We start from the raw sequence: 45,615 nt of genomic DNA, 5'->3' as shown, positions 1-45,615 counted from the left end.
TCAGAACCGAAGCTCTAGATTCTTGTTTTGACGCGTTTTCTTCACGCGAACCGGTGTCCACTTCGCTCGAAAACGCTCTAGATCACCACCTCGCGCATCACGCGGCGGCAATCCATCTCATATTCGAGATCGACCACCGGCGGCCGCGCGAAATGCCAGGTCAGGCCCGAGCGCAACGCGCCGCGGCGGACCAACTCGTCGACGAGCGCATGGTGGAAATCGTGCACGGAATAGGCCTGCACACCCGTGGTGTCCTTCCAGCCGAAGCCGAAGGCCGCCATCCGGCTTTCCATCTGCGACGTCGTGGTGAAGCGCACCTTCTCGCGCAGCCCTTCCGGGCTGAGATCGCGGTAGCGTACGGTGCGCTCGACATAGGTGCCGCTACCCTCGCGCGCCTCGGCGCCGCCGGCGATCACGAAGCTCGGCGCCTTCGAGCGTGTCGGGCGGGTGAACGAGAACGCATAGAACGACGGCTCGGACGGCGGATCAATCTCGGGACAGACATTGCTGCGCGCCACGGGATTGGTGGTACCGTCGAAGATGCCCCATTCAGACAGCGTCTTCACATAGTGCAGGTTGAACGCGCGAAACCCCTCCTCGCTGAAGGCCGCCGGCGAACGCAGCTCGCAGGCGCAGAACGCGGTCAGCGGACGCCCTGCCTCCTGGATGAACTTCGCAGCCAGCGCGAACCCTTCCGCAAGCGGCACCAGACGGTCGAAGCGGACGCGCTCGATCTCATAGCCATCATCCGCGGCGGCACCCGCCGAATATTGAAACACGGACGGAATGAAACGGTAATTTCCGGCAGAGAACTCACGGATCATGACGAACTCCTATTCAAGCTGCATACGAACGCCCTTGGCGCCGTTGAGCAGGCGCTTCAGATGAAAGCCGGCCAGAGAGTCGTCGGCGTGCATGCCGACCAGCGCGGCGAAGGCCGGCATGGCCGCGGCGTCGCCGGCCGCCATCTTGGCGAAAGCCTCCAAGTACAGCGCCGTTTCCGGGGCTTCGTATTTGGCCGGCGGCAGCGGCTCGAACGCGCGCAACGGCTCGCTGCGTCCGCGCAGCATCAGTTCCCCCACGGGGCGGCCTTGAAAATTCTCAGCCGCCTCGGCGACGCTGGCGCTGACGCAAATGCGGCTGCCCAGATGCTTGTTGGCGGCCTCCAACCGCGCCGCGATGTTGATGGAGTCCCCATACGCAGTGTAGTCGAAGAAGCGGTTACCGCCGAAATTGCCGACCAGCGCGGGACCGGCGTGAATGCCGATGCGGGTGGCGCCGAAAGTGACGCCCATGGCACTCTGGCGCGCGCGAAAATCTTGCGCCCAGGCATCGAGCTCGTGGGCACAGGCAACCGCGCGCGTGGCATAGTCCGGCTGATCGCCGGGCGCGTTGAAGAGCACCTGGATCGCGTCGCCGATGATCTTTGCGACCGTTCCCTCATGAGCGAAGACGATTTCGGTCATGCCGCCGACATACTCGTTGAGCAGCTTGCCCAACGTCTCGGGTGGCGCGGTCTCGACCAGCGAGGTGAAGCCGGTAATGTCGGTGAAGATGGTGGCGACTTCGCGCCACTGCACTTCGATTCCCTCACCCTCACCGCTGGCGGCCAGACGCTTGGCAAGCTCGGGCGAGAAATGACGCGATAGCGCGGCGTGGGCGCGCTCGGCTTCCGTCTGGCGCCGACGCACCTCGCGCAGCATCTCGATGTGGCGGATGGTCTTGCCGATCGTGGCTTCCAGATCGGCGAAGTCGATCGGCTTGGTCAGGAAGTCGAACGCGCCGCGGTTCATGGCGGTTCGGATGTTGCTCATGTCACCATAGGCGGAGACGATGATGGTCGATTTCTTGTCTTCGGCCTCCTGGAGCTTCGCCAGCAGCGACAGGCCGTCCATCCGGGGCATGTTGATGTCGGAGACGACCATGTCGACATGGGGGTTCTGCTCGAGCGATTCCAGCGCCTCGAGACCATCGCGCGCGAACACGAGCGCGAGCTGCCCCTCGCGGATCTGCCTGCGGAATTTTTGCAGGACCAGCGCCTCGAGATCCGGCTCGTCGTCGACGAAGAGGATGGTCGCAGTCATGCGGCTTTCTCGAGCCTCGTGTCGATCTCCTGCCGCAGCAGGGCAAAGTCGATCGGCTTGGTGAGCAGCCCGACGGCGCCGCGCTCGATCGCCTTCCGCCGCGTCTCGGCGTCGCCATAGGCCGTGATCATGATGACGGGAACGTCCGGATGTGCGGCGCGGACCTTCGGCAGCATGTCCAGCCCGCTCATGCCCGGCATGTTGATGTCGGACAGGATCAGGATCAGCGAGGGATCGCGAACCTCCGCCGCGCGCTTGAGCGCATCGGGCGCGGACGTAGCGAACTCCATCTGGAAGCGGCCGGCGCGCAACTCGCGCCGGAACTGCTGCCGGAACAGCGCCTCGACGTCGGGTTCGTCGTCGACGACCAGGATGTAAACGTTCACGACTTGCCTCCGGAAGTGCCGCCTGCCGCCATCGTGCGCGGCAGGGTGATGATGAATTCGGTGAATACACCGGGCTCGGTGTCGACGTCGATGGTGCCGCCGTGCTGCTTCACGACGATATCATGGCTCATGGACAAGCCGAGACCTGTGCCCTCGCCGGCCGGCTTGGTGGTGAAGAAGGGATTGAACATCTTCTCTTTCACTTCCGGCGGAATTCCGGTGCCGTTGTCGCGGATTCGGATCTCGACCATGGTCCCGCGGTCTTTGGTCGTCACGTGCATGGTGGGCTCGAAGGCCTCGCCTGCGCCCTCCTTGCGCTTGGCGGTAGCGTAAAGACCGTTCGAGATGAGGTTGAGCAAGACGCGCGTGATTTCCTGCGGATAGATGTCGACCATGCCGGCGGCAGGATCGAGCGCGCGTTCGAGGGTGACGTTGAAGGACGGCCGTTCGGCGCGCGCGCCGTGATAGGCCAGATTGAGACTTTCCTCCACAACCGCATTGATGTCAGCGGCCCGATGCTCGCCGGAGCCCTGGCGCGAATGCAGCAGCATATTCCTGACGATGGAATCGGCGCGCTTGCCGTGCTGCACGACCTTTTCGAGGTTGCCCCTGAGCATGCCGGTCAGCTCGTCGACTTCTTCCCTGGTCTTGCCGTCGAGCTTTGCCGCTTCGAGCACCTCGTTGAGCTCGTCGATCAGCTCGGTCGAGAGAGCGGAGAAATTGTTGATGAAATTGAGCGGATTTTTGATCTCGTGAGCGATGCCGGCGGTGAGCTGGCCGAGAGAAGCGAGCTTTTCGGTCTGCACCAGGCGGTCCTGCGCGGTGCGCAGCTCTTCGAGAGAGTGTGACAATTCTTCAGTGCGTTTGCGCAATTCGGCCAACAACCGCGCGTTCTCAATGGCAATCACGGCTTGTGATGCAAACTGCTGAAGCAGCTTCACCTGCTTCTGCGAAAATGATCGATCCTCCTGTCGAAAGATCATGACGTTTCCGACGACGCGGTCATCCTTCTTCAATGGCACAGCGAGCAGGCATCGAGCGCCGCCAAGGTCGACCAATGCGCGCCGATTTGGTTCGCCGTTGCGGTAGGGTTCGGAGTGGAGAAGATCGGTGATCTCTACAAAGTCGGCGCCTTCCAACAGCCGCGCCGGCGCCGTGGCCGGCCCATAACGCAGCGGTTGCGATCGCCGATACTGTTCGTAAGCGGGAGAGAGCCCTCGGGTAGCCGCGGTATGGAAATGCCCGTCAAAGGTATTAAGTACACCAAAATCTGCATCACAAAGCTGCATGGCTTTGTCCAGCATCGCGTCGAACACGGGAGCCAGGTCACCTGGCGAACTGCTGATGACGCTCAATACTTCCGCAGTCGCGGTTTGCTGTTCGAGAGACTCGCGCAGTTCTGTTGTCCGCCGCTCAACCTTCTGCTCCAAGTCCGCATAGGATTCCTGCAGGCGCGCGCCCATGTCGTTGAACTGGTCGGCCAGTCCTTCGAGCTCATCGCCCGTCCGAATCGAAATGCGCTGGGAGAAGTCGCCGCCGCCGATCCTTTCGGCGCCGCTGCGCAGCGCCTGGATCGGCCCGACCATGCGGCGCGCGAGGAATATCCCCGCCAGCACCGCGAAGATCGACGCCGCGAGCAGCACGATCGCGAGCCGCTGCAGCGAAGCGTAGAGCGATGCATAAGCCTCCTCGACCGGCAGCTCGACGAACATGGTCCAGTGCAGCGGCTCGATCGGCGCCGATGCGGTCAGGACCTTCTGGCCCTGGATGTTGCGCGCTTCCTCGAGCGCATCCGGCATCGTGCCGCCGGCAGCCTGCGCGGCGTGCACCTGTGCGAGGCCTGACATGTCCGTGTTGCGGAGCACGAGGCTGATGTCGGGATGCGCGATCAGGCGGCCTTCCGGACCGACCACATAGGCATGCCCGTGCTGGCCGACCTTGATCTGCGAAACCACATCCCAGATCAGCTTGAGATTGACCTCGGCGATGCTGACACCGGCATCCTTGCGCGCGCCGGCGAGCGCCAGCGTCATGTAGGGCTCGGACTCCCGGCGGAAATACACCGGGCCGTAATAGACCTTGCGCGCGACGGCTTCGGTAAACTTCGGATCGCTGGACAGGTCGATCCCGCTCTCGATCGCGTCCATGGCGAGCCGCGAGACCCGCAACCGTTCCTTGCCGGTCGAATCCACCTGGGCAAGCTCGGTGATGGCAGGCACCTGGCGCAGCAGCCGCAGCGCGTCGAACCGGCGCTGCTCGATCGAGCCCGCCGACCACGGCAATTGCGTGGTCCAGCCGAGCTGGCTCTCGATCTCCTTGACGAACTGGCCGATCTTGGCCGCAGCCGCCTCGGCCTGCTCATGCTGGACCCTGATCAGCGAAGCCTTGTGCTCGCGATAATAGAAGAAGACCTCGAACAGGCCGTTGGCGAGCAGCGCGATGGCGACGACGGCGACGAACAGCGCGACATATTTGGTGAACAGCCTAGTCCTGATCCCCGGTCCCGCGGCCGCGCCAGAGGCAGCGCTGGCCGGAGCGGGGCTCGGCAGCGTGCTCGCTCGCGGGGTATCGGGATGGAGGGAAAGGCTCATCCCGCGGAACCTAGCAAGAAGACCTGCCCTTGTCTCTCGCAGGCGCGGGAAGACCACAGGCCGCGGCGCCGGATGGCTATTAAGGTGACGGAACGAAAAAGGGGCGGCAACGGACCCGCCGCTGCCGCCCCTTTTGTTTGCTTCCCAGCCGCCTCAAGTCGGCCGCAGGGCCTTGGTGCCGAGATCGAGCTCATCGACCTGCCTATTCCGCTCGGAATCGGCCGCAGCGCGGTGGTCGGTGGCCAGCACGACATACACCGCCGGCAGCACGAACAGCGTGAACAGCGTACCGATCGACATGCCGGCGACGACGACCAGGCCGATCGAGAAGCGGCTGGCCGCACCTGCGCCGGTCGCGGTCAACAGCGGGATCAGGCCGGTCACCATCGCGGCCGTGGTCATCAGGATCGGCCGCAGGCGGATGCGGGCCGACATTTCGATGGCCGAACGGCGGTCGAGCCGCTCCTTGACCTGGAGCTCGTTGGCGAACTCCACCATCAGAATGCCGTGCTTGGTGATCAGGCCGACGAGAGTGAGCAGACCGACCTGCGTGTAGATGTTCATGGTCGCCACGCCGAAGAACAGCGGGATCAGCGCGCCGACGATCGCCATCGGCACCGAGATCATGATCACGAACGGGTCGCGCAGGCTCTCGAACTGCGCTGCCAGCACCAGGAAGATGATGATCAGCGCGAAGCCGAAGGTGATCGCGAGCTGGTTGCCTTCCTGTACATATTGCCGGGAGTCGGCCAGATAATCGTGGCTGAAACCCGCGGGCAGCTTCTTGGCTTCACCTTCGAGGAAGTCGACCGCTGCGCCCACTGTCACACCCGGCATCGGCACGGCCGAGAACGTGGCCGAATTGAGCTGATTATAGTGGGTCAACGAGTTTGGATCGGTCTTGGTCTTGATCGAAACCACGGTCGACAGCGGGAGCTGCTGGCCGGTGTTGGTCGTCACATAGTAACCGCCGAGCGAGTCCGGTGACAGCCTGTTGGCGCGCGGCACCTGCGGGATCACTTGGTAGGACCGGCCTTCGAGATTGAAGCGGTTGATGTAGTTGCCGCCGAGCAGCACCGCGAGCGTAGAGCCGAGGTTCTGCATGTTGACGCCGAGATCCTGCGCCTTGCTCCGGTCGATCGTAACCTGAACGTTCGGCTGGTTGTAGGCGAGGTCGCTGTCGGAGACGATGAACATGCCGCTCTTGCGCGCAGCATCCTTCAGCTTCTCCATCTGCTCATAGACGGTTTGGTAGCCCGCGGTCGAGTTGATGACCATCTGCACCGGCAGACCACCCGGACCGCCCGGCAGCGGCGGCAGGTTGAACGCAAAGGCCTGCACGCCTTCGATCTTCGAGAGCTCGGCCTGCACCAGCGGCTTCAGCTGGATCGACGAGCGCTTGCGCTCCTCCCACGGCTTCAGCAGCATGCCGGCGATGCCGCCCTGTGGACCGTTGATGCCGTTCAGCACGAAGCGCAAATCGGTCTCGGGGAATTTCTGGAATTCCTTGTCGAGCTTGTCGCCGTAGAAATCGACGTAGTCGATGTTGGCGTATTTCGGCGCCTTGGTCACCGCGAACACGATGCCCTGGTCCTCCTCGGGCGCCAGCTCCTTCGACGTGTGCATGTAGAGGAAACCGACGAGGCCGAGAATCGTGATCGCGAACAGCCCGGTGATCGCCTTGTAGTCGAGCGACCGATCGAGTCTGCGGCCATACCAGCGCGTCAGCGCGCCGAACACCCGGTTCACGAGCTTGGCGAAACGGCCCTCCTCGGTGTTCTTGAGGAGCACCGAGCACATCATCGGCGACAGCGTCAGGGCGATTACGCCCGACACGATCACCGAGCCCGCGAGCGTGAAGGCGAACTCGCGGAACAGCGAGCCGGTGAGGCCCCCGAGGAAACCGATCGGAGCGTACACCGCCGCGAGCGTGATGGTCATCGACACGACGGGGCCGACGATCTCGCGCGCGCCCTCCATCGCCGCCTGCACCGGCGTCTTTCCTTCTTCCAGATGGCGGTGGATGTTTTCAACCACCACAATGGCGTCGTCGACCACCAGGCCGATCGCGAGCACCATCGCGAGCAGGGTCAGCAGATTGAAGCTGAAGCCCAGCGCCAGCATCAGCGTGCAGACGCCGATCATCGACAGCGGGATGGTGACGACCGGGATGATGACCGAGCGCAGCGAGGCCAGGAACAGGAAGATGACCACGATCACGATGATCACGGCTTCGCCCAGCGTCTTCTCCACCTCGTCGATCGAGGACTGAATGAACTTGGTCGAGTCGTAGGCGACCTTCATCTTCATCGACGGCGGAAGGTTGCGCTCGAGCTCCGGGAACAGCGCTCGCACGCCCTTGACCAGCGTCAGCGGATTGCCTTGCGGCGTCGCATTCACACCAATGAAGATTGCATGCTCGCCGTTGAAGGCGACGCTCGCGTCGGTACTTTGTGCCGCAAGCTCGACGGTCGCGATGTCCTCCATCCGGACGAAGCCGCCGTCCTTGGCCTTCACGATCATCTTCCTGAACTGGTTGACATCGGTGAGGCTGGTGTTGGTCGAGATGTTGGAGACGATCAGATAGCCCTTGGTCTGGCCGGCCGCGGACTGGAAGTTGTTGGCCGTGATCGCGGCCGCAACATCGGCCGGCGACACGTTGCGGCCGGCCATCTTCATGGGATCGAGCCACAGCCGCATCGCAAAGGTCTGGCCACCGAGGATATCGGCCGAGGCAACGCCGTCGACGGTCGACAGCACCGGCTGCACCACGCGCGTCAGATAGTCCGAGATCGCCGAGCCCGACAGTTCCTCGGAGGAGAATCCGAGATACATCACGGCCGTGGTCTGGCCCGTCGTCTTGGTGACGATCGGGTCGTTCGATTCCTTCGGGATCAGGTATTTGACCGAGTTTGTCTTGGCCAGCACCTCGGTGAGCGCCTGGTTCGGATCGAAGTTCAGCTTGATGTAGACCTGAATCGTCGAGGTGCCGAGCACCGAGGACGAGGTCATGTAGTCGACGCCTTCGGCGGAGGCGACCGCCTGCTCGATCGGCGTGGTGATGAAGCCCTGGATCAGGTCCGCGGACGCGCCGGGATACACGGTCGTGATGTTGATGACCGTGTTCGACAGCTTCGGATATTGCCGGATCGGCAGCACCATCGCCGCGCGCAGGCCGATCAGCAGGATCAGCAGGCTGACCACGACCGACAGGACCGGGCGTTTGATGAAAATATCGGTAAAGCGCATCGCGGCGATCTCGATTTCTTTGTCTCAAGTAAAGTGATCCGGCCGGGCCGGATCACTTGGATGTATTGGATCAGTAACGCGGCGGCTGCGCCGGGATCTGCGGAGCGGGGTCGGTCGAGATCGACACTGCCGCACCCGATTGCAGCTTGAGCTGACCGACGGCAACGACCTTGTCGCCCGCCTTGAGACCCTTGACGATCTCGACACGGCCTTCGACACGGCTGCCGGTCTGCACGAAGGTGCGCACAGCGGAGAGGCTGGTCTTGCCGTCGTCACCCTTCTTCTCGGTGATCACGAATACGGAGTCGCCGTACAGCGTGTAGTCGACCGCCGTCTCCGGAACGGTGATCACGGCCGGCTTGTCCGGCAGAACCACCGTGGTGGTCACGAACATGCCGGGCTTGAGGATTTTTTCCGGATTGGCGATCGTCGCCTGCACCCGGATGTTGCGGGTGTCGGTTGCGATCTGCGGCTCGATCGTGGTGACCTTGCCCTCGAAGGTGCGGCCCGGATAGGCGTCGACCTTCAGCCGGACGGTCTGGCCGACCTTGAGGTTGCCGGAATCCTTTTCGGTCACGGTGAAGTTCGCCCACAGCTCCGACAGGTCGGTCAGCGACACGATCGCCGTGCCGGCCGTCAGATACTGGCCGACTTCGACCTTGCGGACGCCGAGATCGCCGGCGAACGGCGCACGCACCAGCTTCTGCGAGATCAGCGCTTCGGTCTTGGCGATGCCGGCCTGCGCCTGGTCATAGGCGGCCTGGGCGGAATCGACGGTCGCCTGCGGACCGAACTGGCGCGAGGCCAGCTGCTTGGCGCGATCGAGCGACAGCTGCGCCACGGTGGCCTGGGCCTTGTAATTGGCAAGGTCGCCCTGCTCCGGTGCGTCGAACAACTGAACCAGCGGCGTGCCGGCCTCGACACGCGTGCCCGGCTCGAACTTGATCTCGGTGACGCGGCCGTTGACGTCGGCGCTGACGTCAACCTGATGCACGGCGACGAGGCCGCCGACCGCGGTGAGCAGGTTCGGCACCACCTCGGACTTCGCCTCGGCCGCGCTGACCGCGGTCGGCGGCGGCTTGTTGTTGGCGAAGAACTGCTTGATCATCTGGCCGCGGAAGTAATTGAACCAGACGAGGCCGCCGACGAGCACGGCCAGCAGCGTGCCGACGATGATGAACCAGAGCACCGGCCGGACCGGACGCTTGGGAGCCTTGTTGTCGATCGGTTCGCCCGAAATCTTGTGTTCGGTTACGATGTTCATGTCATGCGCTCTCTGCAATCGCCGTTCTGCCGGCATCCGCGGCCAGATTGTGGCCCAGATGCGAAGCAATTGCGGCGTCGTTAAGTCCGATACCCCTCAGGAGAAACTCACACAGCTGCCGCTCGAGGTCCTCAGCCTTGCCGTAGACGAGGCAAGGCGTGGCCGGCAGCCTGGTCAGCGCTGCGGTCATCACCGTGTGATGCGCAAACCAGAACAGGTTGAGCGGTTCGCCGTTGCATGGCCGCGCGTCACCACTGGCAACGGCACGTTCGAGCGAGGCGACGAAGATCGCGCCGATCAGCGTCTCGATCTTGGCATACAGCAAACGGGCGAATTCGCCATCGTCCAAATGACTGGTGGCCATCAGTCGCAGGCGCTGCGCCTCTTCCTGATCGGGACCGTCGGCGATGTGGAGGAAATGCTGGACCATGCTGCGGATCACCTCGACCAGCGTGGCGGTCGAGGGCTCGCGCTCGAGCAATTCGGTCAGCGCCGGATCCGCCTCGCATTCGTCGCTCAGGATCTCGGCGTAGAGCGCCGCCTTGGATGGGAAATGCTTGAACAGCAACGCCTCGGAAATGGCAGCCGCAGCCGCCACGCTCTTCGTCGTGGTGCCGGTATAGCCATGTCGGGCAAAGCAGCGCTTCGCGGCACCGAGGATCAATTGACGCCTCAGGTCGCTCGTCATACGCAATGAGCTCATGCCTAGTGAGTAAGCACTCACCTACGTAAAAGTCAAGCACTATGTTGCATCGCAACCTAAGTGCGTTGGAAATTCAGTGGAAATTGGCGCCGCCTGCGCGGGTCGCGTGCAGGACCAGGGCCCGGCCGGGACGAACTGACCCGCCGCTAGATCGGCTGAAAGCCGAGGTCCCCCCGGATGCGGTTGAGGATGTAGGTCCCGTCCCGGGTGGGCAGAATCCGCTCCAGGCTGGCGCTGTCGATCTTCACATTGGCAAAGCGCGGCCCGGCCGAGACGTCATGGACGGCTTTGGCGAAGGCGTCGACCTCGGCCATGGTCGTAACAGCCCGGCTGTCCGCGATGCCGCAGGCCCTGGCGACGCCGACGAGGTCGGCGGCCGCGGAGGTGTGGCTGGTCTGGCCACCGGTCTCGCCATAGGCTTCGTTGTCGAGCACCACGATCGAGAGATTGGCCGGCTTCTGAAGGCCGATGGTGGCAAGGCTGCCCATGCCCATCAGCATTTCGCCGTCGCCGGTGATGACCAGTACCGGCAATTTCGGCTGCGCCAGCGCCAAGCCCAGCCCGATCATCGCCGCACCGCCCATGCCGCCCCAGAGATAGAAGTTGCGAGCGTGGTCACCGGCTGCGCACATGTCGTTGGTGGAGGCCCCGAGGCCACCGATCGCAACGACATCCTTGCGGTTCGCCAGCAGCGTGGACACCACCTGGCGGCGGTCGAGGAGATTGGCCTTGCTCATTTGGTGAAAACCTTGGCGCCGATCAGGCGCTGCGACAGCAGGACGGCGGTGGGGGTCAGCGCGTTGTAGGCTTGCGATGCAGCAGCTTCGAGCACGGCCGGTACCTCGGCCGCGTTCGAGGCGCGCAGCACCTGGACGCCCGAGAGCTCGAACACGCCCTGCGTGGTCGAGCCCATCGGCACCTGCCACGGATTGAACTCGCCCCACTCGCCGCGCATGGTCACGAGGGTGAGGAAGGGAAAGCGCAGGATCGGGATCAGCGACAGCATGTTGATGCAATTTCCGACGCCGCTCGACTGCATCAGCAGCACGCCGCGCTGGCCGCCCGCCCAGGCGCCCGCGAGCAGCGCCACGCCCTCCTCCTCCGTCGTCAGTGAAATGCCGCGCATGGTGGAGGATGCCAGCACGCGCTGGATCAGCTTCGAATGGCCGGCGTCAGGCACGTAAGCCACCTGCCGGACGTCGAAGCGTTGCAAGGTTGCGAAAATATCGTCGGGCCAATTCGGCGCCGTGTCGGCAGCCTCAGCGTGGGCGTGCATTTTCCTGTCCAGTCGGCTAGCAAGGTGCCAAGACTCTAGATGCCAAGACTGTAGACGCATGCATGCGCCGATCAGAACAACAAAAACGGCATAACGGCTTTAACCGGCGAGTATAACGGGATGAACGCAGATGCGAAGGCGCTGGCAGCCAGCTTCGACCTCGAGAAGCTGACGCCGGAATTTTACGACGACCCCTATCCGACCTATCGTGCACTGCGGGAGAACGAGCCGGTCAAGCGCCTGCGCAGCGGCACCGTGTTCCTGACCCGCTACGACGACCTCGTCACCACCTACAAGAATACCAAGTCATTCAGCTCGGACAAGAAACGCGAGTTCGCGCCGAAATACGGCGACACGCCGCTCTACGAGCATCACACCACCAGCCTCGTCTTCAACGACCCGCCGTCGCACACCCGCGTCCGCCGGCTGATCATGGGCGCGCTGTCGCCGCGGGCGATCGCAGGCATGGAGGGCGATCTCGTCAAGCTGGTCGACGGCCTGCTCGACGCCATCGCCGCCAAGGGGAGTTGCGAGCTGATCGAGGATTTCGCCGCGTCCATCCCCATCGAGGTGATCGGCAATCTACTCGACGTCCCCCATGACGAACGCGGGCCGCTGCGCGACTGGTCGCTGGCGATCCTCGGCGCGCTCGAACCCGTGGTGTCGCCCGACGCGGCCGCGCGGGGCAACAAGGCCGTGACGGATTTCCTGGCCTATCTCGAAACGCTGGTTGCGCGCCGGCGCGAGAAGCCCGGCAATCCCGAGCGCGACGTGCTGACGCGGCTGATCCAGGGCGAGGAGAACGGCGAGCGGCTGACCGAGAAGGAGCTGCTGCACAATTGCATCTTCCTGCTCAACGCCGGCCACGAGACCACGACGAACCTGATCGGCAACGGCCTGGTCGCACTGGACCGTCACCCGGACCAGAAGCAACGGCTGATCGACAATCCCGACCTGATCAAGACCGCGGTCGAGGAGATGCTGCGTTTCGAAAGCTCGAACCAGCTCGGCAACCGCATGACCACCGAGAAGGTCGAGCTCGGCGGCGTCATGCTCGAGGCCGGCACGTCGGTGACGCTGTGCATTGGCGCGGCCAATCGCGATCCCGCGCAATTTCCGGACCCCGAACGTTTCGACATCGCGCGCACGCCGAACCGGCATCTCGCCTTTGCCTCCGGCGCGCATCAATGCGCCGGCATGGCGCTGGCGCGGCTGGAGGGCGCCATTGCGATCTCGCGCTTTCTGGCGCGCTTCCCGAACTACGCGGTGAGCGGGAAGCCTGTGCGGGGCGGACGGGTGCGGTTTCGGGGCTTTTTGAGCGTGCCATGCGCGCTTCGCTGAGGTGCCACCACCATCGGCCGATTGCGTGGACGTTGGGGTGATCCAGCCGCCGCGACATCGGCGCCAGAGTGCAGTCGTTGCCCGTCGGCGGCCGCCGAGGGGATGAACGCGCAGCCCGCATTCGCGCCTGTCATGGCTGCGCCCGGCGCCGCACCGCGCCGACCTCTTCACGCAATTGTTTGAAGTGAAGTTGCACTAAATGGCAAATGAACGCTTGCGTCGCGCTCGCGACATTTGCCAACATTCAACTTCAGGTGATGTTTTCTTATTTATACACGATCCAGGTAACTCCTGGATTCTGATTTTGAAAGAGGTCCCGATATGGTCGATTCCAGCGCGCGATCCGTGCCCTCTCCCGCCGCCGGCACGACGGAGCCTGGCACGGGGCAGCCGAACTATGCGGCCATCCCAGGACTCGAGCTGCTGGGGTCGGGCTTCAATCCCTTCGATGTCAACGCTTCGGTGTTTGCCCCATCGTCGCTGCGCGGATCGCTGGTGACGTTCATGGGGGCCGGGGGGACCGACTTCATGACGACCACAGTGCCGTATCAGGATGACGTTGGCGGCATATGGCCCGTCCCGCCTGGCAGCGGCGATCCGTTGGCGGGAACGGCATATCAGGTCCCCGCCGATGTACATGTCGCCGGGGTCTTCAGCGCGACCAGTTCGGCGCAGACGTTCTACACCTACCAGCAAATTGCCGACTATTATAGCGTTCAGGCCGGCCTCGAAGGCGGAGACGGGCTCTTCTGGGCGTCCGCAAATTCCGCCTTCTCGTCACAAAACTGCGAGAGCAGCTCGTACTTCTATGGCATCAAGGAGACACTCTCGGAGAGGTGGAGCCTCACTCTCGACAATGCGCTGCTGTATGCGCAGTCGCAGACCAACGGATCATCGTGGGACGCGGTTTTTTCCCAGGTGGCCAAGGCTCTTCCGGCCACGTTCGATCCGACGGAGAAGTCATGTGTCGATCGATATCAGACCTTCTTCACCAAGTACGGCACCCACGTCGTGGCATCGGTGTTCGTCGGCGCCCGCAGCAGTCTGAGCGTTGCCATCGAACGATCGTCGAATATCAGCGAGACCGACGCGTCTCTCGATATCTCCGCTGAGTACGACCTCGTGACCGGCTCGCTCGGGATGAAGAGCTCCTATACGAATAACAATTACGAGAGCGATCGAAAGAGCAAGTTCCTGGCGATCGGCGGCAACGAGACGCTGGCATCCCTCGCGTCGAACGCGCCATCTGCACAGTCCAATACAGACGCGAAACTGACAAACTATGAAGCTTGGATCGCCAGCACCGGCGCAAACCCAGCCACAATTTCGATCACGCTCGTCGGAATGTGGGAGTTGTGCGTCTTTCCGGAGACCGTCAAGACCGCGCTCAAAGCGGCGTATGTCTACTTCTCGCTGCCTAACAGCGTCCTGCCATTCTACAGCTACGTCGGAAGCAACAGTGCCGACTATCTATATACCACATTGGAAAACCCGGAGGGCACACCGACCCACATAAAATTTTCAAGCTACAAGCTGATTGGCACTCCATTCTACGTATTGCCGCAAACGACAAATTGCCAAACGGCAACGACACTGCATCGCTATTACAACAAGTCGGTCCACTTCTTCACGACAGACACTGCGAGCGATGCGGCCGTCATAGCGGACGGACGTTACACCGAAGACCTGAGCTATTTCAGCAAAGCCCTGCCCTTGCAGCCCCAGGGCCTGCAATCGAACGCGCTCGCGACCGTTTACCGCTGGGCCCTCCGAGATGGCGGCCATTGTTTCGGCCTGGACCCGGACGCTCCGCCGGTGCCAGCCACTGAAATAGTGGCGGCGGAAGGAGAGAAATGGACGGCTTTCGCAAATGGGCCGTCCGATCCCTTCAGTCTTTCCGGTGCGCGCTAATACAGGGATGGACCAGCATGCAGGTCATATACTCGAACGCTGCCTTGCTCCAGGTGAACGCTCAGTGTCCGCCTCAAAATCACAACGCACTCTTTGACGAGATTGCCCAGCAGATGCAGACCAATGCATACGTGCGGGACAATCCAGAACGTCACGATACCGAAGCGAAGTACTTCTCACTTACTATCCAAGACCCGCGCTGGCCAATGGTCATCGCCAGGGCGTATGTAAGCGCCATGAAGAAGACAGGAATTGTCAGGAAGACATATGTGGCCACGCAAGTGATGGTCATTGGCTTCCAGTAGCGCCGGCGTTGCAGTGACAGCGCAGCGATCTCCATCCCTGTCGGGAGCTACACCACCGTCCTGTGCCTGGTAATGCAGGTACTGAGCACCTCGTCCATCGACCTGCCCCACCAATCGTTGGAGAAGATTTCGATCTCGGAATAGCCGGCAAAGCCCTGCGCTTCGACGGCGGCACGCACCGATCTGATGTCGATGACGCCGTCCCCCATCATGCCGCGGTCGTTGAGGATGTCCCTGGTCGGGACAAGCCAGTCGCAGACGTGGAACGCGAGGAGACGATCCCGGCCCGCGCGGGCGATCTGCCCCATCAGTTCCGGGTCCCACCAGATGTGATAAACATCGAGCGCGACGCCGAGCATGCCGGTGCGGCCGGGGTCGAGCCGGTCGCAGATGTCGAGCGCCTGCTTTGTCGTGTTCACGCAGGCCCGGTCGGCTGCATAGGCCGGATGCAAGGGCTCGATCGCCAGCGGCAGCTTTGCCTGTCTGGCGTAATCCAGCATGTCGGCCAGCGCCTCCTCGACCTGTCCGCGCGCTGCCGCGATGTCCTTCGACGCCTCGCTACCCGGCCGCGAATATTGCGGCAGGCCGCCGACGACCAGGACGATGCAAGGCGCACCGAGCGCCTTGGCTTCATCTACGCAGCGGCGGTTGTCGTCACGCACTTCACCGCGGCGCGATGCGTCCGAGGTGAACATACCGCCGCGGCAATAGCCTGACAATTCAAGGCCGGCATCACGCACCGCGCGCGCGGCACGGTCGAGACCCACGGCGGCGACCTGGTCGCGCCAGGGATCGATGGCGCGGATGCCGTGCTTTGCGCAGGCCCCGACGATGGCGACGAGGTCACCCTGCTTGCGGACGGTCGCCGTGTTGAGCGACAGCCAGCGGTGGTCGGACGAGAAATCACGCATCAGGATTCGATACCGTGGATGGCGAGCACGGTCTTCATCCGCTGCGTCGCGAGTTCAGGGTTGGCGAGCAGGCCGGCCTTGTCCGCCAGACGGAACAGCTCGGCCAGATGCAGCGTGGAGCGCGTACTCTCCTGCCCGCCGACCATGGTGAAATGATCCTGGTGGCCGTTGAGATAGGCCATGAACACCACGCCGGTCTTGTAGAACCGCGTCGGCGCCTTGAAGATGTGGCGCGACAGCGGCACCGTCGGGCCCAGCACGTCGTGGAAGCCGGCTGCGTCGCCGGCCGCCAGCCGCGACAGCGCGTAGGAGGCCGCCGGCGCGATCGCGTCGAAGATACCGAGCAGCGCGTGCGAAAAGCCCTCGCTGTCGCCCGCAATCAACTCTGCGTAGTTGAAGTCATCGCCGGTGTACATCTTGATGCGCTTGTCGAGCCGCCGGCGCATGTCGATCTCGCGCTGCTTGTCGAGCAGCGAGACCTTGACGCCATCGACCTTGGCGGCGTTGCCGTTGATGATGGCGACGGCCGTATCCATGGCCTTGTCGAGATCTTGCGTGCCCCAATAGCCTGAAAGCGCGGGATCGAACATGTCGCCGAGCCAGTGGATGATGACGGGCTCGCGGACCTGCGACAGCACGCGATCATAGACCGTGGCGTAATCGTCGGCATTGCGGCCGAGCTTTGCCAGTGCGCGCGAAGCCATCAGGATGATCCGGCCGCCCACCTTCTCGACCGCCGAGATCTGCTCCTCATAGGCGCGGATCACGTCGTCGAGGCTTCTGGCGTCCTCGACCGCGAGATGATCGGTGCCCGCACCGGAGAACACCAGCGCGTTGCGGCGCTTGGCGGCGCCGACCGAGCGGGTGATCAGCTCCAGTGACGTCGGCCAGTCCAAGCCCATGCCGCGCTGGGCGGTGTCCATGGCTTCGGCAACGCCGAGGCCGAGGTCCCAGACGTGTTCGCGGAATGCGATGGTCTTGTCCCAATCGACGGCGACCGACAGCCATGGGTCGTTGTCCGCAAAGGGATCGGCGACCGTGTGCACGGCCGAGAAGGCGATGCGGTTCAGCGGCCCCTCGAGCTTTGCGGGGAAAGTACGCGAGGCCGCGAGCCGGTAGGTCTCGATGGAGCGATCGGCCCTCGGCAGCTTGAGCGATAGGGATGACATGGGCAACACGGGCTTGTTCATGATTTCAGACCTTGATCGGGGCGACGTCGATCCAGCGGCGCTCCTTCCAGCTCTTCAACGCGCATTCGGCGAGCTGCACGCCCTTGGCGCCTTCGAGCAGGGTGAATTTGTAGGGCGCATCCTCGTAGACGTGGCGGATGAACATCTCCCACTGTTCCTTGAAGCCGTTGTCGTAAGCGACGTTGTCGGGCAGCTTCTGCCAGTCGCCGTAGAAATCGTGCAGCCGCTTCTCGTCGGGATTCCACACCGGACGCGGGGTCGCCTGCCGCGCCTGGATCATGCAGTCGGAAAGGCCCGCGACCGCCGAGCCGAGCGTGCCGTCGACCTGGAAGGTGACGAGATCGTCGCGATAGACGCGCGTCACCCATGACATGTTGATGTGCGCGATGATGCCGCCTTCGAGCTGGAAGGTGGCGTAGGCGGAATCATCCGCGGTTGCCTTGTACTTCTTGCCATGCTCGTCGTACCGCTCCGGGATGTCGGTGTTGCCGATGCAGCTCACGCTCTGGACGTTGCCGAAGAGGTTGTCGAGCACGTAGCGCCAGTGGCAGACCATGTCGAGGATGATGCCGCCGCCGTCCTCGTCGCGGTAGTTCCAGGAGGGACGCTGCGCCTCCTGCCAGCCGCCTTCGAACACCCAATAGCCGAACTCGCCGCGCACCGAGAGGATGCGGCCGAAGAAGCCGCTGTCGCGCAGGAAGGCGATCTTCTTCAACCCCGGCAGGAACAGCTTGTCCTGCACCGTGCCGTGCTTGACACCCTTCGAATTGGCAAGCTTGACGACTTCGAGCGCCTCCTCGAAATTCGTCGCGATCGGCTTCTCGCAATAGACGTGCTTGCCGGCATTGATCGCCTGGGTCAGCAGACCCGGGCGCGCCTGCGTGGTCGCGGCGTCGAAGAACATGGTGTCGTTCTTGTCGGCGAGCGCGGCATCGAGATCGGTTGTCCAGCGCGTGATGTTGAAGCGCTTGGCGAGCGCCTCGACCTTCTCCGCGCTGCGGCCGACCAGGATCGGATCGGGCATGATGCGGTCGCCGTTCTTGAGTTGGACACCGCCCTGGTCGCGGATCGCGACGATCGAGCGGACCAGATGCTGGTTGAGCCCCATGCGGCCGGTGACGCCGTTCATGATGAGACCGAGGCGTTGGGTGGTCATGCCGGATTCTCCTGAAGTGATTTCGGCTGTTCGAGCGGACGAAGCGCCGACCAGTCCGGATGGACCGACGTCGCAAAGCCCGTTGTGTTGAGCGATTCCGTCAGGAGATCGCCGTTGTGAATCGCGAGGCGGATGCCCTGCCCGGCATCGGCATAGAGATCGGGATGCGCGGCGGCGAAGGCCGCAGCCTCCGTGGCCAGCGCGTCGCCGAAGCCGTCGACGTAGTGATGGCCGTTGCGCTCGGCATGGGTGACGCCGATGAAAGCGCCGAGCGCGAGGTCCTGCTGCACGGCGAGGCCGACCTGGCAGGTCAGGTCCTCGCCGGTCACGAAGACGCTCTCGCCGCCCGCGCTCCACTTCGCCGCCCGCGTCGCGTTGACGATGGATTTGTAGAGTCCCTTGCAGGACTTCGAGGAAATGCCGCGATAGCCGAGCGCCCGCGCCGCGGGGAATGCATCGTAGGAATCGTCGGCCTCGTCGATGATGAAGCTACGCACGGCGAGCGAGCCGAGCGGCGATTGCCGGGTGATGTCGCGCGGCATCGGCTGCTCGACATAGAGCAGGCGCGAGGCGATCGGTCGAAGGTCGGGGTCACGATTGAGCCGGTCGATCAAGGCCCGCAGCTCCGCGAGATCGGCGTATTGTTCGTTGGCGTCGAGCGTCACCTTGGTGTCGTGCCGGAGTGTATCGAGCTCCTTGCCGATGCGCACCAGCCGCACTGCGTCGGCCGTGGGATCGCCCGACAGTTTCAGCTTGAAGTAATTTGCACCGGCGTTCTCACGTGCATCGGCCACACCGCACTCACCTTCAACGATGTCGTCGAGGCCCACGGTATGCCTGATCGCAACACGCGGCAGCGGCTTGCGGCCGGCGAGAAACGTCGCGAGATCCGCGTCCTCCAGGTCCGGCGAAAGCCGCGCATCGATGCCGGCGATGTTGCCGGCCATCCCGTCGAAGAAATTGGTCTCGACGCCACGCAGAAGCGCATCGAGGATCGCCTTGTCGATCTCGGCTGGACCATAGGCCGCGGCAAGCGCCGGAATGTTCTTCTTCGCACAGGTCGCGACCTGCGCGCCGATGCATGACGCATGCAGATCGAACGCGGTCTGGAATCCGGCCCGCGCCAGGTAAAGACCGCGCGCGATCTCCAGCGACCGGCGCAAACCATCGACCGTCTGCTCCGGCGACAGCTCCGGGCGCTTGTCGAACCATTTCGGCACCAGCAGCTCGGCGCTGGCCCCCACGGCGGCCCCCTTCCCTTCGACCTCGATCTCGACCCGCACGAACAGCTGCGGCGTCGCGTTGATCGTGATCGCACCAAAGCGGAACGGCCGCGCGAACTGCACGGGTCGTTCGAAGAAGGCGATGTCTCGCAGCTTCAGGCGCGGTGCCATGGTTTCAGTCCAGCGAACCTTGCGAGAAGAAATGCTTGCGGATGCGTTGCACGAGCTCGGTGAAGACAGGATCGGCCATCACATCGAGCGAGCGCGGGCGCGGCAGCGGCACGTCGTAGATCGCGGCGACGGCACCGGGCCGCTCGGTCATGACCAGGACGCGGTCGGCAAGGAACACGGCCTCGGGAATCGAATGCGTGATCAGCAGCACCGTCTTCCTGGTCTCACGCTGGATCCGCATCAATTCGACATTCATGCGCTCGCGCGTCAGCGCGTCGAGCGCGCCGAACGGCTCGTCCATCAGCATGATCTTGGGATCGTGCACCAGCGCGCGGCAGATCGAGGCGCGCTGCTGCATGCCGCCGGAGAGCTGCCATGGCAGCTTCTTCTCGAATCCTTCGAGGCCGACCAGCTTCAGCAGTTCTTTGGCGCGGGTGAGATATTGCTCTCGCGGCAGCCGCTTCATGTCGATCGGCAGCATCACGTTCTTGAGGATGTTGCGCCAGGGCAAGAGCAGTGCGTTCTGGAACACGATGCCGACATTGCCATGTGGCGTCGTCACCTTCTCGCCCTCGACCAGGATCTCGCCCGATGTCGGCGGCAGCAGACCCGAGATCAGCTTGAGCAGCGTGGACTTGCCGCAGCCGCTGGGGCCGACCACAACGAAGAATTCGCCGTCATTGATGTGGAAGTCGAGCGGCCGCAGCGACGGCACGTCGCCGTCGCGCGTCCGGTAGGTCTTGGACACGCCCGACAACCTGATGCCCGACGCATCGCCGGCAGCCCGGTCGCTCACCAATCTCAGATGCGCGGCCGGCTGCGCGGTTTCATTCATGGCTGTCGCAGGTTTCACGAGCCACTCTTCGGCAGATAATCGTTGGTGTAGAACGCCTTCGGGTTCTCCTTGGCCTTGGCATCGAGACCGCCATATTCGACCAGCAGATTGACGGTCTCGGTCATGTTCTGGTCGGTGACCTGGAACGGGCGCTTGCCCTTGGTCTCCGCGGTCCGGTAGAGCGGAATCGTCAGCTCAAAGCCCTGCGTCAGCGTGTCGATCTTGCCGCCCTTGGGGTTGGCATCGAGAATCGATTGCGCCGCGGCCTTCGGCTCCTTCTCGGCGGCTTCCACCGCCTTGGTCGTTGCCGACATGAAACGGCGGACGAGATCGGCATTGGCCTTCACATAGTCGGCGTTGGCGATGATGCCCGAGGAGACCATGTTGATGCCGTAGTCGGCAAATTTGATCGGATAGACGTCCTTGCCGGTGGCGTCCTTGATCTTCATCGACTGATCCATGACGTAGCCGAGCAAGAGATCAGCCTGGCCGTTGATGACGGCGTTGAGCTTGGTCTGGCCGTCGCCAGCGACGGTCTTGAAGTCGCTTTCCTTCAGGCCGGTCTTCTTCAGGAACAGCGGCCAGATCTGGGTCATGGAGTCGGCCGGCGTGATCGCGACCGTCTTGCCCTTGATGTCCTCGGGCTTCCTGATGTTCTTGTCGGCGAAGCCCATGGCGGACATCGGGCTGGTCTGAAGCAAGACACCGGTCGCAACCACGGGCGCGCCCTTGATGGCAGCGCGCATCATGGTGGGGACGTCGACATAGCCGAAATCGGCGGTCTTGGCGGCGACGGCCTGCGTGGTCGCAGCCGAGCCGCGGCCTTCCTGGATCTCGAGCTCGATGCCCTCGGCGGCATAGATGCCCTTGGCCTTGCCGTAATAGAACGGCGCGTGCTCGCCATAGACGTACCAGTTGAGCATCAGCACAACCTTGTCGGCCGCCTGCGCCGGCATGGCCGCAAACGCCATCAGCGCCACGGATGCAGCCCCAATCAACCGCTTCATCGTCACTCTCCCTTGCCTTTGTTGCGTCGGCCATTGGTGGCCAATCGTTGCCTTGATTGTTGTCACGCGGCGAAAATCACGTCCTCGCGCTGGCTGACGTGCCAGGGAATGACCAGCTTCTCGATCCGGTCGACGATCCAGAACAGGACCACGCCGAGCAACGCCAGGATCACGAGCGCTGCGAACATCGTCGGCAGGTCGAAGGTGCCGATCGAGCGCTGCATCACATAACCGATGCCGGAATTGGAGCCGACGAACTCGCCGACGACGGCGCCGACCACGGCGAGCGTCACCGATACTTTGAGACCTGAAAAGATCGCGGGCAACGCATGCGGCAGATTCACCGCGCAAAACACCTGGAAGCGGTTGCCCTGCATGGCGCGGGCGAGATCGACCATGTCGGGGTCGACCGATTTGAAGCCTTGAACGGCGGAGACGACCACCGGGAAGAAGCCGAGCAGGAACGCCGAGATGACTTTGGGAATGATGCCGAAGCCGAACCAGACCACGAACAGCGGCGCGATGGCGATCTTCGGCACGGACTGGGAGAACACCAGCAGCGGATAGACGTAGCTCTCCACCGTCTTCGAGCCCGCGATCAGCATCGCGACGGGAATGCCGAACAGCGCCGACAGCAGGAAGCCGCAGACCGTCGCATAAGTGGTCGGCCAGGACTGGCGCAGCAGCTCCGGCCATTCCGTGCGCAGCACCGCGACGACGTCGAGCGGCGCCGGGATCTGATAGGCGGGAATCCTGAACAGCCGGATCGAAAGATCCCAGGCGATGACGATGAAGACCAGGAACAAGAACGGCCGAACCCAGGCCGCATTCAACATCCTGGAGACCGCATGTTGCGGCTTCGGCTCGGCCAATTTTCACTCCCGGCATTTTCTTCGTTGTGGAGAGAAATTAACCCGTTGGATAAATACTGTCCAGAGCTTTCCCTGTGACGTTTTGCGGCGGGTTCCGGTACACCAACGGAGTCATTCCGGGGCGATGCGAAGCATCGAACCCGGGATCTCGAGATTCCGGGTTCGGTCCTACGGACCGCCCCGGAATGACAGCAGAGAGAATGTAGGACTAAGCCGTCTGCGCCACCGCGGCGCGGGACTTCGGTGCCTTCGCGACCTCGAACAGCGCCACGGATTGTCCGGTCAGCGCAGCCAGCACGAGACCGACCATATGCGCCAGCCGCTCGTCCTTGGCCTTTTTGTCCAGGAGATCGCGGCCGAAGATCACGCTGAGCGTTGCCGAGTTCGAGAGATAGAAGAAGCAGAGCCCTGCGATCGAAATGTAGAGCTGCACCGGATCGACCGCGACCTGGAAGTCGCCACTATCGACGCCGCGCCGCACCACGGTGCGGATCATCTCGACGAAGGGCGAATGCATCGACTTGACCTTGGTCGATTTCTTCAGGTGTTTTGCGCGCGCGAGGTTCTCGGTCTGGAGCAGCGACAGGAATTCGGGATTGCGCAGGAAGTAATTCCAGGTGAACTCGATCAGCCGCCTGATCGCCTCGGGCGGATCGAGATGTTCGAGATCGAGCCCCCGCTCCTCGCTGCGGATCTTGTCATAGGCGCCTTCGAGCACGGCAAGATAGAGCTCGTCCTTGTTGCCGACGTGATAGTACAGCATGCGCTTGTTGGCGCCGGCCTTGGCCGCGATGCGGTCGACCCGCGCGCCGGCGAGGCCGTGGGCGGAGAACTCCTGCTTGGCGGCTTCGAGAATGCGCAGCCGCATCCCCTCGGGATCGCGCTGCCATTTCAGAGTTCGCTTTGCCTTCGCCTTCGCCAAACCGGGTGCTCGCTGGGTGCTGTCGATACGCGTGTAACACGCGGGCGTGCGCTTGAGAACGCAAGGATGCTGGTTGGCTCCGTCATTCCGGGGCGCGCCCTCTTGGGCGCGAGCCCGAAATCCATCGGGCCGCAGGGCCGGGCGGCTGAATGGAGTCCGGGCTGGTCGCTTCGCGACGCCCCGGAATGACAGAATCACTCCGCCGGCTTCGGCGACCGCTCCAGCAGCACCGTCTGAATCCCGCAGGTCCCACTCCGCACCGTCATGATCCGCGTGCCCGGCTTGCGGCCGTTGCGGACCTCGGTGACGTCGAGGCCGGCGGCGATCAGGCGGGCGCGGGTGGCGTCGATGTCGGCGACGCGCCAGCTCAGGCCCCAGAGCCGGTCATGCTGGGGATCACCGCCGGCGACGGGCCGGCGCACCACCTCGACGATGAGATCGCCGCAGCGGAAGAACATCAGCTGGCCCCAATCCTGGTGCGAGCGGTCGAGCGCCAGGTCGAGGCCGAGCCGCGCGCCGTAGAGCGCGGCGGCCCGTTCGGAATCCTCGGTGGTGACCACGACATGGTCGAGCCCGTCGATCGGCGCGATGTCGGTCGCAACCGAGAGCGGTCGCTCGTCGGCGAGCTCGAGGAAGAACATGCGCACGCCGCGCGTGAGTTCCGTGGCGGCGCGGGTACGCTTCCAATGCAGGACTGCCCCCGATTCGACGTCGCTGCTCTCCACCTCGGTGACCGGATCCGGCTCCAAGGCCACCCGCTCCAGCCGCCGGTGCATCCGGCTGATGTCCGCGACACGGAAGCACAGGCTGGCGAGCATGCCCTCCTGGTCGTCGAGCAGCGCGCGCATCCGGTCCGCCGTCGCGGTGAAGCCGCTCGGCGCCATCAGCTCGATCGTCATGTTCTCGAGAGTGAACAGCACGCGATCGGCGCCCTCGCCGGAATTCTGCCAGGCCGGCGCGCGGGCAAGCAGCGTCTGATAGGCCGCCCTGGCCGCATCGATGTCCCTGACCAGGACGACGACGTGATCGAGGCCCGTGATCATCTCTCCCCCTTTGATTGGCCTGGAACCTGTGAGCCGAAACACGGCGTTTGTCCGGGCTTGGCATTGCCCGGTGATGGTCGTATTCCGGCCGCATGCTGACCTCAAGCGCTTCGGGCGGCAGTTTTGCGAATAATTTCAGCGATCCCTCGGCGGAACCGGTGCTAAAGTACGCGCGTCGGCCGGGACCACAAAGCGCATGACGGACAGGCAATGCAGGCTCTCTTCATCGGACAGACCTATATCGACGTCGTCTTCATCACCGACCACATGCCGACCGGCGACGAGAAGCACGTGGCCTCGGACTACGCGGTCTCCTTCGGCGGCAACGCGGTGACGGCGGCGTTCTGCTGCGCCAAGCTCGGCATCGTGCCGGATCTGATCGCCACCGCGGCCAATGACTGGTTGGGGCGCATGTTCCAGGACATGTGCGCGAAATACGCGATCTCGCTGCACGGGCGGAAGGTGAACCAGTCCTCGCTCTCCTTCATCATGCCCAAGGACGGCAAGCGCGCCATCGTCCGCTGCCGTGACGACGAACACATCCACCCCTTCCCGATGCTCAATCTCGGCGGCTGCCGCGCGCTGCATGTCGACGGCCATCAGCCGGACGCCGCGCTCCACTACGCCAAAGTCTGCCGCGAGGCCGGCATCCTGACCTCGCTCGACGGCGGCGGCCTGCGCACCAACACGCATGAGCTGTTGGAATTCATCGACGTCGCCATCGTCGCCGAGCGCCTGTGCGAGCAGATGGACCTGACGCCGGAGAAGATGCTCGACTATCTCAAGAGCCGCGGCTGCAAGATCGGCGGCGTCACCATGGGCGAGAAGGGCCTGCTCTGGTACGACGAAACCGGGACGGTGCAGGTGATGCCGGCGATGCCGATCCCGCGCGAGCGCGTGATCGACACCAACGGCGCCGGCGACGTCTTCCACGGCGCCTATGTCTATTCCTATCTTGCCCATCCCGGTAAAAGCTGGCGCGAGCATTTCGATTTCGCCCGCGCCGCCTCGACCTTCAAGATCCAGCGCCTCGGCAACGAGGCCGGCCTGCCGACCCTTGTGGACATCGCCAAGGTCAGGCACGAATTCGAGGTCAGGGTCTAGATTCGCGCGAGGTTCTCCATGGGGCGCGTCTTCGTCGCCGGCAGCATCAACATGGATGTCGTGGCGACCGCCGATCGCCACCCGCGCATCGGCGAGACCGTTGCGGGCCGGCAGGTGTTGTATTTCCCCGGCGGCAAGGGCGCCAACCAGGCGGTGGCGGCGTCGCGGCTCGGCGCAGGGACGACGTTGATCGGACGGTTGGGGAAGGATGCGTTCGGCGCCGAGCTGAGGCAGTTTCTCGGCGATCAAGGCATCGATCTCGGCTACGTCCAGGACACGGCCGAGGCGCACACCGGCACGGCCATCATCACGGTGGCCAAATCCGACAACACCATCGTCGTCATCCCCGGCGCAAACGGCCTGGTCGGCGCCGATGACGTCGGCATCGTGCCGATGCTGAAAGGAGACGTCGCGGTCAGCCAGTTCGAGATTCCGCTGCCGACCATCGCCGCGTTCTTCCGGCGCGCGCGCGAGGCGGGTGCCGTGACCGTGCTCAACCCGGCGCCGGCGCAAGCGATGCCCGGCGAGCTCCTGGCGCTGGTCGATATCCTCGTGCTGAACGAGACCGAGCTCGGCTTCCTCGGAGGCGCGGAGCTCACGGACGCCGACGAGGCCGCGACGATCATCGCGGTCGCGCGAGAACTCCAGGCGCGCGCGGACCAGACCATTTGCGTCACGCTCGGCAAGCGCGGCGTGCTCGCGCTCGCCGGCGGCGAGGAGCTCGTCGTGCCCGGGCGGCCGGTGAAAGCGGTCGATACCACCGGCGCCGGCGACTGCTTCGTCGGCGCGCTCGCCGCGCAGCTGGCTGACGGCGTGCCATTGCGCGCCGCCCTCGCCTTCGCCAATGCTGCCGCCTCGATCAGCGTGCAGCGCATGGGCGCCGGACCGTCGATGCCGACGGCCGCGGAGGTTGCTACCGTTCTCGGCGCCGGTTGATCATGCCAGCGCGCTCTTCAGGTCGAAACTTTCGTCCGCGGCCTGCTCCGGCGTGATCGAGCGGTCCATGGCCTGCAGGCGGCGGCCGAACATGTGGTCGCCGGCGCGGTTGATGGACTCGATGCCGAGCAGTCTGTCGCCCTTGTAGCAGAACGCCGAAAACGCCTTCCTGGCGGGATCGCCGCGCAGCACGACGCGGTCGTAGCCGGTGGTGAGGCCTGCGATCTGGAGCTTGTCGTCGCCCTGATCGCTCCAGAACCACGGATGGCCGTCATAAGGCTTCTTGTCGCCTGTCAGCCGTGCCGCGAGGCAGCGGGCGTGATCGGTGGCGTTCTGCACCGATTCCAGCCGCAGCGATCCGCCGAAGCGGGGGCTGGCAAACAGCGCGCAATCGCCGATCGCGGAAATATTGGGATCGGCGGTTGCAAGATATTCGTCGACGATGATGCCGGCAGCGACCGGCAGTCCGGCCTCCGCCGCAAGCTCGATGTTCGGCAGCACACCGACGCCGACCACGACGAGATCGGCCGGCAGATGTCGTCCGTCGCTCAGGGAGACGCCGGTGACCTTGCCGCCTTCGGCCTCGATGGAGGTTGCCTGCACGCCGAGATGGATGCGGATGCCGGCCTCACGATGGCGCGCCTGGAAATATTCGGAGACCTCGGCCGTCACAGCACGCGCCATCACGCGCGGGGCGAGCTCGAGCACGTCGACCTCGAGACCCTTGATCCGCGCGGTGGCGGCGAATTCGAGGCCGATGAAACCGGCGCCGATGATCACCGCCCGCGTCTTCGACGGCATGATCTGGCGTAGCGCCTCGCTTTCGTCGAGGATGCGTAAATATTTCACGTCCGCCAGATTGGCGTTGGGCAGATCGAGCAGCCGGTTGCGCGCGCCCGTCGCCAGCACGAGATGGCCATAGGCAAGCGTCTCGCCCGAGGCGAGGAGCACGTTGCGCGCGGCGCGGTCGATCGACACCGCGCGCCCCGCGATCAGCTCGATCTTCTGGTCCTGGTAGAATTTTTCGGGCCGGAACATCAGGCTCTCGGGCCCGGCGGAGCCCTTGATGTAAGCCTTGGACAGCGGCGGCCGCTGATAGGGCAGATGCGCCTCGTCGTTGATGAGGCAGACGCGGCCTGCAAAGCCCGCCTGGCGTAGCGATGCCGCGACCTGGTAACCGCCATGACCGGCCCCGACGATGATCACCGGACCGTCGCTCATTGGACAGCCCATTTCCGGAAGACACGAGCGTGACCCATGTCGTCTCCTCTCTCGCTGATTTTGGTTGCTGACCTTACGAGGAGCCGGCGCTCGTGTCCGTCCCTTGGAAAAGGCATGCCCATTTGAGCCTATCGTTCCGTCCAGTGCAAGGGTGCACCGCGGGGATTGTCTCCCCTCGCCATCTGCGATTTAGTCGCGACTAACCACCTCATGCCGGGGATATCCAGGATGCCAGCACCAATCTCCCAGCCCGATGATCCCGCCCTGCTGCGGATCGACGGTCCGATCGCGACCATCACGCTCAACCGTCCTGCCGCGTTCAACTCGGTCAACCTTGCGATTGCGCAAAAGCTCGAGCAGCTCGCGGCCGCTATCGAAGGCGACGACGCCATCAAGGTCCTGGTGATCGAAGGCGAAGGCCGTGCCTTCTCGGCCGGCGGCGATCTGCAGACAATCGGGGCGGCCGCCGAGGCCGGCACGGTGACCCCTGTGGTCGGCGAGCTGTTGAAGCACTATCATGCCTTCATCGAGATCATCAGGCGCATGCCGAAAATCTCGCTGTCGAGCGTGCACGGTTCGGCCGCCGGCGCCGGCATGGGCCTCGCTTTCGTCACCGATCTCTGCATCGCAGCCGACGATGCCAAGTTCACCCCGGCCTATGCCAAGATCGGGGTATCGCCGGATGGCGGCTCCACGGTCGGTATCGTTGGCACGGTCGGCTCGCGCCGCGCGCTGCAGATCTTCCTGGCCGAGGACAATTTTACCGCGCAGCAGGCCTATGAATGGGGTCTCGTCGCCAAGACCGTTCCCGCCGCCGAGCTGAAGGCCGCCACGCGACAGCTCGCCGAGCGGTTGGCGCAGAACCCGCCCGCTGCCATCGCCGGCACCAAGCAGCTGGTCTATCAGGCCGCGACCACGCCGGTGAAGCAGCAGCTCGATGCCGAGGAGCACAAGATCATCATGGCAATGAACACGGAGGACTTCCGCGTTGCCGTGAAGAAGTTCACGAGCAAGTCGAAGTGACGCCCGCGCGCAGCTTCGTCGGCCTTCGTCACGGCGCCACCGACTGGAATCGCGAAGGGCTGTTCCAGGGCCGGACCGACAACCCGCTGAACGAGGACGGCCTGCGGCAAGCGCACGAGGCAGCCGACATGCTGCGCGGCGTCGGCATCAGCCGCATCGTCGCAAGCCCCCTTATGCGCGCGGCACAAACCGCCGAGATCATCGCGGCGGCGATCTCGGTGCCGCTCGAGATTGACGATCGCATCATCGAATTCGATTTCGGCAGCCTCGAGGGCCTCCCCGTTCGCGACGTCATGATCAAGCACGGCGTCACATCAGCGACGGGCCTCGTGTCGATCCTGACGGGCGACGGCGAAAGCTGGGACGCCATGGCGGGACGGTCGCTGGCTTGTGTCTCGGCGTGGCTGGAACGTCATCCCGACGACGACCTGCTGTTCGTCTGCCACGACGCGGTGATGCAGGCGATGGCGAACGCGCTGTCCGGCAGCTATTTCAAGAACAGCCACGCCACCCCGTTCCGCTATCTGCGCGACGCCGGACAATGGCGCGTCGAGCAGGTCGCTATTGCGGACAGATATAGCCCGTCCCTGCCGGCGACTTGAAGCATCCGACCGACTCCGGCAGCACGTGCCGCGGCAGCCACAGCACCACGCTCGGGAAATAGATCGCAAACGCGATCGTGCCGAGGAACACCAGGTAGATCGGCAAGGCCGCGCGCAGCGCCTTGGCAAAACTGACGCCGACGAATTTCGACGCCATCAGCAGCACCAGGCCGTAAGGCGGCGTGATCAGGCCGAAGGCGAGCGTTGCGATCAGCACGACGCCCATGTGCACGGCGTTGATGTCGCCGGCTTCTGTCAGTGCGTTGACCAGCGGCATGAAGATGATGATGGTCGGCACCGGCTCGATGAAGTCGCCGACCACGGTGAACAGCAGCACCATCAGCAGCATGATCAGGTGCGGGTCGTTACCGGCGATCGACGTGATCAACTCGGCGATGTAGGTCGCGCCGCGCAAATAAGCCAGCATCCAGCCGAAGGCGTTGGCCGCGCCGATCGTGATCAGCGGCAGCGAGAAGATCAGACCGGCGAGACAGAAATCGTAAGGGATCTTCCTGATATGCCCGCGGTTGAGCGCAGGGATGACGACGAGGACGATCCAGACCACGGCGACGACACCGGCCTCCGTCGGCGTGAACCAGCCGGTCAGGATGCCCCCTAACAGGATGACGGGGATCATCAGCGGCAGGGCCGCATCGCCGGCGGCAAAGACCACCTGCCGCAGCGGGGCGCGCGGCTTGCGCAGGCCCGACGGACCGAAGAAGTAGCAATAGATCATCAGGCCGAAACCGATCATCAGGCCCGGCACCACGCCTGCCATGAACAGGCCGGCGATCGAGACGTTGCCGACGGCGCCATAGACCACGGCGGTGATGCTCGGCGGCACCAGCGCGGCGATGGTCGAGGCCGAGGCGATGATCGCGGCGATGAAGGCGGGCTCATAGCCCTCGCGCTTCATCGGGCCGCCCAGCGCCCGGCTCATCACGGCGACGTCGGCCGTGGTCGAGCCAGACATTTCCGAGAAGAACATGCTGAAAACGACGACGACCTGCGACAGCCCGCCCCTGATGTGCCCGACCAGCGAGACCGAGAGGTTGGCTATTCGCACCACCACATTGGCCGAGCTCATGAGCTCGCCGACCAGGAGGAAAAACGGGATCGCCAGCAACGCCTCGGAATCGACGCCGTCAAAGATCTTCTGGATGATGGCGGCGAGCGACACGTCGGACAGCAGCGCGCCGATGAAGACGCCGGCCATCAGCGAGAACGGCACAGGCACGCCAAGGTATCCGAACGACAGGAAGCAGATCGTCATCAGTGCCAGGACAATGGGTGCGCTCACGGCTGCACCCTCATCTGCGCATCGGTGACGACGGGCGTTCCATCCTCCTCGGGCGGCTCGGGATGATCGAAGCCGTTGCGAAGACCATTGACGAGCTGCTCGATGGTGAACAGGCCAATCAGCACACCCGACAATGGAATGATCGCATAGAGCGAGGCGATCGGCGTGCCCGACGGCAGGCGGAAGCTGCCGAAACCGCGGAGATAATTCTGGTAGCCGTACCAGACGAGGCAGAAGGCAACGCCGAGCACGACGATGCGGATGATGACTTCGACGACCAGTCGCGAGGTGCCGTGCATCGCCTCGGAGATCGCGGTGAGATAGAGGTGGTCGTTGCGCCGCGTCGCGGCCGCCGTTCCGATGAAGATCGCGTAGATGAACAGCGTCGAGGTCACTTCCTGGAGCCACAGCCAGGGATGGCCGATGGTGCGGGTGACGATGTCGGCGGTCACCGACAACGAGAAGCCGAAGCACAGCACGCCGCACAGGATCATCAGCGCAAGCTCGAGCCAGTCGAGCCAGCGCCATTTCAGGTGGCGCTGGCGTTGAACGAGCAGTTTGTCGGCGATGGCCATTGTTGTCCCCGGCTGCGGCTTTCCGTCATGGCCGGGCTTGTCCCGGCCATCCACGCACTTTGGCGCGGGCTGGAAGGAAGAACGTGGATGCCCGGGACAAGCCCGGGCATGACGACCTTGCTGGAACTAATTAATCGACCGGATCAGATCCTTGACCTTCTCGGCGTGCGGGCCGAGCTCCTTGGCGAGCTTGTCGAGATAGGGATCGGCGACTGCCGCAAAGCTCTTCTTGTCGACGTTGTCGACGATCTTCACGCCCATCTTCTTCAGCTTCTCAGCCGCGGTGCGCTCGAGCTCGAACGCCTTCGCCGGCTCCTTGGTGCTGATCTCGTTGGCCGCGGTCTGCACCCACCCCTTCTGCTCGGCGGAGAGGCTCTGCCAGAGCTTGTCGGAGATGAACACCAGCGCGTTGTTGGCTTCGTGCTCGGTGATGTTCAGGACCGGCGCCACCTCGTAATGCTTGTTGACGAGGTAGACATTGATGCTGTTCTCGGCCACGTCGACGACGCCGGTTTGCAGGCTGGTGTAGACGCTGCCGAACGGCATGTGCACGGTCTGGGCGCCATAGGCCGGAAACATGGTGTCCTCGGTCGCGGTCGCCTGCACACGGACCTTCGCGCCCTTGATGTCGCCGACGTTATGGATCTCCTTCCTGGAGTACATGTGACGCACGCCCTGCGAGCCCGTCGCGATCACGTGCAGGCCCTGCGTGGTCTCGTCGATCATGGTCCTGAGCGCCTCGAAGACACGGGGATCGGCCAGCCCCTTGACCACGTGTTTTTCGTCGCGGAACAGATAGTGCAGCGACATCACGCCCGCCTGCGGCGAGATCGTCGCCGTGTTGGCGGAGGAGATGATCGAGAATTCGACGTCCCCGGCCTTCACGAGCTGGAGCACTTGCGGCTCCTGCCCGAGCTGCGCGCCGGGGTATTGGTCGATGATCATGGTGCCTTTGCTCAATTCCTTGAGCTTCTCGGCAAACAGGTCACCCGCAATGGAATAACCGGTATTGCGCGGCTGGTCGTAGGCGAAGCGATAATGCTTCACCTCCTGTGCCCCGGCTCCGGTGACGAAAAGCATAGCGGCCACGGCCGCCAACCCATTCAAGAATCTTGGCATGGATCGCGCAATCATCGTTTCCCCCTGTCTTATCGCCCGCCGCTTTGAGCGGTCTGAGCGTTGGTCGTTCGGTCAGCTCGTCTCTGTCTTCCCAGTCCTCTGCATGAAGTCGAAGTCGCAGCCCTCGTCGGCCTGCATGATGGTTTCGTTGAACAGCCAGGCGTAGCCGCGCCGTGCTTCCTCCGGTGCTGCGGCCGGCTTCAACGCGGCGCGGCGGCGCTCCAGCTCGGCCGCATCGACCAGAAGCTCGATGCTGCGCTTGGCCACATCCAGGCTGATCATGTCGCCGTTCTGCACCAGCGCCAGCGGCCCGCCCACGGCGGATTCCGGAGTGATGTGCAGCACGATGGTGCCGAACGCGGTGCCGCTCATGCGCGCGTCGGAAATGCGCACCATGTCCTTGGTGCCGCCGCGCGCGAGCTTCTTCGGGATCGGCAGATAGCCCGCCTCGGGCATGCCGGGCGCCCCCTTTGGGCCGGCATTGCGCAGCACCAGCACGTCGTCGGAGTTCACGTCGAGTTCGGGGTCGTCGACCCGCAAGGTCATGTCCTCGACGGATTCGAACACGACCGCGCGCCCGGTATGCTTCAAGAGCTTGGGGCTCGCGGCCGACTGCTTGATGACGGCGCCGCGCGGCGCGAGATTGCCGTGCAGGACGGCGAGGCCGCCTTCCTTCTTGATCGGATTGTCGCGCGAACGGATCGCGTCCTGGCCGGGCACGTCTTCCGCATTGGCGACGACGTCGCGCAGCGTCTGGCCCGAGATCGTCTTGGCGTCGAGATCGACGAGGTCGCCGAGCTGCGCCAGCAGCTTCGGCACGCCGCCGGCGTGGTGGAAATGCTCCATGTAATGCTCGCCGGACGGCTTGAGGTCGACCAGCACCGGCACCTCGCGGCCGATCTGGTCGAACTTTTCGAGATCGAGCCGATGCGGCGAGCGATGCGCCATCGCGGTCAAGTGGATCAGGCCGTTGGTCGAGCCGCCGATCGCCTGCAACACCACTTGCGCGTTCTTGAAGGACGCCGGCGACAGCAGCTCGCTCGGCTTCGGCCCCTTGGCCTTGGCCATCTCGGCGGCGACCTTGCCGCTGGCCTCCGCAAGCCGGAAGCGCTCGGCATGCGGTGCCGGGATCGTCGCGCTCATCGGCAGCGCCAGGCCCATGGCTTCGATCATGCAGGCCATGGTCGAGGCCGTGCCCATCACCATGCAGGTGCCGACCGACGGCGCAAGGCGGCCGTTGACCGCCTCGATCTCGGCGTCGTCCATCTCGCCGGCGCGGTACTTGCCCCAGAGACGGCGGCAATCGGTGCAGGCGCCCAGCACCTCGCCCTTGTGATGGCCGACCACCATCGGGCCGACGGGAATGACCACGGTCGGCAGATCGGCGCTGATCGCGGCCATCACCTGCGCCGGAAGCGTCTTGTCGCAGCCGCCGATCACGATCACCGAATCCATCGGCTGGGCCCGGATCATCTCCTCGGTGTCCATCGCCATCAGATTGCGCAGATACATCGAGGTCGGATGCGCAAAGCTCTCGGCGATCGAGATGGTCGGGAACACGAACGGCATCGCACCGGAGAGCATCACCCCGCGCTTGGCGGCTTCGATGATCTGCGGAACGTTGCCGTGGCAGGGATTGTAGTCGCTATACGTGTTGGTGATGCCGACGATCGGGCGCTCCAGCGCGTCGTCGGAATAGCCCATGGCCTTGATGAACGCTTTGCGCAGGAACAGCGAGAAGCCGGCATCGCCATAGCTCGTCAGACCCTTGCGCAACCCACTCGTCATCATGCCACTCCTGCGGTTGCCATTGTGGTACAGCCCGCCCCTCGATTGTCAATAAGCCTGGTCCATATTGTCGAATTTTCCGCCAAATCGTACCCTCCTTGGCGTGAATTATTGACAATCTGTCCCTTCCCTGCTCCACAGTGCGAGCCGGCCAGACGCCGGAAGACTGAGGGCATGTCCGACATTCGCTCCACAGACAGCATGCCGATCCGGCTCGACGATCCGGACGACGTCGTCGCGCGGCTGGAGGAGGACATCATCTTTGGCCGCCTCGCGCCCGCCGCGCGCCTGACTGAAGACGCGCTGATGTCGCGTTACGGGACCTCCCGCCACTTCGTACGGCAGGCCTTGGTGGACGCCGAACGCCGCGGCATCGTCCGCCGCGAGAAGAATGTCGGCGCCACCGTGCGGTTCTACTCGGCCGAGGAGGTCCGGCAGATCTACGAGGTCCGGGAGATGCTGACCCGGCAGGCCGCGCTGATGATCGCCCTGCCCGCAGCGCAAAGCCTGATCGACGAAATCTCATCATTGCAACGGCAATATTGCGCGAAGGCCGACTTGCGGGATCTCCGCGGCATCCACGAAGCCAACGACGCCTTCCACCTCGCGCTGTTCTCGGCTTGCGGCAATCCCTATCTGGTGCGCTCGCTGCAGGACTACATGAACCTGACCTTGCCGATGCGCGCCAAGAATCTCGCCGATCGCGAGGGCTTGGCGCAGTCGCGGCGCCAGCATGAGATGATGATCGAGCTGCTGAAAGGCCGTGACAGCTGGGCATTGGCGCAGCTGTGCGTGGATCACATGCAGTTCAGCAAGAGGGATTATCTGGCGCGGGTTGCGGGGGAGGATCGCTAGCAATAAGCCAACAAAGCGAGGCCACTCGCCTCATCTCGGTTGCGCGAGGTTGCCCTGCCGGTAAGCGGCCCTCCTTTCTTCGCACGTAGAATATCGCGGAAAGGCCTTGTTCCATCTAGTAAATCTCGCCAAAATGCAACCCCGAGTGGACAGTACCGATTTCTTGCACCCCAACCCTCTATGGAAAAATGCAACACTTCGATTTTACAGAAATTTGTGACGGGCGCTCGCCCCACCCAGAAAGTGAAGGTGGCTTCTTCCCGTTAGAGGGGAAAGACGCGTTCGAGATAGCGTATGCCAACACGGAAAAAATCATTAACTGCTCGGCCTTCCGAAGAATGCAAGGCAAGACGCAAGTCTATCCATTTCCCACGACGGACGCCGTCCGCAATCGCCTCACTCACTCGATCGAGGTCGCGCACATTGGCCAGACTATTGCGACCAAGGTGTTTGCCCCGATAAATTGTGAGGAAACGATAAAGCGGGCGGCGCAGCAAATCGTCAACAACGGATGCTTACTGCATGATATTGGAAATCCTCCCTTTGGACACGGAGGAGAAGAAGCGATCCGCGAGTTCTTCCGTGCGGCCGACTCAATCAAGATAGTGAAAGACGCCTTCTGTAACGTAGACCTGAAGAACGACTTTCTTTTGTTCGACGGTAACGCTCAGGGTTTTCGTATCGCCACCACATTGAACGGAAGAAAATACGATGGAGGATTGCGTCTGGGCGCAGCGACCTTGTGCGCCATGGTAAAATATCCTTATGGGAGCTCAGAGGAAGGTGGCAAGCCAGGAAAATTCGGCTTCATGAATTCCGAAAGCGAGTACTTTAGGACAGTATTCGGGACTTGCGGACTAACGGATGGAAAGGGAGTGCTGCATCGGAGCCCGCTCTCACTGATCGTCGAAGCGGCAGACGATATTGCTTATCTGACGGCTGATCTACAAGATGCCTACATCTACGGCGACATCGATTTCAAATTCGCCTTGGGAGAGCTCGCCCTCCTCGCTCAGTCCGACCGCCCCTTCGCGGAAGCCAAGGACCGAGGCGATACGATCTCCGAGTTTCGATCTTTGGCCGTGAACAAGATGATCACGTTGGCGTCGGAACGGCTTTACAATGAAGTGTTCAAGAACAAATCAGTCGTGGACCGCTTCAAACCATTTTCGTTCTGGAGCACTGAAGCGGCCCAAGGCGTTGAGGCCAGCGAAGATCGAATCCGCGCAAAAAGCAATGAGAGCATTTATCGCGGCCGCCGAAAGGTGACACTGCAGGTTGCCGGAGGGCGAATAATAAAGTTCGTTCTTGAAATGCAGATTCGTGCGCTGAACGATCTTTATATTTATCTGCTGGGCAACAGGACAACAGTAGACCTGATGCCCGCTCACATAGAAAACCAGTTGGATGGACCTCCAACGCTGGAGAAGCTAGCGAAGCATCTACTCGACAATCTGGAGCGCGGCATCAGAAGTAGAGAGTCAGTCCAAGTCATCTTGAGAATGCCGACAGAAACTCAAGGACAGATGATGAGGCTATTCGTCGAGGCCTGCCAAGCCCCTCAATTTGTGGCGTCCAGCAAGATCCCCTGCGAAGCCGGCGCGCAGCCTGCCGACGAACAAACTGCAACGGATGAGCAACTTGCTTACGGACTCATTCAACTAGCGGTCGATTTCGTTTCTGGAACGACGGATCGTTACCTTAGTAACTACAGCAAAGATTGGGCTGGTCCGTCACTAACTTGACAAGGGGAGCAGGGCTCCCCTTGTAGAATAGTTGCTTATTCGGCTGCTTCCTTCGCGGCGGATTCAAAGAGCCAGCGAGCCGCCATCTCCGCGATCGCCAGTTCGACCATACGGCTTTCTTCACCACTACTCACGCCGCGGAATACTCGCCCTGCGCCTATCTCAATACAATGCCGTAGAGGAGCATCTGGTTGTTGCTGATGATAGTCGCGACTGTAGTCAGCTATTTGAGCCATCACTTGGCTGATATGCCGATCGGCCTCAGCCTCTGGGTCACGCTGAACGTGCACATGTGTTGACATGACATCTCCAAGTAGTACGACTCATGGCTGGAACATAACAGGAACAATTCGCTCTGTCGAGCTACTTTTACCTGAGCTGCGCGCCGCCAAGGACAGCTGTGACAAAGCTATCAACACTCTTTTGAGGGTGTGCACAACTCGCGCGACTACTGATTGCATAACTCGGCAGTACGCCGCCGTACGCAGACTATGAATCGTGATTCGTCAAAGGCATCTTAACCGATGATAGTTCCTGGCGTCATTCTGGATCATCTCCCGCCCTAATTCTCTCAAAGAGGACGTGCGGACATCGTTCCGTGCGCCGACAACGGCGATCATCATGCCAAAAGCCCCCCTCTTCTCACGAGCCAAGCTCGTCGCAGGACTGCATCTGCCTCCGTCCACGCTTCGGCGGAGAAGATTGAGGTGGCAGAACCCACCTGCGCGTAAGCGGCACCTTGAATTTCCGCGTAGACAGATTGGCCTGATAAAGGGCTGTTCCGTACCCCCAAGCAGACCGCTATCCGCACTGGCACCGCCATAATCGGCAGGCGCCTTTCGATCCCCGATCAAATGCCCCCAAGACGCGCTCCGCGCTCTCGATCCTTGGCCAACCAAATTGGACACTTCGAGGTGAAACTTGCTCGGATGTGAGCTGTCACCAGGCCTTGATCGCAGAGCAGGCATCGATCACTGCCATCGCCGCGTAAGTATCCGCCTTCGCAATGCGGTACTAACATTCGAGAAGACCGCGAAAACGGACATTCGCGATGCAATAGCGAATAACCTGCCGAGCGCGACCAGCAGAAATTGGCGAATAGGAAAGACCGAGCTTTTTTGCTGTCCTGAAAGCTGTGGACACGGTCAAAACCGTGAGGGAGAACGCGGCATCGAGCCAATTTCAGGATGCCGCAAAATGGAATTTGATGATGTCATTCTCGGCCGGCGAAGCATTCGCGGCTACAAGCCCGACCCCGTCCCGCAGGAATTGATCAAGGAAATCCTGGCGCTGGCCATGCGCGCGCCGTCGTCGATGAATACCCAACCGTGGAATTTCTATGTCGTCACCGGGGCACCGCTGGATCGTATCCGTCAGGGCAATACCGAGCGCAATCGGGCGGGCGTGCCGCACTCACGGGAGTTTCGAACCGGCCAGGCGTTCGAAGGCGTGCATCGCGAACGCCAGATTGGCGTTGCCAAGCAGTTGTTCAGCGCGATGGGAATTGCGCGAGACGACAAGCAGAAGCGGCAAGATTGGGTCCTTCGCGGTTTTCGCCAGTTCGACGCGCCCGTGTGCGTGATCATCACGTACGATCGTAAGTTGGCTTCGAGTGACGACACGGCCTTCGACTGCGGCGCCGTGGCGACCGCGCTCGTCAACGCGGCCTGGTCGCGGGGGCTTGGCGCCGTGATCAACAGCCAGGGCATCATGCAATCCCCCGTCGTGCGCGAGCATGCCGGAATTGCGGATGATCAAGTGATCATGAAAAGCATCGCGTTAGGCTGGCCGGATGACAGCTTTCCTGCCAATGCCGTCATCACCGAGCGCAAGTCGGTCGATGAAGCGACGACGTTCGTGGGATTTGCGAGCGGGGCCTAGCCTGATCTCACGTTGCACCGGCTGTCAGGCGATTCCTGCCGAGGTCCGGCGACGTGTCATTGTGAGCGAAGCCATCCAGACTGCCGCTCCAGAGAGATTCTGGATCGCTTCGCTGCGCTCGCAATGACACTCCCGTCGCGGATTACCGCTTCTTCCAGTCGATGATCCGGCCCGGATCGGCATCGTACTCCATGCTGCAGAACGCGCCGCCCTGGAAGTAGTCGCCGACCGGATCCGGCTTCAGCTTGGCCTGCTCGGCCATCGCGTGCTCGCGAAAATCTTCGGCACGGCCGGTGGGGCGATAGCCGAATTCGTAGGCGCGATGGTTGTCCCACCAGGCGCGCTCGTTGAAAGAGGCGCCGTAGAACACTTCGAAATGGATATCGGGATGCTCTAACCCGATGCGGCAGAGCTGGACGAGATCGTCGGGCTTGAGCCAGATCGAGAGCCGGCGCTGGTCGAGCGGCATGTCGCCGAAATTGCCGATGCGCAGGCACGTGACCTTCAGCCCATGCTTGTCGGCATAGAGCGCACCGACGGCCTCGCCGAACACCTTGCTGACGCCATAACGCCCATCGGGGCGCGGCGTGACGTCGGTTCCGATCTTGTGGTGGCGCGGATAGAAGCCGACGGCGTGGTTCGAGGAGGCGAACACCACGCGCTTGACGCCCTTGCGGTAGGCGGCCTCGAACAGATTGTAGCCGCCGATGATGTTGGCCTGCAGGATCTGGTCCCAGGTGCCTTCGACCGAATAGCCGCCGAAATGGATGATGCCGTCGACGCCCTCACAGATCGCCTCACATTGTGCGAGATCGGCGAGGTCCGCCGCCTTGAATTTTTCGTTCGCGCCGAGATCGGCGGGCGGCTTGATGTCGGAGAGCAGGAGATCCGGATAGATCGGCGGCAACAGCTTTCGCAGGCTCGTTCCGATTCCGCCCGAAGCCCCCGTCATCAAGATACGCGGCATGTTGTCCCTCGCCGTTGGTGACCGATTTGCGGTCACGTGTCTCTAATGATAGCAGCATTGTCCAGAGGGAACGAAACGAGAGAACCGACATGAATGAGGCATCGTCCCACTCCGGGGATCTCCGCCAAGGCTGGCGGCCGGCGACCTATTACCCCGATCCTGCGATCAAGGCACTCGATCCCCGCTTCGAAAAATACTGGCTGAAACTGTCGGCGGTGGAGCGGCTCGCGACCGGCCTGCGCTGGGCTGAGGGTCCGGTGTGGTTCGGCGACGGGCGCTATCTCCTCTGCAGCGACATCCCGAACCAGCGCATCCTCAAATGGGAGGAGGAGACCGGCGCGGTGAGCGTGTTCCGCAAGCCCTCCAATTTCGCCAACGGCAATACGCGCGACCGGCAGGGCCGGCTCGTCACCTGCGAGCATGGCGGACGCCGCGTGACGCGCACCGAATATGACGGCAGCATCACCGTGCTGATGGATCAATTCGACGGCAAGCGGTTGAACTCGCCGAACGATGTCGTTGTTAAATCGGACGGCTCGATCTGGTTCACCGATCCGATCTTCGGGCTGCTCGGCAACTACGAGGGCTACAAGGCCGAGCCCGAGATCGACATGAACGTCTACAGGCTCGACCCGGAGACCCGCAAGGCCACCGTCGTCGCCGAGGGTGTGCTCGGGCCGAACGGGCTCGCCTTCTCACCGGACGAGAAAATCCTCTACCTCATCGAATCCCGCGGCGTGCCCACCCGCAAAATTCTCGCCTATGACGTGTCCCCGTCCGGCGACAAGCTTTCGAACAAGCGCGTCTTCGTCGATGCCGGGCCCGGCACGCCGGACGGTTTCCGCGTCGACATCGACGGCAATCTCTGGTGCGGCTGGGGCATGGGCGATCCCGAGCTCGACGGCGTCGTGGTGTTCGCGCCCGACGGCGTCATGATCGGCCGCATCGCGCTGCCCGAACGCTGCGCCAATCTCTGCTTCGGCGGCGTGAAGCGCAACCGCCTGTTCATGGCGGCGAGCCAGTCGATCTACGCGCTTTATGTGAACACGCAGGGGGCAGTGGGGGGATAGTTTCTCCGCTCGTCATTCCGGGGCGTCGCGAGAGCGACGAGCCCGGAATCCATTTGTCCACCTACTCCGTTGCACGATGGATTCCGGGCTCGCGCCGAAGATGGCGTGCCCCGGAATGACGACGGAGCAAAACAAAAAAAGCCGGAGCGGTTGCCCGCTCCGGCGTCGTATTCGTTCACGCGCTGACACTTACGCCGCGTTGAAGCCCGCAACCGCCTTCACTTCGAGGAAGTCCTCGAGGCCGTACTTGCCCCATTCGCGGCCGTTGCCGGACTGCTTGTAGCCGCCGAACGGCGCGGTGCGGTCGTTGGGCACGCCCTGGAGGTTGACGTTGCCGGCGCGGATCTGGCGGCCGACGCGCTTGGCGTCCTCGACCGTCGGGCCGTAGACGTAGCCAGCGAGGCCGTAGGGCGTGTCGTTGGCAATCTTCACCGCATCGGCTTCGTCCTTGGCGCCGATGATGGTCAGCACCGGTCCGAAGATCTCTTCGCGCGCGATCGTCATGTCGGGCGTGACGTCGGCGAAGATGGTCGGACGGACGTAGAAGCCCTTGTTGACGCCTTCGGGCAGGCCCGGGCCGCCGGCGACGAGCGTTGCGCCCTCGTCGATGCCCTTCTTGATCAGGCCCTGGATCTTGTCCCACTGGCCACGGTTGACGACCGGGCCGATGGTGGTGCCTTCGGCGCGGGGATCGCCGGCCTTGGTCTTGTCGGCGACGGCCTTCGCGATCGCGGCGACGTCCTTCATCTTGGACAGTGGCACGATCATGCGCGAGGGTGCGTTGCAGGACTGGCCGGAGTTGTTGAACATGTGCATCACGCCGCCGGTCACCGCCTTGGTGAGGTCGGCGCCTTCGAGGATGACGTTCGGCGACTTGCCACCGAGCTCCTGGCTGACGCGCTTGACGGTCGGCGCGGCGCGCTTGGCGACGTCGATACCGGCGCGGGTCGAGCCGGTGAAGGAGATCATGTCGATATCGGGGTGCTCGCTCATGGCGGCGCCGACCTCGGGGCCGAGGCCGTTGACGAGGTTGAACACGCCCTTCGGCACGCCGGCTTCATGGAGGATTTCCGCGAAGATCAGCGCCGAGGTCGGGGTGAACTCGCTGGGCTTCAGGATCATGGTGCAGCCGGCGGCGAGCGCGGGCGCGACCTTGCAGGCGATCTGGTTGAGCGGCCAGTTCCAGGGCGTGATCATGCCGACCACGCCGATCGGCTCGCGCAGCACCATGGCGGTGCCGACCGGTTCCTCGAAATGATAGTTCTTGAGCACGTCGAGCGTGGTCATGAGATGGCCGAGGCCGGCGCCGGCCTGGAGCTTCTCCGCCATCGGCAGCGGCGCGCCCATTTCGTCGGAGACGGCGGCGCCGATCTCCTTGAGGCGACCCTTATAGACCTCGATGACCTTGGTGAGCAGCGCGACGCGCTCCTCGCGGCTGGTCTGAGAGAAGGTGGCGAAGGCGCGCTTGGCGGCGGCGACCGCCTTGTCCACGTCGGCCTTGGAGCCCAGAGCAACCTCGTACATCGCCTCTTCCGTCGCGGGATTGACGACCGGAGTGGACTTCTTGACGACGGGATCGACCCAGGCGCCGTCGATGTAGAATTGCATGCGATTGACCATCGTTAACCTCTTCTTGGGGGCATGGTGGGGGCGTTTCGGCAGGCATCCTTGCACGAAAGCGCCGGCAATTGAACCCGCCATATGCGGGGCCAGCGTTGCGGCGGACGGAGGCTATATGAGCCGATGGCGGGAACGTGGCAAGGTTGTCGCAGCCGTCATTCCGGGGCGATGCGAAGCATCGAACCCGGAATCTCGAGATTCCGGGTTCGCGCTAACGCGCGCCCCGGAATGACGGCCAGGTTACTTCCACTACACCGCCATCTTCCGATGCAGCACCGGCGCGCCGGTGGTGAGGCTTTCGGCCGCATCGATGATCGCGTTGGCGTCGATGCCGTAGTGCCGATAAAGGTCGGCGATGCTGCCGGTCTGGCCGAACTGCTCGACGCCGAGCGCCTCGACGCGATGGCCGCGGACACTGCCGAGCCAGCCGAGCGCGGACGGATGGCCGTCGATCACGGTCACGAGGCCGCAGTCGCGCGGCAGCGGCGCCAGCAGCTTTTCGATGTGGCTGAGATGCTGCACGCCGCGGCGGTCGCGCCGCAATTGCCGTGCGCCGGTCCAACCTGCGTGGAGACGATCGGCCGAGGTGATCGCGAGCAGGCCGATGTCGCGGCGGCTCTCGCCGATGAAGCCGGTGGCCTCGATCGCCTCGGGCGCGACCGCGCCGGTATAGGCGATCACGAGCTCGGCATTCGGCCCCGGCTTGCGCAGCCAGTAGGCGCCGTCGGTGATGCCCTGCTGCAATTCCGGCGTCATGATGCGCTGCGCCTGCTCGATGCTGCGGGTCGACAGCCGCAAATAGACCGAGCCGCCCTCGCCCGGATCGCGCTGCATGTGCTCAAAGCCCCAGCCCATGATCACGGCGAGCTCGTCGACGAAGGCCGGCTCGAACGAGGCGAGCCCGTCCTGGGCCATGCCGATCAAGGGCGTGGCGATCGACTGGTGTGCCCCGCCTTCGGGCGCGAGCGTGATGCCCGACGGCGTCGCCGCCACCATGAACCGCGCATCCTGGTAGCAGGCATAGTTCAGCGCATCGAGGCCGCGCTCAATAAAGGGATCGTAGAGCGTGCCGACCGGCAGAAGCCGTTCGCCGTTGATCTGGTGCGACAGGCCAAGCGCCGAGAGCATGATGAACAGGTTCATCTCGGCGATGCCGAGCTCGAGGTGCTGGCCTTTGGGCGAAGCGTCCCAATTGTAGGTGGAGGGAATTTTCTCACTGCGGAATAAGTCCGCCTTCTCGGCACGCGCGAACAGGCCGCGGCGGTTCACCCAGGGACCGAGATTGGTGGAGACGGTGACGTCGGGCGAGGTCGTGACGATGCGCTTTGCCAGCTCGCTGTCGCCGCGCGCGATCTCGTTCAGCACGACGCCAAAGCCCTGCTGGGTCGACATCTGCGGCGACGGCTTGAAGGCGAGCTCGGCGGGCACTTCGACCACGGGCGCGGTCAGGCGGCGGCCGTCCTGATTGAAGGGCACTCGCGCGAGGAACGCGTCGAGCTCGGCGGCGGATTGCGGCAAGCCCTCGTACTTGTCCCATTCGTGGCCGGGCCGGATGTTCTGGCTGTCGCGATACTTCTCCATCTGCGCGACCGTCATCAGGCCGGCGTGGTTGTCCTTGTGGCCCTGGAACGGCAGGCCGACGCCCTTGATGGTATAGGCGATGAAGCAGACCGGACGATCGTGGTCGATGGATTCGAAGGCCTCCAGCATGCTCGCCATGTCGTGGCCGCCGAGATTCGACATCAGCGCCAGCAGCTCCTCGTCACTGCGCTTGTCGATCAGTTTCGTGATCGGACCCTGGTCGCCGATCTCGTCATGCAGGTGCTTGCGGAAGGCGGCGCCGCCCTGGAAGCACAGCGCCGCATAAAGCGCGTTCGGGCAATTGTCGATCCAGCGCTTCAAGGCTTCGCCGCCGGGTTCAGCAAAGGCCTCGCGCATCAGGCGGCCGTACTTCACGATGACGACGTCCCAGCCGAAATTGCGGAACATGGTCTCGAATTTTTCCCACAGACCCTCGCGCACGACGGCGTCGAGCGACTGGCGGTTATAGTCGACCACCCACCAGGTGTTGCGCAGGCCGTGCTTCCAGCCTTCGGCGAGCGCCTCCCAGATATTGCCTTCGTCCATCTCAGCATCGCCGACCAGCGCGATCATCCGCCCCTCGCGGCGGTCCTGCGCCCAGCCATGCGCCTTGACGTAGTCCTGCACCAGCGAGGAGAACAGCGTCTGCGCGACGCCGAGACCAACCGAGCCGGTGGAGAAGTCGACGTCGTCGACGTCCTTGGTGCGCGAGGGATAGGACTGCGCGCCCTTGAAGCCGCGAAAATTCTCCAGCTTCTCGCGGCTCTGCCGGCCGAACAGATACTGGATGGCGTGGAACACCGGGCTCGCATGCGGCTTCACCGCGACGCGGTCCTCGGGGCGCAGCACGTGGAAGTACAGCGCCGACATGATGGTCGCCAGCGAGGCGGAGGAGGCCTGGTGGCCGCCGACCTTCAGCCCATCCGCATTGGCGCGAATGTGGTTGGCGTGGTGGATGGTCCAGGACGACAGCCACAGCGCCTTGCGGCTGAGCGCGGTCAATGTGTCGAGGCGGGCGGTATCGACGGGCATGGCAATGCTCCCGGAAATCAGGTGGGGCGATGATACGCCTGCGGGAGGCGCCAAATTTCTCAATTTTTCGCGCCATACCCGGCGATATTGGGATACTTTACCAATGGATTGCCCCCATGACAGGTTTCATCCCAATGCCCGAGCTCGACGCCATCGACCGCAAGATCCTCAGCTACCTCCAGGCCGACAGCCGGCTGACCATGCAGGAACTCGCCGACAAGGTTGGGCTGTCGGTCTCGCCCTGCCACCGCAGGGTCAAGCTATTGGAGGAGCGCGGCGTCATCTCGCGCTACATCGCGACCGTCGACCAGAAGGCGCTGGGCCTGCATGTCAGCGTCTTCATCTCGATCAAGCTGGCGCGGCAGAAGGAGGAGGATCTCAACCGCTTCGCCCGCGCGATCTCGAAATGGGACGAGGTCCTGGAGTGCTATCTGATGACCGGCAACCGCGACTATCTCCTGCGCGTCGTTGCGGCCGACCTCGCCTCCTACGAGACGTTTCTCAAGACCAAGCTGACCCGCCTCGACGGCATCGCCTCGATCGAGTCCAGCTTTGCGCTGAGCCAGGTGAAGTATTCGATCGCGCTGCCGGTGTGAACGGACACGAGACCAGTGTTCATCGATAGACATAGCTATTCATTCTCGCGGCTTATTCGCCCGAGCTTTGCTTCGTTGGGCCCCCCCAATTGAAAGAGGGCGCAGGGAAGACCGGGCGCCGGCTGGCACCCGCGGTCCACTGTGCGAATCCTGCGTAACA

General features: G+C 63.3%; 39 protein-coding genes. 12 read left to right on the top strand and 27 right to left on the bottom strand.

Translation table 11 applies throughout. From position 1 onward, the window contains the following. Window positions 1–77: 77 nt before the first annotated feature. The 9 genes from cnbZ to TSA1_RS37985 form a co-directional block, all read right to left on the bottom strand. Window positions 78–824, bottom strand: coding sequence for a 2-amino-5-chloromuconate deaminase CnbZ (gene cnbZ, locus TSA1_RS38025; protein ID WP_100180796.1), 747 nt, complete (start codon window positions 822–824; stop codon window positions 78–80). A gap of 9 nt (window positions 825–833) precedes the next feature. Beyond that, entirely contained in the window at window positions 834–2,084 is a 1,251-nt protein-coding gene (locus TSA1_RS38020) for an adenylate/guanylate cyclase domain-containing protein (protein ID WP_100180795.1), read from the bottom strand. Continuing rightward, a complete protein-coding gene (locus TSA1_RS38015; protein WP_100180794.1) occupies window positions 2,081–2,470 on the bottom strand; it encodes a response regulator in 390 nt (129 codons plus the stop codon). The genes TSA1_RS38020 and TSA1_RS38015 overlap by 4 nt, the downstream gene beginning before the upstream one ends. Then, window positions 2,467–5,061 carry an ATP-binding protein gene (locus tag TSA1_RS38010; RefSeq protein WP_100180793.1) on the bottom strand — a complete coding sequence of 865 codons (2,595 nt, stop codon included), beginning with the start codon at window positions 5,059–5,061 and terminating at the stop codon, window positions 2,467–2,469. Before TSA1_RS38010 ends, TSA1_RS38015 begins: the two co-directional genes overlap by 4 nt. A 153-nt stretch (window positions 5,062–5,214) precedes the next feature. Beyond that, entirely contained in the window at window positions 5,215–8,310 is a 3,096-nt protein-coding gene (locus TSA1_RS38005; RefSeq protein ID WP_100180792.1) for a MexW/MexI family multidrug efflux RND transporter permease subunit, read from the bottom strand. 70 nt (window positions 8,311–8,380) lie between these two features. Next, complete coding sequence (locus TSA1_RS38000) at window positions 8,381–9,574, bottom strand: efflux RND transporter periplasmic adaptor subunit (protein WP_174719259.1); 1,194 nt, start codon at window positions 9,572–9,574, stop codon at window positions 8,381–8,383. Window position 9,575: 1 nt separating this feature from the next. Beyond that, window positions 9,576–10,277 carry a TetR/AcrR family transcriptional regulator gene (locus TSA1_RS37995; protein ID WP_100180790.1) on the bottom strand — a complete coding sequence of 234 codons (702 nt, stop codon included), beginning with the start codon at window positions 10,275–10,277 and terminating at the stop codon, window positions 9,576–9,578. A gap of 146 nt (window positions 10,278–10,423) precedes the next feature. Beyond that, a complete protein-coding gene (locus TSA1_RS37990) occupies window positions 10,424–11,014 on the bottom strand; it encodes a thiamine pyrophosphate-dependent enzyme (protein ID WP_100180789.1) in 591 nt (196 codons plus the stop codon). Further along, a complete protein-coding gene (locus TSA1_RS37985; RefSeq protein WP_100180788.1) occupies window positions 11,011–11,553 on the bottom strand; it encodes a thiamine pyrophosphate-binding protein in 543 nt (180 codons plus the stop codon). The genes TSA1_RS37990 and TSA1_RS37985 overlap by 4 nt, the downstream gene beginning before the upstream one ends. A 120-nt stretch (window positions 11,554–11,673) precedes the next feature. Between TSA1_RS37985 and TSA1_RS37980 the strand changes: the two genes are divergently transcribed. The 3 genes from TSA1_RS37980 to TSA1_RS37970 all read left to right on the top strand — a co-directional run bounded on the left by TSA1_RS37980 (window position 11,674) and on the right by TSA1_RS37970 (window position 15,110). Then, window positions 11,674–12,894 (top strand): cytochrome P450, encoded by a 1,221-nt coding sequence (locus TSA1_RS37980; protein ID WP_100180787.1) that lies wholly within the window; start codon window positions 11,674–11,676, stop codon window positions 12,892–12,894. 321 nt (window positions 12,895–13,215) lie between these two features. Then, a complete protein-coding gene (locus tag TSA1_RS37975; RefSeq protein WP_100180786.1) occupies window positions 13,216–14,805 on the top strand; it encodes an MAC/perforin domain-containing protein in 1,590 nt (529 codons plus the stop codon). A 17-nt stretch (window positions 14,806–14,822) separates the two neighbouring features. Continuing rightward, window positions 14,823–15,110 (top strand): hypothetical protein, encoded by a 288-nt coding sequence (locus TSA1_RS37970; protein ID WP_100180785.1) that lies wholly within the window; start codon window positions 14,823–14,825, stop codon window positions 15,108–15,110. A 47-nt stretch (window positions 15,111–15,157) separates the two neighbouring features. Here TSA1_RS37970 and TSA1_RS37965 read toward each other — a convergent pair whose 3' ends face one another. From TSA1_RS37965 to TSA1_RS37920, 9 genes are all read right to left on the bottom strand, one after another. Further along, a complete protein-coding gene (locus TSA1_RS37965) occupies window positions 15,158–16,021 on the bottom strand; it encodes a sugar phosphate isomerase/epimerase family protein (protein ID WP_100180784.1) in 864 nt (287 codons plus the stop codon). Next, entirely contained in the window at window positions 16,021–17,211 is a 1,191-nt protein-coding gene (locus TSA1_RS37960; protein WP_100180783.1) for a dihydrodipicolinate synthase family protein, read from the bottom strand. Before TSA1_RS37960 ends, TSA1_RS37965 begins: the two co-directional genes overlap by 1 nt. A gap of 4 nt (window positions 17,212–17,215) precedes the next feature. Continuing rightward, the gene (locus TSA1_RS37955) at window positions 17,216–18,367 is read right to left on the bottom strand and encodes a Gfo/Idh/MocA family protein (RefSeq protein WP_100180782.1); all 1,152 of its coding nucleotides are present in this window, start codon (window positions 18,365–18,367) and stop codon (window positions 17,216–17,218) included. Next, on the bottom strand, window positions 18,364–19,761 hold the full coding sequence (locus TSA1_RS37950; protein WP_100180781.1) for an enolase-like domain-containing protein: 1,398 nt from the start codon (window positions 19,759–19,761) through the stop codon (window positions 18,364–18,366). The genes TSA1_RS37955 and TSA1_RS37950 overlap by 4 nt, the downstream gene beginning before the upstream one ends. Before the next feature lie 4 nt (window positions 19,762–19,765). Then, window positions 19,766–20,596, bottom strand: a complete 831-nt coding sequence (locus TSA1_RS37945; RefSeq protein WP_174719378.1) for an ABC transporter ATP-binding protein — start codon at window positions 20,594–20,596, stop codon at window positions 19,766–19,768. A gap of 14 nt (window positions 20,597–20,610) precedes the next feature. Then, window positions 20,611–21,603, bottom strand: a complete 993-nt coding sequence (locus TSA1_RS37940; protein WP_174719258.1) for an ABC transporter substrate-binding protein — start codon at window positions 21,601–21,603, stop codon at window positions 20,611–20,613. Window positions 21,604–21,665: 62 nt separating this feature from the next. Further along, the gene (locus TSA1_RS37935; protein ID WP_100180778.1) at window positions 21,666–22,475 is read right to left on the bottom strand and encodes an ABC transporter permease; all 810 of its coding nucleotides are present in this window, start codon (window positions 22,473–22,475) and stop codon (window positions 21,666–21,668) included. A 208-nt stretch (window positions 22,476–22,683) separates the two neighbouring features. Beyond that, a complete protein-coding gene (locus tag TSA1_RS37925) occupies window positions 22,684–23,343 on the bottom strand; it encodes a TetR/AcrR family transcriptional regulator (protein ID WP_100180777.1) in 660 nt (219 codons plus the stop codon). Between the two features lie 248 nt (window positions 23,344–23,591). Beyond that, window positions 23,592–24,440, bottom strand: coding sequence for a VOC family protein (locus tag TSA1_RS37920; protein WP_100180776.1), 849 nt, complete (start codon window positions 24,438–24,440; stop codon window positions 23,592–23,594). A 210-nt stretch (window positions 24,441–24,650) separates the two neighbouring features. Between TSA1_RS37920 and TSA1_RS37915 the strand changes: the two genes are divergently transcribed. Next, window positions 24,651–25,544 (top strand): sugar kinase, encoded by an 894-nt coding sequence (locus TSA1_RS37915; RefSeq protein WP_100180775.1) that lies wholly within the window; start codon window positions 24,651–24,653, stop codon window positions 25,542–25,544. A gap of 18 nt (window positions 25,545–25,562) precedes the next feature. Further along, window positions 25,563–26,480 (top strand): ribokinase, encoded by a 918-nt coding sequence (gene rbsK, locus TSA1_RS37910; protein WP_100180774.1) that lies wholly within the window; start codon window positions 25,563–25,565, stop codon window positions 26,478–26,480. Here rbsK and TSA1_RS37905 read toward each other — a convergent pair whose 3' ends face one another. After that, window positions 26,481–27,701 carry an NAD(P)/FAD-dependent oxidoreductase gene (locus TSA1_RS37905; RefSeq protein ID WP_100180773.1) on the bottom strand — a complete coding sequence of 407 codons (1,221 nt, stop codon included), beginning with the start codon at window positions 27,699–27,701 and terminating at the stop codon, window positions 26,481–26,483. Window positions 27,702–27,929: 228 nt separating this feature from the next. On the opposite strand from TSA1_RS37905, the gene TSA1_RS37900 reads away from it, so the two are divergent. Further along, window positions 27,930–28,724 carry an enoyl-CoA hydratase/isomerase family protein gene (locus TSA1_RS37900; RefSeq protein WP_100180772.1) on the top strand — a complete coding sequence of 265 codons (795 nt, stop codon included), beginning with the start codon at window positions 27,930–27,932 and terminating at the stop codon, window positions 28,722–28,724. Beyond that, entirely contained in the window at window positions 28,721–29,326 is a 606-nt protein-coding gene (locus TSA1_RS37895; RefSeq protein ID WP_100180771.1) for a histidine phosphatase family protein, read from the top strand. The genes TSA1_RS37900 and TSA1_RS37895 overlap by 4 nt, the downstream gene beginning before the upstream one ends. Here TSA1_RS37895 and TSA1_RS37890 read toward each other — a convergent pair. From TSA1_RS37890 to TSA1_RS37875, 4 genes are all read right to left on the bottom strand, one after another. Next, window positions 29,286–30,626 (bottom strand): TRAP transporter large permease, encoded by a 1,341-nt coding sequence (locus TSA1_RS37890; protein ID WP_100180770.1) that lies wholly within the window; start codon window positions 30,624–30,626, stop codon window positions 29,286–29,288. The two genes, TSA1_RS37895 and TSA1_RS37890, sit on opposite strands and share 41 nt — an antisense overlap. Continuing rightward, window positions 30,623–31,201: a TRAP transporter small permease gene (locus tag TSA1_RS37885; RefSeq protein WP_100180769.1), complete on the bottom strand. Its 579-nt coding sequence runs from the start codon at window positions 31,199–31,201 to the stop codon at window positions 30,623–30,625. The genes TSA1_RS37890 and TSA1_RS37885 overlap by 4 nt, the downstream gene beginning before the upstream one ends. 126 nt (window positions 31,202–31,327) lie before the next feature. Continuing rightward, entirely contained in the window at window positions 31,328–32,335 is a 1,008-nt protein-coding gene (locus TSA1_RS37880) for a TRAP transporter substrate-binding protein (RefSeq protein ID WP_100180768.1), read from the bottom strand. A 57-nt stretch (window positions 32,336–32,392) separates the two neighbouring features. Next, window positions 32,393–34,108, bottom strand: a complete 1,716-nt coding sequence (locus TSA1_RS37875; protein WP_174719257.1) for an IlvD/Edd family dehydratase — start codon at window positions 34,106–34,108, stop codon at window positions 32,393–32,395. 174 nt (window positions 34,109–34,282) lie between these two features. Between TSA1_RS37875 and TSA1_RS37870 the strand changes: the two genes are divergently transcribed. Both TSA1_RS37870 and TSA1_RS37865 read left to right on the top strand, forming a co-directional pair. Further along, the gene (locus TSA1_RS37870) at window positions 34,283–34,963 is read left to right on the top strand and encodes a GntR family transcriptional regulator (protein WP_100180766.1); all 681 of its coding nucleotides are present in this window, start codon (window positions 34,283–34,285) and stop codon (window positions 34,961–34,963) included. 188 nt (window positions 34,964–35,151) lie between these two features. After that, entirely contained in the window at window positions 35,152–36,708 is a 1,557-nt protein-coding gene (locus tag TSA1_RS37865; RefSeq protein ID WP_100180765.1) for a deoxyguanosinetriphosphate triphosphohydrolase family protein, read from the top strand. Window positions 36,709–36,743: 35 nt separating this feature from the next. On the opposite strand, the gene TSA1_RS39190 is transcribed toward TSA1_RS37865, so the two are convergent. Further along, on the bottom strand, window positions 36,744–37,010 hold the full coding sequence (locus TSA1_RS39190; RefSeq protein ID WP_142251880.1) for a hypothetical protein: 267 nt from the start codon (window positions 37,008–37,010) through the stop codon (window positions 36,744–36,746). An 895-nt stretch (window positions 37,011–37,905) separates the two neighbouring features. On the opposite strand from TSA1_RS39190, the gene TSA1_RS37860 reads away from it, so the two are divergent. Then, the gene (locus tag TSA1_RS37860; RefSeq protein ID WP_100180764.1) at window positions 37,906–38,589 is read left to right on the top strand and encodes a nitroreductase; all 684 of its coding nucleotides are present in this window, start codon (window positions 37,906–37,908) and stop codon (window positions 38,587–38,589) included. A 142-nt stretch (window positions 38,590–38,731) separates the two neighbouring features. On the opposite strand, the gene TSA1_RS37855 is transcribed toward TSA1_RS37860, so the two are convergent. Next, window positions 38,732–39,556, bottom strand: a complete 825-nt coding sequence (locus TSA1_RS37855) for an NAD-dependent epimerase/dehydratase family protein (RefSeq protein ID WP_100180763.1) — start codon at window positions 39,554–39,556, stop codon at window positions 38,732–38,734. A gap of 89 nt (window positions 39,557–39,645) precedes the next feature. Here TSA1_RS37855 and TSA1_RS37850 point away from each other — a divergent pair, with 89 nt between their 5' ends. After that, a complete protein-coding gene (locus TSA1_RS37850) occupies window positions 39,646–40,626 on the top strand; it encodes an SMP-30/gluconolactonase/LRE family protein (protein WP_100180762.1) in 981 nt (326 codons plus the stop codon). A 189-nt stretch (window positions 40,627–40,815) separates the two neighbouring features. Here TSA1_RS37850 and TSA1_RS37845 read toward each other — a convergent pair whose 3' ends face one another. Further along, complete coding sequence (locus TSA1_RS37845; RefSeq protein WP_100180761.1) at window positions 40,816–42,246, bottom strand: aldehyde dehydrogenase family protein; 1,431 nt, start codon at window positions 42,244–42,246, stop codon at window positions 40,816–40,818. A 249-nt stretch (window positions 42,247–42,495) separates the two neighbouring features. After that, window positions 42,496–44,859: a hypothetical protein gene (locus tag TSA1_RS37840; RefSeq protein WP_100180760.1), complete on the bottom strand. Its 2,364-nt coding sequence runs from the start codon at window positions 44,857–44,859 to the stop codon at window positions 42,496–42,498. 134 nt (window positions 44,860–44,993) lie between these two features. On the opposite strand from TSA1_RS37840, the gene TSA1_RS37835 reads away from it, so the two are divergent. Further along, window positions 44,994–45,455 (top strand): Lrp/AsnC family transcriptional regulator, encoded by a 462-nt coding sequence (locus TSA1_RS37835; protein WP_100180759.1) that lies wholly within the window; start codon window positions 44,994–44,996, stop codon window positions 45,453–45,455. The last annotated feature ends 160 nt before the right edge of the window (window positions 45,456–45,615 follow it).

Origin of the sequence: Bradyrhizobium nitroreducens (genome assembly GCF_002776695.1) — a bacterium.
Taxonomy (GTDB): domain Bacteria; phylum Pseudomonadota; class Alphaproteobacteria; order Rhizobiales; family Xanthobacteraceae; genus Bradyrhizobium; species Bradyrhizobium nitroreducens.
This window is presented reverse-complemented; position numbering and strand designations above follow the sequence as displayed.

Coding starts and splice junctions, on each gene's coding strand:
- cnbZ (WP_100180796.1), bottom strand. CDS start 824: ATGATCCGTGAGTTCTCTGCCGGAAATTACCGTTTCATTCCGTCCGTG.
- TSA1_RS38020 (WP_100180795.1), bottom strand. CDS start 2,084: ATGACTGCGACCATCCTCTTCGTCGACGACGAGCCGGATCTCGAGGCG.
- TSA1_RS38010 (WP_100180793.1), bottom strand. CDS start 5,061: ATGAGCCTTTCCCTCCATCCCGATACCCCGCGAGCGAGCACGCTGCCG.
- TSA1_RS38005 (WP_100180792.1), bottom strand. CDS start 8,310: ATGCGCTTTACCGATATTTTCATCAAACGCCCGGTCCTGTCGGTCGTG.
- TSA1_RS38000 (WP_174719259.1), bottom strand. CDS start 9,574: ATGAACATCGTAACCGAACACAAGATTTCGGGCGAACCGATCGACAAC.
- TSA1_RS37995 (WP_100180790.1), bottom strand. CDS start 10,277: ATGAGCTCATTGCGTATGACGAGCGACCTGAGGCGTCAATTGATCCTC.
- TSA1_RS37990 (WP_100180789.1), bottom strand. CDS start 11,014: ATGAGCAAGGCCAATCTCCTCGACCGCCGCCAGGTGGTGTCCACGCTG.
- TSA1_RS37985 (WP_100180788.1), bottom strand. CDS start 11,553: ATGCACGCCCACGCTGAGGCTGCCGACACGGCGCCGAATTGGCCCGAC.
- TSA1_RS37980 (WP_100180787.1), top strand. CDS start 11,674: ATGAACGCAGATGCGAAGGCGCTGGCAGCCAGCTTCGACCTCGAGAAG.
- TSA1_RS37975 (WP_100180786.1), top strand. CDS start 13,216: ATGGTCGATTCCAGCGCGCGATCCGTGCCCTCTCCCGCCGCCGGCACG.
- TSA1_RS37970 (WP_100180785.1), top strand. CDS start 14,823: ATGCAGGTCATATACTCGAACGCTGCCTTGCTCCAGGTGAACGCTCAG.
- TSA1_RS37965 (WP_100180784.1), bottom strand. CDS start 16,021: ATGCGTGATTTCTCGTCCGACCACCGCTGGCTGTCGCTCAACACGGCG.
- TSA1_RS37960 (WP_100180783.1), bottom strand. CDS start 17,211: ATGAACAAGCCCGTGTTGCCCATGTCATCCCTATCGCTCAAGCTGCCG.
- TSA1_RS37955 (WP_100180782.1), bottom strand. CDS start 18,367: ATGACCACCCAACGCCTCGGTCTCATCATGAACGGCGTCACCGGCCGC.
- TSA1_RS37950 (WP_100180781.1), bottom strand. CDS start 19,761: ATGGCACCGCGCCTGAAGCTGCGAGACATCGCCTTCTTCGAACGACCC.
- TSA1_RS37945 (WP_174719378.1), bottom strand. CDS start 20,596: ATGAATGAAACCGCGCAGCCGGCCGCGCATCTGAGATTGGTGAGCGAC.
- TSA1_RS37940 (WP_174719258.1), bottom strand. CDS start 21,603: ATGAAGCGGTTGATTGGGGCTGCATCCGTGGCGCTGATGGCGTTTGCG.
- TSA1_RS37925 (WP_100180777.1), bottom strand. CDS start 23,343: ATGCGGCTGCGCATTCTCGAAGCCGCCAAGCAGGAGTTCTCCGCCCAC.
- TSA1_RS37920 (WP_100180776.1), bottom strand. CDS start 24,440: ATGATCACGGGCCTCGATCACGTCGTCGTCCTGGTCAGGGACATCGAT.
- TSA1_RS37915 (WP_100180775.1), top strand. CDS start 24,651: ATGCAGGCTCTCTTCATCGGACAGACCTATATCGACGTCGTCTTCATC.
- rbsK (WP_100180774.1), top strand. CDS start 25,563: ATGGGGCGCGTCTTCGTCGCCGGCAGCATCAACATGGATGTCGTGGCG.
- TSA1_RS37905 (WP_100180773.1), bottom strand. CDS start 27,701: ATGAGCGACGGTCCGGTGATCATCGTCGGGGCCGGTCATGGCGGTTAC.
- TSA1_RS37900 (WP_100180772.1), top strand. CDS start 27,930: ATGCCAGCACCAATCTCCCAGCCCGATGATCCCGCCCTGCTGCGGATC.
- TSA1_RS37885 (WP_100180769.1), bottom strand. CDS start 31,201: ATGGCCATCGCCGACAAACTGCTCGTTCAACGCCAGCGCCACCTGAAA.
- TSA1_RS37880 (WP_100180768.1), bottom strand. CDS start 32,335: ATGATTGCGCGATCCATGCCAAGATTCTTGAATGGGTTGGCGGCCGTG.
- TSA1_RS37875 (WP_174719257.1), bottom strand. CDS start 34,108: ATGACGAGTGGGTTGCGCAAGGGTCTGACGAGCTATGGCGATGCCGGC.
- TSA1_RS37870 (WP_100180766.1), top strand. CDS start 34,283: ATGTCCGACATTCGCTCCACAGACAGCATGCCGATCCGGCTCGACGAT.
- TSA1_RS37865 (WP_100180765.1), top strand. CDS start 35,152: ATGCAACACTTCGATTTTACAGAAATTTGTGACGGGCGCTCGCCCCAC.
- TSA1_RS39190 (WP_142251880.1), bottom strand. CDS start 37,010: ATGTCAACACATGTGCACGTTCAGCGTGACCCAGAGGCTGAGGCCGAT.
- TSA1_RS37860 (WP_100180764.1), top strand. CDS start 37,906: ATGGAATTTGATGATGTCATTCTCGGCCGGCGAAGCATTCGCGGCTAC.
- TSA1_RS37855 (WP_100180763.1), bottom strand. CDS start 39,556: ATGCCGCGTATCTTGATGACGGGGGCTTCGGGCGGAATCGGAACGAGC.
- TSA1_RS37850 (WP_100180762.1), top strand. CDS start 39,646: ATGAATGAGGCATCGTCCCACTCCGGGGATCTCCGCCAAGGCTGGCGG.
- TSA1_RS37845 (WP_100180761.1), bottom strand. CDS start 42,246: ATGGTCAATCGCATGCAATTCTACATCGACGGCGCCTGGGTCGATCCC.
- TSA1_RS37840 (WP_100180760.1), bottom strand. CDS start 44,859: ATGCCCGTCGATACCGCCCGCCTCGACACATTGACCGCGCTCAGCCGC.
- TSA1_RS37835 (WP_100180759.1), top strand. CDS start 44,994: ATGCCCGAGCTCGACGCCATCGACCGCAAGATCCTCAGCTACCTCCAG.